Consider the following 57355-nt stretch of genomic DNA (forward strand, 5'->3'; position numbering starts at 1 on the left):
GCCGCCACCGCCACCGAAACCGACCCCGCCGACCCCGGTGGCCGCAGCGCCGCCCCGGCCGATGCCGCCCACGCGGCGGCAGCCGGGCTCACCGCGCGCCGCGAACGCGGCCTGGACCATGCCGAGCGGCTGGCCGAGGCCGCAGCCCGCACCGAGTCGGCCCGCACCGCGGCCGAGACCCGGCTCGCCGACGCCGACGAGGAGCTGGCAGCGCGCGAGCAGCACCGCACCGCCGCCGCGGCCGGTACCGCCTCCGCGGCAACCGAACTGGTCGGCGCGGTGCGCGCGCACCTGGCCGGCTGCACCGAACTGCGCCCCGCCGGGCCCGAGGGCCTGCTCGACCGCCTCCAAGTGTGGGCGGCCGACCTGCAGGGCCCCAACCCGGCCCGCAGCGAATGCGACGACGCAGCGCGGCGCACCCGCGAAACACTCGCCGACGCGGCGGCCCGGGTGAGCCTGGAGCGCCGCGGCCGCACCGACCGCCGCGACGAGCTGACTCGGGAACTCGACCTGCTGCACCAAGGCGGGCAACCGGCACCGCCGGCCCCCTACACGCGCTCCGCCGGCGCCCGCGACGACCGGCCCGGCTCGCCGCTGTGGCGGCTCGTCGATTTCCGCGAATCCGTCCCGGAGGCCGACCGGGCCGGGCTCGAAGCCGCGCTTGAAGCGGCGGGGCTGCTCGATGCCTGGGTCGCACCGGACGGGACCGTCGTTGACCCCGCTACCCACGACACCGTGTTGCGCGCCGCCGGTCCGGTGCCGGGGCCGTCGTTGGCCGACGCCCTGTTCCCCTCCGCCGACCCCGGCGACGCCCAGGCCGCCGCCGTCGCCCCCGCCGTCGTCGCCGGCCTGTTGGCATCCATCGGCCTGGACACGTCCGGCACGGCGGGCATCGGGTCCGGCACGGGCACCGCCTCCGGCGCCGCCGCGCAGCCGACCGCCGCAGGCGTCGACCCCCAGGGCCGGTTCCACCTCGGCGTCCTGCAGGGCAGGTGGAGCAAGGAGCGCGCCGAGTACCTGGGTGAAGGCGCCCGCGAGGCCGCCCGCCGGGCCCGCATCGACGCGATCGGCGCCGAGCTCGCCGACGTCGGCGCCGCGGTCGCCGAACTGGATGCCCGCGCCGCCGAACTCGACCGGCGCCGCGGCGCCCTCGATGCCGAGCTCGCGGGCCTGCCGGGCGACGACGCGCTGGTGGCCGCGCATGCCGCCCGCGCCGAGGCCGACCGCGCCGTGGGCCGCGCCCGCGAGGTCCGCGGCGAACTGGAAGCGGCGGCGGCCACCGCCGCCCGGGCCGCCACTGCAGCGGCCGCGGAGCTGCACGAAGCGGCGGCCGACCTGGCGCTGCCCACCGACCCCGGCGAACTGCGCGCGCTGCGCGCTGCCCTGGGCGAGTACCGTGTCGCGCTGGCCGATGTGTGGCCGGCCGTACGCGAACGCAGCAGCGCCGCCGCCGCCGAAAACGACCAGCGCGAGGAGACCGCCCGCTTGGCCGCCTACGCAGCGGAAATGGCCGAGCGCAGTGCCCACGCCGAGAACGCGTGGGCAGCCGCCCGCGAACGCCACACCACACTGAAGGACACGGTCGGGGCGGCGGTCGAGGAGCTGCAGCGCCGCCTCGCCGAGAACGGTGCCGCCCAACGCGACTGCGCCGAGCAGGGCAAGCGCGCCCAGCAGGAGCTGATCGACGCCAACAAAGAGCTGGCCAGTGAGCAGACCCGCATCACCGACCTGAACACCCGCATCGAAGCCGCGGTCACCGCCCGCGCCGAGGCGGTCGCCGCGCTGCGCCGGTTCGCCGCCACCGGCCTGCTCGGCGTGGCCCTGCCCGGCACCGAGGTGCCGCCCACGGGCGAAGAGTGGGCCGTGCGGCCCGCCATTGACCTGGCGCGGACGATCGGCGCGCAGCTGGCCGGCACCGACGAGTCCGATCCGGCGTGGGAGCGGGTGCAGAAGCGGCTGTCCGCTGAGCTGTCCCCGCTCGGCGAGACCCTGTCGGCGCGCGGCCACCAGGCCAGCACCCAGTCCCTGGAAGACGGGGTCGTGGTCCGGGTGGTGTTCAACGGCCGCGAACGCGAGGTCCCCGAACTTGTCACCGCCCTGGCCGCCGAGGTCGAAGAGCGCGACCGGCTGCTGACCGCCCGCCAGCGCGAGCTACTGGAGAACCACCTCATCACCGAGGTTGCCGGATCGCTGCAGGAGCTGATCGTGGCGGCCGAGCGGCGGGTGGCCGAGATGAACGAGGAGTTGAAGGAGCGCCCCACCAGTACCGGGATGCGGCTGCGGCTGGTGTGGCGCCCGTCGCGCCGCGATGCGCCCCCCGGCCTGGAGGACGCGCGGCGCCGGCTGCGCCAGGACAGCGATGCCTGGTCGCCCCAGGACCGCACTGTGCTGGGCGACTTCCTCCAGGGCCAGATCAACCGGGTGCGTGCCGCCGACCAGAGCGGCGGGACCTGGTACGAGCACCTGAAACAGGCGCTGGACTACCGCACCTGGCACGAGTTCGGTGTCGAGCGCCACCAGAACGGCAAGTGGCAGCCGGCCAGCGGCCCGGCCTCCGGCGGTGAGCGGGTGCTGTCCATGTCGATCCCGTTGTTCGCCGCGGCATCGGGGCACTACGCCAGTGCCGCCGACCCCGCCGCTCCGCGGCTGATCACCCTCGACGAGGCGTTCGCCGGGGTCGACGACGACTCCCGCGCCAAGTGCTTGGGCCTGCTAGCCTCCTTCGACCTCGATGTCGTCATGACCAGCGAACGCGAATGGGGTTGCTACCCGCAGGTGCCCGGCCTGGAGATCTGCCAGCTCTCCCGGTTGGAAGGGGTGCCGGCGGTGCTGGTGACCCGCTGGGAGTGGGACGGGCACCGCAGGCGGCGCGCCGCCGAATCGCCGGCTGCAGCGCCGACCGAGGAGCCGGCCGGAGCGGCGGCGGGCGGTTCCCCTGCCGGGGCCGGCGTTGCCCAGGACGCGCTCTGGCCGTGACCCCGCCCAAACACCGCCCCCCATGCCCCTGACCCCCGCGACCCGGCCCCGTGCCCCCGCCGGGCCGGCCCCGCCGGACGGCCGCCGCGCAGCGGCCCGCTGCGACCGGAACGCATTCGGCACCCGACCGCGAAGGAGCGCCATGAGCCGCGAACACGGTCCCGACTCGGCCGCGCCCGGCGCGGAAGGCGGCGGCGCCGACGGCGTCGACCGGGCCCGCTTGGACCGGCTGATCGGGGGCGACGACCTGTGCTGGCTCGTAGAGCGCCTCCGCAGCCGCATCGCGCGCGGGCAGGAACTCACCGGAACCGTCACGCTCGCCAACGCAACGCCGCAGCAGCGCACCGCCGTCCAGCGGCTGCTGGGCCGGCGCCCCGCGCCCGGCCGGTCGCTGACCGTGCCGCTGGGAGCCGTCGACGCCGTGCTGCGCCGGTCGGGGATCAGCCCGTGCGGCCTGCGCGCGGCCGTGGAAGCCCTGACCGGCCCGGTCCAGGTGCGCGCCCGCGCCGCGGCGGCCGAGGCCCGCGAGTGGGACCGGGCCTTTGCCGCGCTGGAGGCGGTGTGCTCGGCCGACACCGAGCTGACGGCTTGGTGCGAACGCCTGCGGGCCTCCGGTCTGGCGCGCCGCCTGCTCGGCGGCCCCGCCGACGCCGCCCCGGTGCTGGCCGTCCTCGCCGAGGTGGTGGCGCAGCTGCCCGCAGCCGGCGAAGGGCTGGCCGTGTTCGCTGCGCGCACGTGCGGCGATGCCCACGCACTCGACCAGGGGCGGCCGCTGGGCACACTGGCCCTCGGGGCGGTCCGGGCGCTGTCGGGACTGGGAACGGGCGGCACCGGCTCCGGTTCCGGCTCCGGTACAGCAGCCTGTGCCGGTACGGGCAGCGGCGCCGACACCGACACCGCGGGAGGTGCCGAGGCCCGGCGGGAGCTGTGGGCGGCGGTAGGCCTGCTCCAGGACGAGTTGTCGGCGACGGTGCTGGCGGCCGGGCTGCCCGGTGACGGCGCCACCTCCACCGGCCGCGTCCTGGCGGAGCTGCGGGCGGCCGGCCAGCCCGCTGTGCTGACCCTGCGCCAGCTCGTGCGGGATCCGCCGCGCGCGCCGGGCGGTGCGGTGCAGGTGTACGTCTGCGAGAACCCCGCTGTGGTCGCGGCGGCGGCCGACCGGCTGGGGCCGGCCTGCCCGCCGCTGGTGTGTACGCGCGGCCAGCCCGGCGCGGCGGTGCTGACCCTGCTGCGGTCGGTCGCCGCGGGCGGTGCGGTGCTGCGCTACCACGGCGACTTCGACTGGGGCGGTATCCGTATCGCCAACGTCCTGCTGCGCCGCCTGGACTGGCGCCCGTGGCGCTTTACCGCGGCCGACTACCGCCGCGCTGCGGGCGCGGACGGCCCCGGCGGTACCGGTACCGCCCGCGGCACGGGCGCGCTGACCGGTTCGCCGGTGGCCGCGGACTGGGACCCCGAGCTGGAGCCGGCGATGGCCGGGCTCGGTCGGCGGGTTGAGGAGGAGGCGGTGCTGGGCGGCCTGCTCGCCGACCTGGAACAGGCCGCCGCGGCGGCGGCCCGCCCGCAGGCCGACTGAGCCGCGCCGCCCGGCTGCGGTACCACCGGTCGGCCGGGCTGGCCCGGCCCCGGGTGTCGGCATGAGGCGGCATGCTGGGAACAGAGCGGTCTGGAGGGAGTCGTGATGGCCAAGCGGTCCAACGGGCAGGGGTCCGGTGAGCGCGGATTCCAGCCGGCGGTCCTCGAAGGGGTGCTGGAGCGCATCACCTACGCCAACGAGGAGACCGGCTACACCGTCGCCAAGATCGACAACGGCCGCGGTGGCGGCGGCGACCTCACCACGGTGGTGGGTGCGCTGCTGGGCGCCCAGCCCGGCGAGTCGCTGCGGATGGAGGGCCGCTGGGGATCCCACCCGCAGTACGGCCGCCAGTTCACGGTCGAGAACTACACCACGGTGCTGCCCGCGACCGTGCAAGGGGTGCGCCGCTACCTGGGTTCGGGGCTGGTGAAGGGAATCGGCCCCCGGTTGGCCGAGCGGATCGTGGAGCACTTCGGCGTTGCGGCGCTGGACGTCATCGAGCAGACACCCGAACGCCTCATCGAGGTGCCCAAGCTCGGCCCCAAACGCACCAAGCTGATCGCCGACGCCTGGGAGGAGCAGAAGGCCATCAAGGAAGTGATGGTCTTCCTGCAGGGCATCGGGGTGTCGACGTCGCTGGCGGTACGGATCTACAAGAAGTACGGCGACTCCTCCATTTCGGTGGTGCGCAACGAGCCCTACCGGCTGGCGACCGATGTGTGGGGCATCGGGTTCAAGACCGCCGACACCATCGCCCAGGCCGTGGGGATCCCGCACGACAGCCCGGAACGGGTGATGGCCGGCATCCAGTTCACGCTGTCGGAGTCCACCTCCGACGGCCACTGCTACCTGCCCGAGGAACGGCTGATCGCCGAGGCCGTGAAGATCCTGCAGGTCGACTCCGGCCTGGTGATCGAGTGCCTGGCCCGGCTGGTCGCCGAGGAGGGTGTCGCCGCCGAGAAGGTCACCGGCCCCGACGGCGACGAGGTCACCGCCGTCTACCTCGTCCCGTTCCAACGGGCCGAGGCGGCGCTGGCCGCGCAGCTGCGGGGGCTGCTCAACGCCTCCGACGACCGCCTGTCCGCCTTTGCCGAGGTCGACTGGAGCGCGGCGCTGGGCTGGCTGGGCTCGCGCACCGGCTCCGAGTTGGCCGCCGGGCAGGAGGAGGCGGTCAAGCTCGCGCTGAGCCGCAGGGTCGCGGTCCTCACCGGCGGCCCCGGCTGCGGCAAGTCCTACACCGTGGCCTCGATCATCACCCTGGCCGCGGCCAAGAAGGCCAAGATCATCCTGGCCGCGCCCACGGGCCGGGCGGCCAAGCGCATGACGGAGCTGACCGGCCACGAGGCCTCCACCGTGCACCGGCTGCTGGAGCTGAAGCCGGGCGGCGACGCCTCCTACGACCGCGACCATCCGCTGGACTGCGACCTGCTCGTGGTGGACGAAGCGTCCATGCTCGACCTGCTGCTGGCCAACAAGCTGGCCAAGGCGGTGCCGCCGGGCGCCCATCTGCTGCTGGTCGGCGACGTCGACCAGCTCCCGTCGGTCGGGGCCGGCCAGGTGCTGCGCGACCTGTTGGACGACCGGTCCCCGCTGCCGCAGGTCCGGCTGACCCACGTGTTCCGGCAGGCGCAGGAGTCGGGCGTGGTTACCAACGCGCACCGCGTGAACACCGGAACCCCGCCCGAATTCGCTGGGATGACGGACTTTTTCCTGTTCCCGAGCGACGAGACCGAGGCAACGGCCGACCTCACCGTTGACGTGGTCGCCAACCGCATCCCCCGCAGGTTCGGGCTCGATCCGCGCCGCGATGTGCAGGTGCTTGCTCCCATGCACCGGGGTCCGGCCGGGGCCGGCAACCTGAACACGCTGCTGCAGCAGGCGCTGACCCCTCAGCGCGAGGGCGTTGCCGAACGCCGTTTCGGCGGCCGGATCTTCCGGGTGGGCGACAAGGTCACCCAGATCCGCAACAACTACGACAAAGGCGCGAACGGTGTCTTCAACGGCACGCTCGGGGTCATCACCGGGATCGACACCGTCGAGCAGGCGGTGGGGGTGCGCACCGACGAAGACGAGGAGATCTCCTACGACTTCGCCGAGCTCGACGAGCTGGTGCACGCCTACGCTGTTACGGTGCACCGGTCGCAGGGCAGCGAGTACCCCGCGGTGGTGATTCCCATCACAACGAGCGCGTGGATGATGCTGCAGCGCAACCTGCTCTACACGGCCATCACCCGCGCCAAGCGGCTCGTGGTCCTGGTGGGTTCGCGCCGCGCTCTGGCCCAGGCGGTCCGCAACGCAACGGCCGGGCGGCGGTATACGGCGCTGGCGCAGCGTCTGGCTGATTTCTGACTCCGGTCCCGAATTACCGATCCGGAGCACCTTGTCCGAGACCGCGGCAGCCGGGCGCCGCGCCACTGGAAAGCCATTCCACTTCTCTTTTGTGGCATAAGCGACGATTCGGACTGATCGTTCCATTCCGTTCCATCAGTTCCGGCCGATGCGACCGTTCCGGCTGCCGTGCAGCGCCCGCGGAACCGACAAAAGCCGCGGACGATTTCGTATTAGTAGACAACTGAAATGTAGGAGTTTATGGAGTACCGTGGCTGAGGCCGGGCGCGGCACCGCCCCCTCTCCCAGTGCCGCAGCCCGCCGGCCGCGGTCGCGCCCGATCCCTCCCGGGCGCCGACCCGGTCGCTCCGGGGCCGCCGACGGCACGGCGGCGGTGTGGCGCGCACACCGCCCGGGTGCCGCCAATAAGGAACGGTCGGCGGTTCCGGGGCCTTTCCCTCCTGCTCATCAGCAGTTTTTGAAATTTCCGCCCCAACGGCGCTCCAGGTTGAATAGGCTCACCTTATGAAGCGGAAACCGGAAGGGAATCCGCCCTCCGGCGGACCGGAACACCCACGCAGCCTCCCTGGGCGCTGACGCTCTTTCCACTCCCCCCGGAGAGCGTCGGCCACCTCGGGCGCCGACCGCCGGTCGGCGCCCGAGGCTGCGCTGCTCCACCGGCGGCTCCCACCGCCGCGCACCCCGGCTCACCCGCCGCCCCGCCCCGCGGACCGCTTCGCCGGCCCGGCTACCGTTTCCCCGTGACCGAGCACTCCCAGCAGCCCTCTTTGCCGAACGGCTCTTCGCCGCAGCCCCCTGCGCCGCAACCGCAGATCGTCGTCGGCGCCGCGATCATCCGCAGCGGTGCGCTGCTCGCCGCCCAGCGGTCCCATCCGCCGCTGATGCGCGGACGCTGGGAGCTGCCCGGCGGCAAGGTCGACCCCGGCGAGTCCGACACCGCCGCTCTCGTGCGCGAATGCGAGGAGGAGCTGGGCGTGCGCATCGCCCCGCTGCACCGCATCGGCGGCGACGTGTCCTTTCCCGCCCGCGAGCAGGGCCCCGCGGCCGTGCTGCGCGTGTGGATCGCCGAGTTGCCCGCCGACCAGCCCGAGCCCCGCGCGCTGGAGCACCTCTCGCTGCGCTGGCTGCACGCGGACACCCTCGCCGGAGTCGACTGGCTGCCGGCCGATGTCCCCTTCCTCACCGAGATCCGGCCGCACCTGAGCGGCGCCTGAACCGCCGCTGAACACCCGCCCCGCGCTGCGCCCTCATCCGGCGTGTCCGCGGTCCGTTCCGGCCGCCGCATCCCTGCTCAACGCACCCCGGGCGTTCGTCGGTGACCAGGCCGTTTTCCCCCGGACCCAAAAGGCCCGCATAAACTGGCAGAGTGCCGCGGGAGTCGCGGCTATTCCCACCAGATGAGATCGAGACACTCGCATGTCCAGCGCCACGCCCGCCGAGGGCTCCGCACGTAGGACTGACATCCGCAACGTCGCCATCGTCGCTCACGTCGACCACGGTAAAACCACCCTGGTCGACGCCATGCTCTGGCAGTCGGGGGTCTTCCGAGCCAACCAGGACGTGGACGAGCGCGTCATGGACTCCAACGACCTGGAACGCGAGAAGGGCATCACCATTCTCGCCAAGAACACGGCCATCCACTACACCAAACCCGAGGGCGACGACGTCGTCATCAACATCATCGACACCCCCGGCCACGCCGACTTCGGCGGCGAGGTCGAGCGCGGCCTGTCGATGGTCGACGGTGTGGTGCTGCTGGTCGACGCCAGCGAGGGCCCGCTGCCGCAGACCCGGTTCGTGCTGCGCAAGGCACTGGCGGCCAAGCTGCCGGTGATCCTGGTCATCAACAAGGTCGACCGGCCCGACAGCCGCATCGCCGAGGTCGTCGACGACGTCTACGAGCTCTTCCTCGACCTCGACGCCGACGAATCCCAGATCGACTTCCCGATCGTCTACGCCTGCGCCCGCGACGGCCGGGCCTCGCTGGAGCGCCCCGCGAACGGCGAAGCGCCCGCCAACCCCGACCTGGTCCCGCTGTTCCACACGCTCCTCGACTCGGTGCCGACCCCGGAGTACACCCCCGGCGCCCCGCTGCAGGCCCACGTCACCAACCTGGACGCCTCGCCGTTCCTGGGCCGCCTGGCGCTGTGCCGGGTGCGCCAGGGCGAGATCCGCAAGGGCCAGCAGGTCGCCTGGATCCGCGGCGACGGCAAGGTGCAGTCGGTGCGCATCACCGAACTGCTGATGACCGAGGCGCTGGAGCGCAAGTCCGCCGAGAAGGCCGGGCCCGGCGACATCATCGCCATCGCGGGCATCCCCGACATCATGATCGGCGAGACCCTGGCCGACCCCGACGACCCGCGCCCGCTGCCGCTGATCACCGTCGACGAGCCGGCGATCTCCATGACCATCGGCACCAACACCTCGCCGCTGGTAGGCAAGACCAAGGGCGCCAAGGTCACGGCCCGGCTGGTCAAGGACCGGCTCGACCGCGAACTGGTCGGCAACGTCAGCCTGCGCGTGCTCGAAACCGAGCGCCCCGACGCCTGGGAGGTCCAGGGCCGCGGCGAGCTCGCCCTGGCGATCCTGGTCGAGCAGATGCGCCGCGAGGGCTACGAGCTCACCATCGGCAAACCGCAGGTGGTCACCCGCGAGATCGACGGCAAGCTGCACGAGCCGGTCGAGCGCCTCACCGTCGACGCCCCCGAGGACTTCCTCGGCGCCATCACCCAGCTGCTCAGCGTGCGCAAGGGCCGCATGGAGCACATGACCAACCACGGCACCGGCTGGGTGCGGATGGACTGGCTGGTGCCCTCGCGCGGCCTCATCGGGTTCCGCACCGAGTTCCTCACCGAGACCCGCGGCACCGGCATCGCCCACCACGTCTTCGAGGGCTTCGAACCGTGGTTCGGCGACCTGCGCACCCGGCCGACCGGGTCGCTGGTGGCCGACCGCACCGGCAAGGCCGTGACGTTCGCGATGTTCAACCTCCAAGAGCGCGGCGTGCTGTTCGTCGAACCGGGCACCGACGTCTACGAGGGCATGATCGTCGGCGAGAACTCCCGCACCGACGACATGGACGTCAACATCACCAAGGAGAAGAAGCTCACCAACATGCGCTCCTCCACGGGCGATGAGCTGGAGCGCCTGGTGCCGCCGCGCCGGCTCTCGCTGGAGCAGGCGCTGGAGTTCTGCCGCGAGGACGAGTGCGTCGAGGTGACACCCGACGCGGTGCGCATCCGCAAGGTCGTCCTCGACTCCAAGGAGCGCGGCCGCACGGCAGCCCAGAAGAAGCGCGGCTGATCCCGCTCCCGCCGGACCCGGCCGCCCGGTTGCGGCCCGGCTCCGGCGGGTGCGGCGGTCGCGGTGCGGCGGGAGCGTGTGCACGGCCTGCCGCTCCGCCGCGTGTACAACGGCAAAAATCACGGGGAATCCTGCGGATTCCTCGGATTCATAGCGTTACCTGCCGGTCGGCCCTAGCCTTGGGGAAGCAGGCTGTTGCGGATCGCCGCGGCCTCGCAACCGCTCGTTGAGACCCCCCCGGAGGACGAGCCCATGGCACAGCCGCACGCCGTCGTCATCGGAGGCGCCATCGGCGGGTTGGCCGCGGCACTCGCCCTGCACCGGATGGGCTGGCGGGTCACTGTCTGTGAGCGCGCGCCCGGTTTGGAACCCGCCGAGGTCGCCCTGGCGCTGGCCCCCAACGCACTGCGGGCTCTGGACAACCTCGACCTCGGCGAGGACGTCCGCAAGCGCTCCGCCCAGCAGGGCATCGCCGCCATCCGCCGCCGCGACGGCCGGTGGATGCTGCGCGGCTCGGCCGAGCGCACCCGCCGCCGGTTCGGCGACGCCGTGTACGTGCTGCGCCGCGGCGAACTGAGCACGATGCTGCTGGACCGGCTGCCCGCCGCCTCGGTGCACACGGCCACGACCGCCACCGCGATCGAACCCGGCGATACCCGCCGCCCCGCCCGCGTGGCCACCGACTCCGGCGACCACACCGCCGACCTGGTCGTCCTGGCCGACGGCGCCCGCTCAGGCCTGCGCAACGAGCTTTTCCTGGAGCACCCCGGCGCCGTCTACGCCGGGTTCGCCTACTGGAGCGCGATCGTGCCGCGCCCGGTCCGCGCCATGGAGTTCGGCGAGAGCTGGGGCTGCGGCGGAGTGGCCGGCGTGCTGCCGCTCAGCGGCGACGAGGTGTTCTGCTATGCCACCGGCAACACCCCGGCGGGCGGGCGGCTGCCGGACGAGCACGGCGAACTGGTGCGGCGGGTCGAGGGGTGGCACGACCCGCTGCCGCGGTTGGCCGCCGCGGCCCGGCCGGAGTCGGTGCTGCGCAGTGACGTTTGGCACATCGACACCCCGCTGCCCGCCTACCACAAGGGCCGCATCGCACTGGTGGGCGATACCGCGCACGCCATGACCCCCAACCTGGCCCAAGGCGCCGGCCAGGCAATCGGCGACGCGGTCGCGCTGGCGCAGCACATCAGCGGTTCCACGGCCTACGTCCCCACCGCGCTGCAGTCCTACTCCGATGCGCGGCTGGTTCGCACCAGCGCCCTGGTGCAGCGCTCGGCCCAGCTCGCCGAGGCGGTGCAGAGCGAGTCGCCGCTGGCGGCGCGCGTGCGCGACACCGCCGCGGCCCTGGTGGGCGCCGCCGCCCCCGCGCTACTGGCCCGCTACACCCGCCCGGTCGACGACTGAGGCCCGCTTTCCCACTGGCTGAGACGGCTGATCGGCGGGACGGATGGTCGGCGGGACAGCGGGAGGCGATACCGCGCGACCCGACCGGTGGCCTGCCGTTATCGATTCGTGTTCCTGCTTAGGGAACGTGGGGCCGGTCGCCTGCGCCCGATTCGTGCGGTCGGCTACCAGCGGTCCGGCCGGTCCCTCAACTGGAGATTCCTGAGCAGATGTCGAACTTGTCGGTGCCGCTCCTGATCATCAGCGCGGCCGTGCTCGTGGTTGTAATCGCGGCGGCCATCATGGTCGCCGGTTTGGTGCGCCGCCAACTCCGCGGATCGCGGCGCACCGCTGCTCCCTCGCGCCCCGCCGCCCCCGCCGACCCCTTCGCCGACATCGGCGAGACCCAGGGCGACCCGCTGCGCCTCAAAGCCGGGGACATGCTCGACTTCGGTGCCGAACGCACCTGGATCCGCGGCACGCTGCGGCTGTCCGAGGGCGGCGCCGTGTGGGCCGAGCACTTCCTGGAGGTCGAGAACGGGCGGCGGTGGCTGTCCGTCGAACAGGACCCCGACCTGCAGATGGCGCTGTGGACCGGCCGGCCCGACCTCGAACTCACCCCGCACGGCCGCGAGGTCGAGCTCGAAGGCGTGCGCTACCGGCTCACCGAGCGCGGCAGCGCCTCCTACCGCTCCGAAGGCACCACCGGGCTGCGTGCCGAGGGCGGCATGGACTACGCCGACTACGAGGCCGCCGACGGCAGCGGCCGCCTGCTGTCGTTCGAACGGTTCGACCATGGCCGGTGGGAGCCCAGCACCGGAACGCCCCTGAACCGCGCCGCGTTCACCGTCTTCTCCGCGGGGAGCTGACCGGTGCCCACCGCCCTGTCCGCACCGTTCGCCGACACCAGCGCCGCCGACCTGGCCTGGACCCTGGACGCGCCCGAGCTGCCCGCGCTGCTGACCCGCACCCGCGGGCTGGCCGGCTACCGGGTGGAGCTGCGGGTGCTCGGCGCCTCCCACCAGGTGGTGCTGTCCGCGCCGTCCGGGGGCGCACCGCTGCTGACCGAAACCGTCGCCTGCCTGCCGGGTGCCGGCGGCGGGCTTCCGGGCCAAGCCGGCCCTCCGGTTGCCGGGCTGGCCTCCTACGACTTCACCAGCTCCGTGGCCACACCGGCCCGCGCCGCGTTCGCGGAGCAGGTGGAGCGCGTCCGTGCCGCGGTTGAAGGCGACCCCCGCGGTGTGGTCGCTGCCTTTCCCGGCGATCCGCAGGCCATCACCGCACTGCTGCCCGAGGCCCTGCCCGCGGCGGGCGTGCGGTGGCGGACCTGGCACGCCTACCCCCAAACGAGAGAGCTGGTGACCACTGTGACCACCTGTACAGGCCCCGACGGGCCCCACCAACCCGGAAAGGATGCGTGAGTGCCGTGTCCGGAGCTGCGATCAAGCTCTTGCTGATATTCGGGCTCGGAATCATTGTTCTGGTAGGGGTCATGGTCCTCCCTGCGGTGAGCTCCGGTTCCAGCTGCGGCGATTGGGACCGTGCCGACGCCGAGGACCTGCTGGAGGGTTCGCGCATCGAGCGGGGCAACGACGGTGTCTCCTACGAGCATGATCCCGGCGACGGCGACTACCGCAAGACCGGGCCCGGCGAGTTCGAATACGTCGGCTGCGACGGCGGATCCCGCTCCCACGGCTCCACGGGCCATTCCAGCTCCCACGGCTCGGGCCATTCCCGCAACTCCGGCTCCACGGGCCATTCCCGCAACTCCGGCTCCACGGGCCATTCCCGCAACTCCGGCTCCTCCGGCTATTCCGATTCGGGCTCATCCGGTGGCTCCTCCTGGCGCGGCGGCGGTCCCGGCTTCGGCAAGTGACGCCGTAGCAACCGCAGTCGGTGAGCGCTCGAGTCCGTCCTTCTCCGCCGCCGTCCCCGACCGCCATCCCCGACCCCTGACAGTCCTGGTAGATACGACCCCCTGACAGCGACAGCAGACAAGGATCCGCAATGCCCGTCCTCCTCTACGAAGCAGGCGCCAGCCTTGCCTACGGTGCTCTCGGTATCGTGCTCATGGTGATCGGCTACCTGATCGTCGATGTCCTCACCCCCGGCAAGCTGCACGAGCTGGTCTGGGTCCAGCGCAACCGCAACGCCTCGCTGCTGCTGGCCAGCAACCTGCTGGGCGTGGCCATCGTGGTGGCGACCGCCATCTACGTCAGCACCGGCGGCCTGATCGTCGGCCTGTCCGGTGCCGCGATCTACGGCCTCATCGGGCTGCTGCTGATGGGCCTGTCGTTCCTGCTGATCGACGTGCTCACACCGGGCAAGCTCGGCGAAATGCTCACGGGCGACGAGACCCACCCCGCGGCGTGGGTCAACGCTGCGGCCCACGTGGCCATCGCGCTCATGGTCGCCGCGGCAATCTCCTGATGGGGACCGCGGAGGATTCCGCGCCCCGCAGCAGTGGCCCATCGCGGCCGCCGGGGCTGCCGGTGCGGCCCCGGCTGGCCCGGCTGCTGGTGCTGTTCGCCGTGTTCGTGTGCGCCGCGTGCGGGCTCGTCTACGAGCTCGCCCTGGTCGCACTGGGCAGCTACCTGCTGGGCGACACCGTCGTGCAGGCGTCGGTCGTGCTGTCGGTCATGGTCTTCGCGATGGGTGTCGGGTCGGTGCTGTCCAAGCGGCTCACCGACCGCCCCGCCTTCTGGTTCGCCGTCATCGAAGGGGCGCTGTCGGTCGTCGGCGGGCTTTCGGTGCTGGTGCTGTATGCCGCCTTCGCCTGGTTCTCGCTCTACCAGCCGGCGATGGTGCTGCTGGCGATGGTGATCGGGGCGCTCATCGGCGCGGAGATCCCGCTGCTGATGACCCTGATCCAGCGCATCCGCCGCCAGAATGCCGCCGACGCGGCGGCGGACATGTTCGCCGCCGACTACGTGGGCGGACTGCTGGGCGGCCTGGCGTTCCCCTTCGCGCTGCTTCCGGTGTTCGGCCTGCTCAAGGGCACACTGGTGGTCGGCGCGGTGAACGCCGTAGTCGGCGTGTGGGTGGTGCTGTGGCTGTTCCGCGAGTCGCTGACACCGCGCACCCGGATGCTGCCCGCAGTGGGCCTGGTGCTGGTCCTGGCGGTGCTGGCAGGGTCGTTCGCGCTGTCGGGCCGGTTCGAGGTGAGTGCCCGCCAGGCGCTCTACCGCGACCCGATCGTCTTTGCGCAGCGATCGGACTACCAGGAGATCGTGGTCACCCAGAAGGTGTCGGGTTCGGACACCCGGCTGTTCCTCAACGGGGACCTGCAGTTCAGTTCGCTGGACGAGTACCGCTACCACGAGTCCCTGGTCCACCCGGCGATGAACGGCGAGCACGGCGACGTGCTGGTGCTGGGCGGCGGCGACGGGCTGGCGGTGCGCGAACTCGTCGGTTACGACGACGTCGAGTCGGTCACCCTGGTCGACCTGGACCCCATGGTCACCAAGCTGGCCCGCACCATGCCCGAGATCCGCGGGCTGAACGGAAACGCCCTCGCCGACGACCGCGTCAGCGTGGTCAACGCCGACGCCTTCACCTGGCTGCAGGAGAACCGCCGCCGCTTCGACGTGATCCTGGTCGACATGCCCGACCCTGACGACACCGCCACCGCCAAGCTGTACTCCACCGAGTTCTACACGCTGGTGCGGCGCGCACTGACCGAACAGGGCCGCATGACGGTCCAGGCCGGATCGCCCTACTTCGCGCCCGAGGCCTACTGGGGCGTGCGCGCCGGCCTGCGTTCAGCGGGCTGGCAGACCGCCGGCTACCACGTCGACGTGCCCAGCTTCGGCAACTGGGGCTTCTTCCTGGCCGCGCCGGAGGGGCGGCCGAAACCCGCGGTGGAGCTGCCCGCGGAGCATCCGCGGCTGCGGTTCCTGGACGCGGCCACGCTGCGCGCCGCGCAGACCTTCCCCAAGGACCGCCGGCCCACCGGCTCCGAACCCTCCACGCTGATGATGCCGCGCATGCTGGAATACGAACGCGGCGCGTGGGAGGGGTACTAGCGCAGTGCCGCCGTGCCGGTGCAGCGGTGGCGCCGCGGCGAGGCCCGCGGTGGGGACCGCCCCGCGGGCGGCCCCCGGGGCCGGGCCGGTTACTGCTCCGGTGCGGCCGACGGCTTGCGGGTGTTGGGCGGTACCGGGGTGTCGGCACCCTTGCGCAGGCCGATCTTGGAGCCCAGCCACACCAGCGGGTCGTACTGGCGGTCGGCGACCCGCTCCTTCAGCGGGATCAGTGCGTTGTCGGTGATGCGGATGTTCTCCGGGCAGACCTCGGTGCAGCACTTGGTGATGTTGCAGTAGCCCAGCCCGAACTCCTCCTGGGAGATCTTGCGGCGGTCGGCGGTGTCGTGGGGGTGCAGTTCCAGCTCGGCGGCGCGCATCAGGAACCGCGGCCCCGAGAACGCCTCCTTGTTCTCCTCGTGGTCGCGGATGACATGGCAGACGTCCTGGCACAGGAAGCACTCGATGCACTTGCGGAACTCCTGGGAGCGCTGCACATCGGCCTGCTGCATCCGGAGGTCGCCGGGCTCGGAATCGGCGGGCGGGGTGAACGAAGGGATCTCCCGCGCCTTCTGGTAGTTGAAGGAGACATCGCACACCAGGTCGCGGATGACCGGGAAGGTGCGCATCGGGGTCACGGTGATGGCCTCGCCGGGCTCGAAGGTGCTCATCCGGGCCATGCACGACAGGCGGGGCCGCCCGTTGATCTCGACCGAGCAGGACCCGCACTTGCCGGCCTTGCAGTTCCAGCGCACGGCCAGGTCGGGCGCCTGGGTCGCCTGCAGGCGGTGCAGCACGTCGAGCACGACCTCGCCCTCGTTGACCTCGACCTCGTACTCGGCCAGGTCGCCTTCGCCGCCGCCGCGCCACACATGGAACGTCCGCTTGGTCATCAGTTGTCCTCCTTCGCGGTCTCGGCGCCGCCCGACCGCAGGGCAGCGGGCAGTTCCTCCTCGGTGAGGTACTTGCTCAGCTCCTCGCGGTCGAACAGTTCCATCAGGTCCGGGCGCAGCGAACCGAGCGGCTCCTGGCGAAGCTCCAGGCGGCCGCCGCGCAGCGACGAGACCAGGTTGACCCGCCGCCACTGCGCCGACATGGCCGGGTGGTCGTCGCGGGTGTGGCCTCCGCGCGACTCCCGGCGCTCCAGTGCGGCGCGGGCGACGGCCTCCGACACCAGCAGCATGTTCTGCAGGTCCAGCGCCAGGTGCCAACCCGGGTTGTAGACGGTCCCGCCCTCGGCGCGGACCTCGGCGGCGCGCTCGCGCAGCTTGGCCAGGGATTCCAGCGCCTGCTCGATCTCGCTGCCGCGCCGGATGATGCCGACCAGGTCGTTCATGGTCTGCTGGATCTCCTGGTGGAGCTGGTAGGGGTTCTCGCCCGCCTTGCGCCCGAAGGGGGCGGCGGCCTCCTCGGTAAGGCGGGCGATGTCGGCGGCTGCGGGCGCCGGGCGGTTGTCGCCGAGCCCGCTGACGTATTCGGCGGCCCCCAACCCGCAGCGGCGCCCGAACACCAGCAGGTCCGACAGCGAGTTGCCGCCCAGCCGGTTGGAGCCGTGCATGCCGCCGGCGACCTCGCCGGCCGCGAACAGCCCCGGCACCAGCGCGGCGCCGGTGTCGGCGTCGACCCCGACCCCGCCCATGACGTAGTGGCAGGTGGGGCCGACCTCCATGGGGCCGGCCGTGATGTCGACGTCGGCCAGCTCCTTGAACTGGTGGTGCATCGACGGCAGCCGCCGCATGATCTCCTCGGCCGGCAGCCGGGTGGACACGTCCAGGAACACGCCGCCGTGCGGCGAGCCGCGGCCCTGCTTGACCTCGTTGTTGATGGCCCGGGCGACCTCGTCGCGCGGCAGGAGTTCGGGCGGGCGCCGGTGGTTGGCCGGATCGGCGTACCAACCGTCGGCCTCCTCCTCGGACTCGGCGTAGTGCTCGCGGAACACATCGGGCACGTAGCCGAACATGAACCGCGCACCCTCGGCGTTGCGCAGCACGCCGCCGTCGCCGCGCACCGACTCGGTCACCAGGATGCCCTTCACCGAGGGAGGCCAGACCATGCCGGTGGGGTGGAACTGCACGAACTCCATGTTGAGCAGCGTTGCGCCCGCGCGCAGCGCCAGGGCGTGGCCGTCGCCGGTGTACTCCCAGGAGTTGGAGGTGACCTTGAACGACCGGCCGATGCCGCCGGTGGCCAGGATGACCGCCGGTGCCTCGAACACGAGGTGGTCGCCGGTCTCGCGGATGTAGGCGAAGGCGCCGGCGACGCGGCTGCCCTCGTCGCCGGCCGCGCCTTCCAGGAGGAGTTCGGTGACGGTGGTCTCGGCGAACACCTTGATCATCGCCTCGGCGTCGCCGAACTCGGCAGCGTCGGCCTGCTGCAGCTGGACGACGCGCTGCTGCAGGGTGCGGATCATCTCCAGGCCGGTGCGGTCGCCGACGTGGGCCAGGCGCGGGTATTCGTGCCCGCCGAAGTTGCGCTGGCTGATGCGGCCCTCGGCGGTGCGGTCGAACAGGGCGCCCCAGTGCTCCAGTTCCAGGATGCGCTCCGGGGCCTCCTTGGCGTGGAGTTCGGCCATGCGGGGGTCGTTCATGAACTTCCCGCCGCGGATGGTGTCGCGGAAATGCACCTTCCAGTGGTCGGAGTCGTTGACGTTGCCGAGGGCGGCGGCGGCCCCGCCCTCGGCCATGACGGTGTGGGCCTTGCCGAAGAGGGACTTGGAGATGACTGCGGTCCTCTTGCCCTGCTGGCGGGCTTCGATCGCCGCACGCAGGCCGGCGCCGCCGGCGCCGATCACGACGACGTCGTAGCTGTGCCGTGTTGTCTCGGACATCTTCCTGACTTTCGGTTGCGCCGGTACCTGCAGCGCCCGCGCGGTGGTGCACCGGGTACCCGCGGTCGGGGTGGGTGGGGTTCGCTGCGTTAGTTGAAGATGCGCAGGTCGGTGATGGTCCCGCTCGCGACCAGCGCGACGTACAGGTCGGTGAGGACCAGGGTGCCCAGAGTCACCCATGCCCACAGCATGTGCCTGCCGTTGAGCTGGGAGATCCGGCTCCACAGCCAGTAGCGCACCGGGCGCCCGCCGAAGCTGTTCAGCCGGCCGCCGAAGACGTGCCGGCAGGAGTGGCAGCTCAGCGTGTAGGCCCACAGCAGCACGACATTGGCGATGAGGATGAGGTTGCCGATCCCGATTCCGAATCCGCCTTCGCGGCCGTGGAACAGCGCCAGCGCGGCGTCGTAGGTATTGATGAGCGAGATGGCCACGGCCGCGTAGAAGAAGTAGCGGTGCAGGTTCTGGCCGATCATCGGGAAACGGGACTCGCCGGTGTAGCGGCCGTGCGGTTCGCGCACGGCGCACGCGGTGGGTGCCTGCCAGAAGGCCCGGTAATAGGCCTTGCGGTAGTAGTAGCAGGTGAACCGGAACAGCAGCAGGAACGGCAGGGTGAACAGCGCGTAGGGCAGGAACCAGGGGAACTCCCAGGGGAGCGTGCCGAAATGCGCTGACTCGGGAACGCAGGAGGCCGACAGGCACGGCGAGTAGAACGGTGTCAGGTAGCCGAACTCGCCGACCCAGTAATGGTCCTGCTGGAGTACGCGGGCCAGGCCGTAGACCAGGAACGCGGTCAGCCCCAGCACCGTCCATACCGGCCCGGACCACCAGCGGTCGGTGCGCAGGGTCCGGGCGGATATACGGGGGCGCTTGAGCCCGGCCCGCTCCGGCGGGGGAAGCGTCGATGTCATTTCGCTGCATCTCCATCTTGGCGCGAGCGGCCCCGGTAATGGCGGAGCGCGGGGCGCGCAGGCCGCTCCCGCAGCCGTCTGATCAGGCAGTGCGGATGTGCTAGGGGTGCCACGTTAAGCCGGACCGATCACAAATTCAGCTCGAAATTCCCGCGAAATGAATGTGAAAAATACCACTGAGCCTATTTCGGGTCTGTGGGTTTATGGAAGAGTGCGGGAGAATGTGGGCTTTTGCGAATTAAATGGCCTTTTGTGGCGCCTGTGGCGTCATGCCCGCTATGCGAAGATAAGCCCAGCCTTCATGAAAAAAATTTATCGCATTTCCCGCCGATGCGGCGCAGCCGAGCACCGCCCGGCCGCGCGGCGCCCCGCAGCGCGCGGTCAGGCCGGGCCGTGCGGCCCGGCGGGCCCGGAGAAAACCCGGCCAGGGCCGGTCAAGGATGCAGCGCGGCGATGACCTCAAGATCCTCGCCCAGGTCGTCGCGCGTCATGTGGGTGAGGTAGGTCATGAGGTGGCGCCGGAAGGCCCGCGCGGTGTGGGAGGGATCGACGTCCTTGCGGTGGGCCAGCGCGATGGTGCGCAGCAGCCGCGGCTGCGCCAGCGGGGTGCCGCGCAGCCCCGGCCGGTTCTTCAGCACCATGCTGGGCACCACCGCGATCCCCAGCCCGGCCTCGACGAAGCGCAGCACCGCGTCCATCTCGCCGCCCTCGACCGCCAGCCGCGGCTCGAAACCGGCGGCGCGGCAGGCGTGCAGGGTCGCATCGCGCACGTCGTAGCCGTGCCGGAACATCACCAGCGGCCGGTCGCGCAGGTCGCTGATGCGCATGCTCGCGCGCTGGGTGGGCGGCGGGGATTCGGCCGCATGCACCACCACCAGGTTCTCCCGCAGGATCGGGGTCGTCACGAACGCCGGGTCGTTGCTCTGCAGCGGCAGGATGATCAGCGCCAGATCCAGCTCCCCGTGGCCCAGGGCGCGGATCAGATCGCGCGAGCCGCTCTCGTCCACCTGCAGTTCGATCCCTGGGAAGCGGTCGTGGAACCCCGACAGCACCTCGGAGAGCAGGCCGGCGCAGAGCGATGGCGTGGCACCCAGGCGCAGCCGCCCGCGGCGCATGCCGGCCAGCTGCTGCACCTCGTGGCGCGCGGTCTCCATGTCGGCGACGATGCGCTGGGCCAGCGGAAGCAGTGCTTCACCGGCCGGTGTGAGTGTGATATTTCCCCGTGCCCGGCTGAACAGGGAGGCGCCCAGCTCCTCTTCGAGGTTGCGGATCTGCCGGCTCAGGCTGGGCTGGGCGATGCGCGAAACCTCGGCTGCACGGGTGAAATGGCGTGCCTCGGCGACCGCGAGGAAGTACTCAAGCTGCTGGAACTGCATGACCATAGCCTAGAGCTATCGACACCAGCACTCTGATGACTTAGACGTTCTTCTTTATCAAGTCTTAAAGTGACGACTTGTGGCGAACAGTACCCTGACCAAGCAGCGATCGGAGGCACTCGGTTCCACGGTGGCCCTCAAGTCCGCGATGGCGGTCACCGGCGTAATCCTTGTGCTGTTCCTGATCCTCCATATGTACGGCAACCTCAACGTGTTCGCGGGCCAAGAGGCCTTCGACAACTACTCCCACCACCTGCGCGAGCTGGGCGAGCCCATGCTTCCGCACGGCGGCGCGCTCTGGATCATCCGCGTGGTGCTGCTGGCGAGTGTCCTCATCCACATCTACGCGGCGGTTGTGCTGTGGCGGCGGGCGGGCCGCGCACGCCCGGTGCGCTACCAGGTGAACAAGCGGGTGCAACGCAGCTACTCGTCCTACACGATGCGCTACGGCGGCGTGCTGATCGCGCTGTTCACGATCTTCCACATCCTGCATCTGACGACCAACGACATCCACCCCGGGGGCGCTTCCGACAGCCCCTACGAGCGGTTGGTCGCCGGCTTCCAGCCGGAGTTCTGGTACGTCACGCTGTTCTACGTACTCGCCGTGGTCGCTGCGGGCTTCCATATGCGCCACGGCATTTTCAGCGCGCTGACTACGCTGGGCGCCAACCGGCAGAGCCGGCAGCGCGCGCTGAACATCATCGCGACCGTGATCGCGGTAGCCCTGACGATCGGCTTCCTGCTCACGCCGCTCTCTGTGACTCTGGGGCTGGTGGAATAACATGACCGACCTGTACACCGAAGGCGCCGAAATCAGCGACACCAAGGCCCCCTCCGGGCCCGTCGCCGAGCGCTGGGACAAGCGCCGCTTCTCCGCCAAGCTGGTCAACCCCGCCAACCGCCGCAAGCTGTCGGTGATCATCGTCGGCACCGGCCTGGCCGGGGCCTCGGCGGCCGCGACCCTGGGCGAGGCCGGCTACCACGTCAAGTCCTTCTGCTACCAGGACAGCCCGCGGCGCGCGCACAGCATCGCAGCGCAGGGCGGCATCAACGCGGCCAAGAACTACCGCAACGACGGCGACAGCATCTACCGGCTGTTCTACGACACGGTCAAGGGCGGCGACTTCCGCTCGCGCGAATCCAACGTCTACCGGCTCTCCCAGGTCAGCGTCGAGATCATCGACCAGTGCGTGGCCCAGGGCGTGCCCTTCGCGCGCGAGTACGGCGGCCTGCTGGACAACCGCTCCTTCGGCGGCGTCCAGGTGTCGCGGACCTTCTACGCCCGCGGCCAGACCGGCCAGCAGCTGCTCATCGGCGCCTACCAGGCCTTGGAGCGCCAGGTCACGGCCGGCACCGTCGAGATGAACACCCGCCACGAGATGCTGGAGCTGATCGTCGTCGACGGCCGGGCGCGCGGCATCGTCGCCCGCGACATGGTCACCGGCGAGATCGAGACCCACTTCGCCGACGCCGTCGTGCTCTCCACCGGCGGTTACGGCAACGTGTTCTACCTGTCGACCAACGCCATGGGCTGCAACGTCACCGCGTCCTGGCGGGCGCACCGCAAGGGCGCGCACTTCGCGAACCCCTGCTACACCCAGATCCACCCGACCTGCATCCCCGTCAGCGGCGACTACCAGTCCAAGCTGACCCTGATGAGCGAGTCGCTGCGCAACGACGGCCGCATCTGGGTGCCCAAGGAGGGCGGCGACACCCGCGACCCCCGCGAGATCCCGGAGGAGGAGCGCGACTACTACCTGGAGCGCACCTACCCCGCCTTCGGCAACCTGGTGCCGCGCGACATCGCCTCGCGCGCGGCCAAGAGCGTCTGCGACGAAGGCCGCGGTGTCGGCCCCGGCGGGCTGGGTGTCTACCTGGACTTCGCCGACGCCATCAAGCGCATGGGCCGCCCCGCCGTCGAGGCCAAGTACGGCAACCTCTTCGACATGTACCAGCGCATCACCGGCGAGAACCCCTACGAAGTGCCGATGCGCATCTACCCCGCCGTGCACTACACCATGGGCGGGCTATGGGTCGACTACGACCTGCAGAGCTCCATCCCGGGCCTGTTCGTGACCGGCGAGGCCAACTTCTCCGACCACGGCGCCAACCGCCTGGGCGCGAGCGCGCTGATGCAGGGGCTGGCCGACGGCTACTTCGTGCTGCCCAACACCATCAACGACTACCTCGCCGCCGGGCCCTTCGACAAGGTCGACGAGAACAACCCCGAGGCCAAGGAGGCCGCCGAGGCGGTGCGCGCCCGCATCGACAAGCTGCTGTCGGTCAACGGCGACCGCACCGTCGACTCCTTCCACAAGGAGCTCGGCCACATCATGTGGGACTACTGCGGCATGGAGCGCAACGAGGAGGGCCTGCGCAAGGCCATCGAGCGCATCCGCGAGCTGCGCCAGGAGTTCTGGCAGAACGTCCGGGTCCTGGGCACCAACGAGGAGCTGAACCAGGCGCTGGAGAAGGCGGGCCGGGTCGCCGACTTCTTCGAGCTGGCCGAGCTGATGTGCATCGACGCACTGCACCGCAACGAGTCGTGCGGCGGGCACTTCCGCTCCGAGAGCCAGACCGAGGACGGCGAGGCACTGCGCCACGACGACCAGTACGCCTACGTCGCCGCCTGGGAGTTCGGCGGGACGGGCGAGCCGCCCACCCTGCACAAGGAACCCCTGGAATACGAGTACGTCGAGATGAAGCAGCGGAGCTACAAGTGAACATCACCCTGCGCGTTTGGCGCCAGAAGGGCCCCGACGACAAGGGTCGGATGGCCGCTTACAAGGTGGAGGACGTATCGCCCGACATGTCCTTCCTGGAGATGCTCGACGTCCTCAACGAGCAGCTCACCATGGACGGCGAAGAGCCGGTGGCCTTCGACCACGACTGCCGCGAAGGCATCTGCGGCGCCTGCGGCGTGGTCATCGACGGCGAGGCGCACGGACCCGAGACCACCACGACCTGCCAGCTGCACATGCGCAGCTTCTCGGACGGCGACACCATCACCGTCGAGCCGTGGCGGGCCAAGGCGTTCCCGGTGATCAAGGACCTGGTCGTTGACCGCAGCTCCTTCGACCGGATCATCCAGGCCGGCGGCTACATCAGCGCGCCGACCGGCACCGCGCCCGACGCCCACGCCGTCCCGGTGCCCAAGGCCGACGCCGACCGCGCCTTCGACTCGGCCACCTGCATCGGCTGCGGCGCGTGCGTGGCCGCCTGCCCGAACGCCTCGGGCATGCTGTTCACAGCGGCCAAGGTCACGCACCTGGGCATGCTGCCGCAGGGCCAGCCCGAGCGCGAGGCCCGCGTCATCCAGATGGTGAACCAGCACGACGAGGAGGACTTCGGCGGCTGCACCAACATCGGCGAATGCGCCGCGGTGTGCCCCAAGGGCATCCCGCTGGACACGATCTCGCAGCTCAACCGCGACCTGCTCGGGTCGCTGAGCAGCAGCAAGCCGGAGTAGCGGCGGCGGCCCCGATACCGCGGGCCGCACCCGCAACGATCCGCGCAGCGGGCCGTCCTGTACTGCAGGGCGGCCCGCTGCGTGTTGCACGGCCCAAAGCCCAGGCTCAGGGGCGCTGGCCGAAGACGTGCGCGCGGACCCAGGCGTGCATGGCGATGGCGGCGGCGGCCCCGGCATTGATCGAGCGGGTGGAACCGTACTGGCCGATGGACAGCACGGACTCGCACACCGCCCGGACCTCGGCGGACAGGCCGGGGCCTTCTTGGCCGAACACCAGCACGCAGGCGCGCGGCAGCGGATAGGTCTCCAGCGGCACGGCCCCCGGCAGGTTGTCGATCCCGATGACGGGAAGCTCGTGCTGCTGCGCCCACGCCACCAGGTCAGCGGTGCCGGTGTGGTGGTGGACGTGCTGGTACCGCTCGGTCACCATGGCCCCGCGGCGGTTCCACCGGCGCCGGCCAACGATGTGCACCGCCGCCGCCTGGAAGGCGTTCGCGGTGCGCACCACCGAGCCGATGTTGAAATCGTGTTCCCAGTTCTCCACGGCGATGTGGAAGGGGTGCCGCTGGGTGTCGAGGTCGGCGACGATCGCCTCGCGGCGCCAGTAGCGGTAGCGGTCGACCACGTTGCGCCGGTCGCCCTCGGCCAGCAGCTCGGGGTCGTAGCGGTCGTCCTCGGGCCACGGGCCCTGCCACGGGCCCACACCGACCTCGGTGCGTGCGGGGGCCTCCGCAGGGGCCGCGGCCGCCGGGGAGTCCGGCGGCCCGCCGGAGGTGCCGGCGGCCGGATCGGCGGCGGAGGTTTCGGGGAGGGCCTGGTCGGTCACGGCCCCCAGCTTAGGTGGGATACAACGACCGCCCGCCGCCCGCCCGTTCAGCGGTCCAGGTTGATGCCGCCGTGGATGTCGCGGGCCTGCACCACGTTGCCGCTGATGTCGCCGTGCACGATGTTGGCGACCCCGCCGTCGCCGGTGCTGAACTGCTGCCGCAGCTCATCGGTGAGTTCGCGGATCGCGGGATCGGCGGCGGCTGCGGAGTCGAGGTGCCCGGCCAGGACCTCGACGGCCTCGACGTCCTCGTAGTCGGCCTGGGCCGCGGCAAGGGCATCACCGGCCTCGGGCTCGGCCCGGAAACGCTGGATCACCGCTTTGCGCAGATTGCGCAGCGTGGAGGTGGCGTTCTCGGCCAGCGGTTCGACGGCCTTGCCGGCGACAGCGGCGGCGATGGCGATGAGAACCTGGTCGACCACAGGACCCTCCCGGGCGTCAGTGAGTGAGTGGGGCGCGCGACCATCCTCCCGGATGGCCGGTGGCTACGCCAGCGCCGGCCGGGAAACGGGCGGCCCTGCGTGCGCGGGGATTCCGCCCGCCCCGGCGGCTCGGCGCGGCCCCGTGTTCGCCCGGGCACCGGTGGCGGCCAGGGATCAGGTGCGGGACTTGTACCGGCCGACGATGCGCTTGACCTTGCGGCGTGCGCGCTGCGCGGTGCTGCGGGGCGACACGACCCTGCGGTACTCGGCCATGCGCTGGCCGCGGGGGTGCCCCCACTCGCCGAGGTTGCGGAACCGCCAGCCGGCCACCCCTGCCGCCCAGGCCAGGTCCTCGGGCCGGTACTGGAAGGGGTCCTGCTCGGGATAGCGCTTCTTGAACGGCTTGTCGAAGGGCTCATCGGCGGGAGCCTCGAAGAAGGTGGCGTAGAACCGCCCGCCGGGCGGCATCACCTTGGCCACCCGGTACAGGCACAGCCGGATGTGGTTCAGCGGAAGGTGGGTGAACACCGACTGGGCGAGCGCGAACGGGAACTTCACCCCGAAGTTGCAGGCGAACCGGTCGGTGACGCGCAGGTTGGCCGCAGGCAGGCGGTCGGTGAGCCCGGCGGCGGGCAGCTCGTGCTCCAGCCCGGCCTTGACCAGCGCGGAGTCGACGTCGATGCCGTAGTAGTTGCCCGGTTCCAGGTACCGGATGAAATGCAGTCCGCCGCGCAGGGAGCCGCAGCCCACGTCGAGCAGGTGCGACTGGGGAGTCAGCCCCTGCTGCACCAGGAAGTCGAACTGCAGCTGGCCGATCTCGTCCCAGTAGGCGCCCACTTTCTTGCGGTGCACCCCGGCGGCGATCTCCTCGGCGGTCAGTTCGGCGGTTTGGCCGTAGTTGTTGATGGCGCCTTTCGGCGGCTTGGGCATGCTCACCTTCTTACGTTCATCGACCGGCCGGCACTCGCGGCTGTGCGGTGGCCCTGGTGGTGAACAGGACCGGCCGGAACCTGGGCAGGCCGGAAACCTGGGAAATTCCTGTGAATCCTGAGTGTAGTCTGAACGTGCGCCGGGCCGGGTGAGTTCCCGCTACTCCGCGGCGATTGGCGCATGCCGGATCCAGATGCCGCGGCCGCTTGGCGTTATGCCACCCAAAGAACTGAAACGATTGCGGAGAGTAATGGTCTTTGGGCTGCCAAACACCCCGGCACGCTGCGGGCCGGGGCGTCGCGGATCGGCCGCGCGGCCGGGGTGCGTTGCCGGGGCCGTGCTGCCTTGGCGGTTACTGCCGGGAGGCTTTCCGGCTATTGGCGGGGGCGGCCGGAGGCGCCGCCGGAAAAGGCGGGCGGCGCCTTACTCTGCTGCGCCCTGCTCCGCTGCGGCGTGCTCGTTTGTGCGGCGGCGACGCAGTAGCAGGGCCGCAATGCCGCGCCACCCAAGCATTGCCGCGCCGAGGAAGGCCATCGTCACCAGTCCGAACGACCACTCGGCCTCGTTGCCCGTCGCCGAGCGCAGTTGCAACGCTCCGCCGCCGGCCACCAGCCAGACGAGCCACCCGCAGGACACCACCACCTTCGGGCCGCGCCACGGCCGCCACGGCAGGGTGACCACCCATCCGCCGGCCAGTGACACAAGGAACGGCCAAGAGGTGAGCGCCACTCCGGAAGGTGCCAGCCCTTCCCCGTGGTTCATGCGGCCGATCACGACAAAGGCGAGTACGCAGACCAGATCGAGCAGGACGGCGACCGGAATGAAACGCATGGTGGGAGTTTAGTGGCATTCCGCAACCGCGCCCGCACGCTCCCGGCTCCGCTCCTCCCCGGGGGGAGCCGGCCGGCGTACTGGGGTATGGATGCGGACGGTATACGCCGACCGGCCTCGCGCACCCGGGCGTTGCAATGCGCGAGACTCCGGCACCCTGTTCGGTGCCGGAGCGCTGGTGAAGCCGCTGCGTTGGGGGTGCCGCGGCGGGAGCGCCGCTCTCGGCTTTCGGTGTGTCCGCGCCCGGCACCTGCGACAAATCGGGCCCCAGTGGACTGTTCATCGCATTCCGCCGCGCTTTACGAGAAGCTTAACTTGTGAGTAGGTTCACTCCGAACTCGTCCAGAATCGGATTTACCGGCTGGAAGTAGGTCGTACCGCCCTGGGTGCAGTCTCCGGTGCCTCCGGAGGTCACGCCCTGCGCCTGCTCGCCGCTGACCCAGGAACCGCCGGAGTCGCCCGGCTCGGCGCACACGTCGGTGCGGGTCAGCCCTTCGACGGTGCCCTGCTCGTAGGCGACCGTCTGGTTCTTGGCGCCGATAGTGCCGCAGTGCCACCCCGTTGTGGAACCGGACCGGCAAACCGAGGCGCCCTCGATCGCCTCCTCGGAGCCCGCGACGCTGACCGTGCCGCCGTCGTGCTTGCTGACCGCGGGCATGGGCGTCCACGAGCCGTCCGTCTCGACGGCGGCCATGTCCGAGCCCGGGAAGACCGAATCGGTGACCGTGCCCGAACCGCTGCCGTCCTCGCTGGAGACGGCGCTTCCGGCAGGGCCGCAGTGCCCGGCGGTGATGAACCCGATCGCGGTGGCGAAGCCGACCGAGCACCGGCTGCTCCCGTCGACGTAGTAGGCGCTGCCGCCGACGACGTCGGCATAGGTACGGGGCTCCCGCTCGGTCTCTTCGACGCGCACGAGGCCGGGATCGACCCCGGCCTCCGCGACGAAGTCCGCGGCCGCGGACCGTGCGCCCGCCTTGTCCGCCAGCACGGTGAGCACGACCTCGTCGCCGCCGGTGCTGGGGTACCAGCCGGTGACGCCCGCGGGGGCGTCGGTGCCCGCGCCGTCGAGGTCGTCGACCGCCTTGTTGAGCACCTGTTCTCCGTGGCGCACGAACCGCGGGGTGGCGCCGGCGTCGCGGACGCGGTCGAGTGAGCCGCGGTCGGTCACCGCGATGGTCAGTTCGCCGCTTTCGATGTCGAAGCGGCTGCCGGCGAAGTCGCCGCCGAGTTCGTTGCGCAGGTCGTCGGCTGTCGCGCGTGCGTCCTGCTCGTCTTGCATAAGGGCGGTCGCCTCGCCCTTTGTCAGGCCGAGGTCGCGCTTGAGGGCGTCGAGTTGGGTATCGGCGTGGGAGGCGTCTTCTGAGGAGGTGAGGGAGACGGACTCGGGGGCGGGGCGCTCCTCGTCGGCGACCGTGGTGGCTCCGGCGACGACCAGCCCGAGAGCGGCGGCCGTGCTGGCGAACGCCCAGATCAGGGGGAACTTGCGCACTGCTGCTCTTTCATACAGGGAAGCGGGGGAGTTGGGGGGATGGGACCCCCGCCAACGAGCGGGGACTCAACGGGGGTCCCGGTCTCCGGCGGCCGCGCGCAACGGGAGAGGGACACAGGGCCGCCGGTAGTGCACACCGAACTTTCGGTGAGCATTCGGAAACCATAGGTCATCAGCGACGCTCGGCGACAGGTGACATGAAACATCTGCACATCACTCGATGTCGCGATTCCCGCGGTTCACTCGGCACAACAGTAGCCACACAGTGCCCGCCCGGCGTCCGAATGCCCCAGTGACCGCGCATCGCCGCGGCATCGGGCCGGTCCGGTGCATGGTCACCAAGGGTTGCCGCAACCCCTAATCATGGCCGGATCCGGCCAGGTTCACATGTCAACCAGTTGGGAAATAGGCCGAACCAATCGCCGTCCAGGGGTGGCACGGCGTTTCCGGCGGCCTGCTCGCCGCGGGTCCGGTGCCCTACCGCCCGTTACTCGCCCGCCCCGCTGTCCGGAGCCTCCGCCCCCGGGCTGTGGACGCCCAGCGACGTGCGCAGGAACTCGACCTGGAGCAGCAGCAGGTTCTCGGCCGTGGTCTCCTCCGAAGCCATGTGGGTGATGCCCGACAGCGGCAGGACCGTGTGCGGGCGGCCCGCGGCCAGCAGGGCACTGGACAGCCGCTGGGTGTGTGCGAAGACGACGTTGTCGTCGGCCAGGCCGTGGATGAGCATCAGCGGGCGGTTGGGCGCGGCCCAGTCGGCAAGGGCCGAGGAGCGGGTGTAAGCATCGGGGTGGTCCTGCGGCGTGCCCAGGTAGCGCTCGGTGTAGTGGGTGTCGTACAGGCGCCAGTCGGTGACCGGGGCACCGGCGACCGCGGCGTGGAAGACCTCGGGGCGGCGCAGCACGGCCAATGCCGCCAGGTAGCCGCCGAACGACCAGCCGCGGACCGCGACCCGCGTGAGATCCAGGCAGCCGAAACGTTCGGCGGCATCGTGCAGCGCCGCCACCTGGTCGTCGAGGACCGGCTCGGCGAGATCGCCGTGGACGGCCTGCTCCCATTCGACGCTGATACCGGGCGTGCCGCGGCCGTCGGCGATCACCACGGCAAACCCCTGGTCGGCGAACCACTGCGAGGTGAGGTAGGCCGACCGGCTGCGCACCACCCGCTGGGCGTGCGGACCGCCGTAGGGGTCCATCAGCACCGGCAGCCGCACACCGGAGCCGGGGTCGTACCAGGACGGCAGCACGAGCGCCGCCGGGATCCGCCGCTCGCCCGCAGCCCAGAAGCGGACATCGGGACGCGGCAGATCGGGGGTGTGCGCCAGGCTCGCGATCTCGCCGGCGGCGCGGTCGAACGCGACGCCGTTGCCCGTGCCGTTGTGGTTACCGCTGCCGCCGCCCGCCGCGCCCTGCGGGCCCGCGGGCACGCGGAGCAGGAAGGTCCGCACGCCGTCGGTGTCCATGCCGCGCCGCTGGACGACAAGGGTGCCGCCGCGCAGCCGGCCGGAGAGCACGCCGCCCGCGCCGGCGCCCGGGGCGCCGCCGGCCGCTCCCGCGGCTCCGGGGACATCAACGGGCACGGTGGTGCCGGCCCTTGCATCGAGCAGCCACAGCCCGACCTCGCCGGGCCGGCCGGCCGGCGAGGCGGAGTACAGCACCCGGTCGCCGTCGACGTCGGCGACCGACCGCAGGTACCCGCCGTCGGGCGGGCCGGATTCGCGCCCGCCGACCAGCAGCACCCGGCGGGAGCCGCCCTGCCCTGGTGCAGCGCCCCCCTGCCCATCACCGCCGATCCACACCAGATCGCCGCCCGCGGTGAAGGCCGGCACACCCGGCATGATCTCGACCCAGGCGGGATCGGTCTCGGATTGCAGAACGCGGGCCTCGCCGGTGCGCGGATCGGCGCGGAACAGTGTCAGCGTGCGCTGGTCCCGGCTCTGCGCGGTGAAGACGACCTGCTGTTCCTGCTGCTCTTGCTGGTCTTGATCTTGGTCCTGTTCCTGCCGCTGCCCGCGGGCAGCGGCCCCCTGCCACCCGGCGCGGGCAAGGTAGGGCAGTGCCGCGCGGTCCCACTCGATCCAGCGCGGTTCGGCCGTGCCGGTGCCCTCAAGGCCCAACACCGCCAGCCGGACCTCGGCGTTGGGGGTGCCCGCCGCCGGATAGCCCATGGTCTGCGCCGCGGAACCGGGGTTGGCGGGGTCGCTGATGGTCCAGCGGGCAACGGGGGAGTCGTCGACCTGCGCGGCCAGCACCGCCGAACCGTCCGGCGCCCACCACAGCCCCCGGTACCGGCTCATTTCCTCGGCGGCGATGAACTCGGCCAGCCCCCAGGCGGTGCCGTCGCCGGGTTCGGCGAGTACCCGGTCGGGGCCGCCATCGGTGCCGACAACGTGCAGTGCACCGCCGCTGACGTAGGCCACGGCACCGCCCTGCGGCGAGATCGCGGGGTCGACCACCGGTGCGACCGCCGCCTCGACCTCGCGGGCACCTCCGCCGCCGTCCAACTCGACGGTGTAGAGGCGCCCCGACAGGCTGAACGCGGCGCGGGTGAAGCCGCTGTCGATCGTGTAGGAGACGATGCCGGCGCCGGTTTCGCGCAGGCGTTCGCGCCGGGCGCGTTCCTCGGGGGGCAGGTCCTCGCTGCCGGTGCCGGCCGTGCGCGGGTCGGCGACCACCTGTTCGGCTCCGCTGCCGAGGTCGCGCACCCACAGGCAGGCGGCGGGGTCGTCGCCGTGCCTGCCGCGCAGGAACGCCACGCGGCCGCCGTCCGGGGAGATCTGGAATGAGCGCGGCACGCCGATGGTGAAGCGCCGTGTGCGGGCCTGTTGCCGAGGAAAACTCATGGGTCGATTGTGGCTCATCGCCCCGGCCGGACGCGGCCGCCGTCCCCAGGCGCTGCGGCGGGCGACATCGCCGCCCATGGCGCGCGCAGCCGCGTCCGGGCCGGTGACCGGGGTATCGTCCAGAACATGAACGATCGGCGACTGCTGCTGGTGCATGCCCACCCCGACGACGAGAGCATCGTCACCGGCGCCACCATGGCCAAGTACGCGGCCGAGGGCGCCGAGGTCACCCTGGTCACGTGTACGCGCGGCGAGGAGGGCGAGATCATCCCGGCCGGCCTCGCCCACCTGGCCCCGGACCGCGACGACACCCTTGGCGAGCACCGCATCGGCGAGTTGGACAAGGCCTGTGTCGCGCTGGGGGTGCGCGACCACCGCTTCCTCGGCGGCGCCGGGCGCTACCGCGACTCCGGGATGATGGGCGCCGCCACCAACGACCGCGCCGGCTGCTTCTGGCAGGCCGACCTGGACGAGGCTGCGCACCGGCTCGCGATGATCATCCGCGAGGTCCGCCCCCACGTCGTGGTCACCTACGACGACAACGGCGGGTACGGCCACCCCGACCACATCCAGGCGCACCGGGTCACCGTGCGCGCGTTCGACAAGGCCGCCGAGCGCGCCCTGCCCGGGGCACCGTGGCAGACCCGCAAGCTCTACGCCATTGCCCAGCCGCAGTCGCTCCTGGACGAGTCGGTCGAGCGGCTGCAGCGCAGCCCGGGACCGTTCCGCGCGCCCCGATCGGCCGACGACATCTCGCCGGGCACGCCCGACGACCACATCACGGCACGCATCGACGCCGCACCGCACTGGGCGGCCAAGACCCTGGCCATGCGCGCGCACGCCACCCAGATCAGCGTTGAGGGCGAACTGTTCGCGCTGTCCAACGGGATCGCCCAGGAGATCCGGGCGGTGGAGTACTTCACGCTGATCGGCGGATCCGCGGCCCGCCGGGGCCGCGGCGGGTTCGAAACCGACCTGTTCGCCTGAGCGCCGCCCCGCCCTTCATCCCGCCCGATCACCCGGCCGCCGCAGCAGTCCGGCGGCCGTCCACCGCTCCACCACCCCAGGAGAACCCCGCCGTGCCCGCACCGCAGCCGACACCCGCCCTGCAGCCCTCGCCCGGCGCCCGCGCGCAGGCGGCCGCCCGCGCCGCCGGCCCGGTCGTGACCGGCCTGGCCTATGCGGTGCTGCTCGTGACGGGAACGGCCGTGGGCTTGGGCGGGTCGGTGATGGCGGGGTGGCTGTCCTACCTGTGGCGGGCGGGCATGGCAGGGCAGGCCGCCGCTTCGGTGGCGCTGCTGGCCGTTGTCGCCGTCCTCTTCGCCGGCTGCCGCGCAGCGGGCTGGGGGATGGGCACCCGGCTGGGCGCCGGACTGCCGGCGCTGGGCTGGGCCGGCGCGGTGTTCTCGCTGATCGCGGTGACCTCCGGCGGCGACATCGTGCTGTCCTCGACCGTGATCGACTACTGCTACCTCTTCGGCGGTCTCACCGCCGTCGGCTTGGCGGTCGTGCTGAGCGAGCCCGCCGCCTGAGCGCCCGCCCGCGCGGCGGGCTCCGCGGCCCGCCGCCGGAGCGGTGGAAAGGTTCAGGCGGCCCAGAACCGCAGCAGGATCTCGCCGAACCCGACGTCCATCTGGGTCAGCCCGACCGCGGCAAAGGCCTCGGTCACCAGGCCGGGCACCGCCACGTTCACGGCCGGCACCCACAGCACCGCGAACACGGCGATGACACCGAACACCCCCCACGGGCGCACCTTTTCGGCCCAGGAACCCGGCAGGTAGGGCGCGATGACGCCGAAACCGTCCAGGCCCGGGATGGGCAGCACGTTGACGAGTGCGGCCGTGAGGTTGAGGTAGCACAGGTACATCAGCCCACCGATCATCCAGTTGTCGGTGAACATGCCCGCGGGCACCAGCAGGGCGACGGCGGCGATCCCCGCTGCGGCCAGTACCAGGCTGATTCCGATGCCCCCGGCGGCGGCGAGGCTGCGCCGGGCGCGGCTGGGCACGGCCGCGGGGTCCAGGTACGTGGCGGGTCCGGTCAGGCCGATACCGCCGAGCAGCAGGAAGGCCAGCGGCATGATCAGGCTGGAGAACAGCTCGCTGAAGCGGAAGGGGTTGAGCCGCAGGTAGCCGCCGCCGCGCAGCGACCGGTCGCCGAAGCGGTACGCGAGCACGGCGTGGCCGAACTCGTGCAGGCAGACCGAGACGATCCACCCGGCCGCGATGAAGACGAAGGGCAGGTAGACGGTTGCGTCGTCACCGGTCCAGTCGATCTCGGCGCGGGTCCAGGAGAACCACCCGGCCAGGCCGGTGATGCCCAGCAGCAGCACGAACACCGGGCTGGGCAGCAGGTCGGCGGCCGAACGGGCGCGGTCGCCCCCGCCGGCCCCGGCTGCGGACCCGTCGGCGCCCCCGCCGTTCCCGGGTTCACCGGCCGCCTCGGTCGTCAGGGTGCCGGTGTCCTCGGCGGCGTCTTGACGCGGCGCAGCGGCCTCGTCGCGGTCGGTGGGCTCAGGCGCGGACATGGTGCTCCAGCTGAAAACGGCTCGCGCGGACAGGGTGCACGGGGGATCGGCGGCGGTGCGCCGTAACCAGGCTAGGCGCCCTCCGGCGCAACCGCGCACCGGGCCGCTCCGGCGCTGCCCTGGTGCGGCGGGCGTTTTTATCCGGCCGGAGCCTGACCGCATCCGCCGGGCGGCACCGCGCGGCACCGGATGCGCACGGGCGCCCGGCTACAGCGACGTGGGCGGGGCGGTCGCCGACAGGTGCATGGCGGTGAGCGCGAACGCGTGTCCGGCCTTGGTGAGCTGGTGGTGCCCGCCTTCGCCCAGTAGGTCGCCGCCCACGACGAAGCCGAGAGTCTCCAGCAGCCAGGTGACCGTGATCAGCACCGAGCCCACCTGCTGGGTATCGGGCAGCCGCCCGGAGGAGTCGCTGCCCCAGCCGGCGTCGGCCAGCACCAGGCGGGCTTCCTCGGCGATGTCGGTGCAGGTGGTGCGGGCGTGGCTGCCGGTGGAGCGGGACGACCGCGACAGCAGCAGCCCCAGCAGGGTCTCGATGGCGGCCTGGGCGAAACCGTCGGTGTCGAGCACGCTCTCGGCAACGGCGCGCCACAGCGCCTCGGTGTCGTTGTGCAGCAGCCGCCCGCGCCGGGTCAGCACCAGGCGCCGCCCGGACCGGCGCACCGCGCGCATCGTGCGCAGCAGTTGGTGCAGCGCGATGAGCTGGGTGGCGTCGGTCTCGCTGCGCGGCGGGGAGGGCGAGGTGGACCAGTCGAACTCGGCGCAGAGTTCGCGGACGACGGTGGGGGAGATGTAGCCGATCTGGGTGAGGCCGATGCCGTCGTCGGCGTAGTCGAGCAGCCGCACCACCGGCGCCAGCGCGGACGCGGCGTTGGGCGGGGTTTCGGCGCCGGTGATGAGCTGGCCCAGCAGTGGCCACAACCGCTGCCGGTGCGGATGCGAGGGCGACGCCAGCCACGCGCGCAGGCGTTCCTCGCGCACCCGGTCGAGCCGGCTGCGGCCCTGCGGGTCGGGCTGGGTCAGAAAGGCCCGGGTCTGCCGCTGCTGGGAGTCGCGCCAAGCAGGGGTGCCCGGTTGCAGGTCGTCCAGTGCCAGCGCGAGTTCCAGCGACGCCGACGTGGCCTGGTAGGCCGAGATCTCGGCGGAGCCCAGGGTGCTGCCCCAGGTGAGTTCGGGCAGGTCGGGCGGCTCGACACCGGAGGCGCGCATCGCCCGGCGGTAGGCCTGGGCGCCGGAGTCGTGGCTGATCCGGTAGTTTTCCAGGATCTCGCGGGTGCGGCGGCTGGTGCAGATGGCGGCATAGCGGTCGAGCCCCAGCAGGGTGAACAGCCGCCCCAGCGAACGGGCCGCGAACAGGCGCTCGGCGGAGTCGGTTGAGAACCGCACCGGCAGCACGCGCCAGCAGAACTCCTGCACGGCGTGCTGGGTGAGGGCCTCAAGGTTGCGGCCGTCGGTGAGTGTGGAAAGCGCGGTCTCGGCGACCTGGGCGGCGCGGGAGTCGGCGCGGGCGAGCTGGGCGAGGGCGGAAGCGACGGTCTCCTGCATGGCGTGAACTCGCCACCTCCCCCTTCAACTTCAGCGGCGGGCCGATCCCGCAGGGCAGCCCGGGTGCGGCATACCGCAGGCCCTAGCCGTCGGCCGCCGGTGTGCCAGTGCCCCGCCTGCGCGTTGGCGGTTGCTGCGGCACAATACGGCTTGCGACGACATCTGCGGCGGTGACCTTTGTCACACTTCCGTCGCGCTTGCGTATGCGTATCAGGCCGTCCTGCCAGGATTCCAGGACTCCGACGATATCCCGGAAGCCCCCGCCAGGCAGCCGCAGGCGCACACTGGCGCGCCGACCGACGTGGTCGGGTGTGGCCTCAGCGGCCATTCGCGCGGCGAACCCCATGGGACCGACCCCCAATTACGCGGAAAAGCCCGGTGGGCGCAATACTGGAAAGTGCGAATCGTGTGTCAGACGCCCGGCGGATCCGCAGCCGGACTCCCGGCATCGCCCAGGCTATGTCACAGCGGAGACACTTACGCGCGGTCAACGTGGCGAAGACCGAGGAGGAGTACGACGTGACCTACGTCATCGCGCAACCCTGCGTCGATGTGCTCGACAAGGCATGCATCGAAGAGTGCCCGGTCGACTGCATCTACGAGGGCAAGCGCATGCTCTACATTCACCCGGACGAGTGCGTCGACTGCGGCGCCTGCGAGCCGGTGTGCCCTGTGGAGGCCATCTACTACGAGGACGACCTTCCGGAGCAGTGGTCGGAGTACTACAAGGCCAACGTGGAGTTCTTCGATGAACTCGGCTCCCCCGGAGGCGCCTCGAAGGTAGGCCAGCTCGACACCGACCACTCTGTGGTGGCCAAACTGCCTCCGCAGGCCGAGGGGTAGGAACCCGGCCGTGCGCGCGCTCGGAGCGGCCGCGCGCACGGCGGCCCGCTTTGCTGCGGCGCGCACCCCGCGCCGCAGCTCCGCCCGCCGGTACCGGCAGGCGTTCGCCGGGCCGCGGCCGGTGCGTGTCGCTCGACCGGCGCGCCGCGGGGCGGCGATGATGGAGGGATGGACGCGATGGCCGACCGCAGGCACGTGGCAGACAGGCTGCCGACCTTTCCATGGGACCGGCTGGCCCCCCACAAGGCCACCGCCGCCGCCCACCCCGACGGCGCCGCCGATCTTTCCGTGGGCACACCGGTCGACTCCGTGCCCCCGCCCGTGCGCCAGGCACTGGCCGCAGCAGCCGATAGCCCCGGCTATCCCGCCACCTACGGCACTCCCGAGCTGCGTGCGGCGGCCGCCAACTGGCTGGCCCGCCGCCACGGGGTCAGCGTCGAACCCGCGGCGGTGCTGCCCACGGTCGGCTCCAAGGAGTTCGTAGCCTGGCTGCCCACCCTGCTGGGGCTGGGCGCGGGCGACACCGTCGTCTACCCCGAACTCGCCTACCCCACCTACGACATCGGCATCCGCATGGCCGGAGCCGAACCGGTGGCCGCCGACGGCCTGACCGCGCTGGGCCCCGCACCGGTGCGGCTGGTGTGGATCAACTCCCCGGCCAACCCCACCGGCCGGGTGCTGGGCGTGGAGCATCTGCGCAAGATCGTCTCCTGGGCCCGCGAGCGCGGCGCCGTGGTCGCCTCCGACGAGTGCTACATCGACCTCGGCTGGGAGGGCCCGGAGCCCGTCTCGGTCCTGCACCCCGATGTCTGCGGCGGCTCCCACGAAGGGCTGCTGGCGCTGCATTCGCTGTCCAAGCGCTCCAACCTCGCCGGGTACCGCGCGGCCTTCGCAACCGGCGACCAGGCGCTCGTCGACGAACTGCTGGCGGTGCGCAAGCACCTCGGCATGATGATGCCCGGCCCCGTGCAGACCGCAATGCGCGCCGCGCTGGACGACGACGACCACGCCCGCGCGCAGAAAGCGCGCTACGCCGCGCGCCGCACGGCGCTGCGCACCGCGCTTGAGACCGCCGGCTGGCAAATCACGCACTCGCAGGCCGGGCTGTACCTCTGGGCGGCCCACCCCGAGCACGACGCCTGGGATTCGGTGGCGCTGCTCGCCGAACACGGCATCCTGGTTGCCCCCGGCGACTTTTACGGTCCCGCAGGGGCGGGCCACATCCGCGTGGGCTTCACCGCCACCGACGAACGCGTGGCCGCCGCCGTGAAACGGCTGGGCGAGCTGGCCTGAGCCGGGCCGAGGCCGTAACGGGAACCAGCGCCGGCCCGCAGTGCCCGCCGGCAGCGCCTGCGCGGCACAGGCTTGGCGAAACGCACGTCTGCGCCGGTCCGCCCGCCGGTTGAACCGCCCGGCAGCCGCGGCACCGCCCGCAGCCGCCTCCCGGCGCCCGCCCGCTTGCCTGCGGGGCGGCGCCGGGAGGCGTACGGCGGTTACTCCAGTACCACCTCGCCGCGCGGTGCGGCGTCGGGGACCGTCTGCCAGCCCTGCTTGCCGGCCTTGGCCTGCCAGCGCTGGTCCTCGTAGGTCACCGAGCTGATCCCGTACTCCTTGGCGTTGGCCACCGCCCACTGCGCCATGGCCCAGCCCAGGTCGCCGGTCTGCAGGCTGCCGCTGGGCGGCACCTCGCCGGGGTCGGCACCGAAGACCCGCTGCATCTCCTCGCGGGCGCCGTCGAGGTCGGCCTTGCCGACACCGTTGGGCAGCACACACGACAGAGCGGGCCCCGAAGCGCCCGTGAACGCGTCGGCCATGGTCTCGGACCGCTTCACGTGCTGGTCGTAGGCGAAGCCGTCAGCACTGCGCTGCACCGCCTGGGCGGCTTCATAGACCGGGATTTCGTTGTAGGCGTTGAGGTCGACGAGCTTGTCGTAGAAGGCATCGGCGGCGTAGACGGGGTCCATCAGCTCGTCGGGCTCGCCCCACCGCTGCGACGGCCGCTGCTGGAACAGCCCGACCGAGTCGCGGTCGCCGTAGTCGATGTTGTAGAACTTCGACTCCTGCCAGACCGTGGCGTAGGCGACCACCACCGCGTGCCGGGCCAGGTCGCGGCTGAACGCCACACCGCTGATGGTGGCGGCGTTGGCCGCCTGGTCGGGGTCGAGTCTGTCCTTGCCGCCGGAGCCGGTGCTGATGGTGCACGCCTCGACGGGTTCGGGTTCCTCGACTTCCAGCGGCTCGATGGAGGACAGGACGTAGTACCCGCCGCCGACCAGCGCACCGCAGACCACCGTCAACGCGAGAAGGATCTTGAAGAAGGCGGAGACTTTTCGCTGCTTTCGAGGCACAGGCAGACCGTAGGGGTTGGGGGCGCCGCGCGCCCGGTGCTGGCAGGACGGGACCCCGGCGGATGCCCGCCGGGGGCGGATGGCCGCGCGCGGGCCCGGTGTTCCTCACGCATGGTAGTCCGTACGGGTGAATGGGCGGCATGTGTCGCTCTGGGTGAACGGGCGTGCGCATTCGGGGCAGCGGCGGGCCGATGGCCGAGCGCGGGGCCGGTGCCGAGGGTAGCGAGCGGCCGGTGCCCGCGGGCGGGTGCGTGGCAGGTTGGGACGGGCGTCGGCCACCGGTAGGCTCCGTGGCCATGACCACCGCGTTCACCAGCCCGCTTCCCGAAGTCCTCGACACCCTCTGGGAGCGCCGCTCCGAGCTCACCCCCGAGCACACCGAAGCCCGCGATGCGATCGTGGGCGCGGTCGACCAGCTCGACACCGGCAAGGCCCGGGTCGCCTTCGTCGACGAGTCCACCGACCAGGTCGTCGTCGACGAGCGCGCCAAGCGCGCCATCCTGCTGAGCTTCCGCGTCCTGGCGATGGAGGAGTCGGCCGTCGGCGGCTTCCACCACCACGACCGCATCCCGCTGAAAACCCGCCTTGAGGGCGTGCGCGTCGTGCCCGGCGCCATCGCCCGCTGGGGGTCCTACCTGGCCCCCGGCGTGGTGCTGATGCCCTCGTTCACCAACTTCGGCGCCTGGGTCGGCTCCGGCACCATGGTCGACACCTGGGCCACCGTGGGCTCCTGCGCCCAGGTCGGCGAGAACGTCCACCTCTCCGGCGGCGCCGGCGTCGGCGGGGTGCTCGAACCCCCGCAGGCCTCGCCGGTCATCATCGAGGACGACGCCTTCCTCGGCTCGCGCAGCATGGTCGTCGAGGGAGCCCGGGTGCGCCGCGGTGCCAAGTTGGGCGCCGGCACGATCCTGACCTCCTCCACCCGCGTCTTCGACGCCGAGTCCGGCGACGAGCTGGCCCGCGGCGAGGCCCCGGCCTGGTCGGTCTGCGTCACCGCCAACCGGGTCAAGAGCTTCCCCGGCGGCGACTTCGGCATGCCCTGCCTGCTGGTGCTCAAGCGCCTCGAAGCCGGGCAGGAGCACGACAAGCTCGCGTTGAACGAGCTGCTGCGGGAGCATGGCGTCAACGCCTGAGCCCGCGGCCCGGCCCGTTCGCCCGTGCCGCGCCGCGCGCGGCACGGGCGCGGCGCGGCACCACGCGCCGCCGCGCCGGCGCGCCGATTCCGCCACGACTCCCGAAAGCAGTTGACATGCTCGATCTGACCGCCGACGTCCGCACGCTCACGGCCGCGCTCGTCGACATCGAGTCCGTCAGCGGCGGCGAACGCCCCCTCGCCGACGCCGTCGAGCAGGCGCTGACCGCGCTGCCGCACCTGTCGGTCGAGCGAGACGGCGACGCGGTCGTCGCCCGCACCGACCTGGGCCGCGCGCGCCGCGTGGTGCTCGCCGGGCACCTCGACACCGTGCCCATCGCCGGCAACGTCCCCTCCTACACCGAGGACGGGCGGCTCTACGGCTGCGGCACCTCCGACATGAAGAGCGGGGTCGCGGTGCAGCTCAAGCTCGCCGCGTCGGTGCCCGAACCCGTGCACGACGTCACCTACGTCTTCTACGACTGCGAAGAGGTCGACGCCGAGCGCAACGGGCTGCGCCGGCTGGCCCGCACCGGCCCCGACCGGCTGTGGGGCGACTTCGCCGTGCTGCTGGAGCCCACCGGCGGAGTCATCGAGGGCGGCTGCCAAGGGACCATGCGGGTCGAGGTCATCGCCCGCGGCGAGCGCGCGCACAGCGCCCGCTCGTGGATGGGCGACAACGCCATCCACGGCGCCGGCGGGATCCTGGACGTGCTGCGCGGGTACACGCCGCGCAACCCGGTGGTCGACGGCCTGCAGTTCCATGAGGGCCTCAACGCCGTCTTCATCTCCGGCGGGACCGCGGGCAACGTCATCCCCGACGAGTGCACGGTCACCGTGAACTACCGCTTCGCCCCCGACATCACCGCCCTGGACGCCGAGCAGCACCTGCGCGAGGTGTTCGACGGCTTCGACGTCCGGGTGACCGACTCCGCGCCCCCGGCCCGTCCGGGGCTGGACGACCCCGCGGCGGCGGAGTTCGTCTCGACCGTCGGCGCCGGCGCGGCCCGCGCCAAGCTGGGCTGGACCGACGTCGCGCGCATGTCGGAGCTCGGGGTGCCCGCCGTCAACTACGGCCCCGGCGAACCCACCCTGGCCCACACCCGCGAGGAGTCGGTCGACCTCGCGGCCATCGCCGAAGCCGAGGCGCGCATGGCCGCCTGGCTCACCGGCGGGGCCTGACCTCGCGGCCGGCGCCCGGACCGCCGGCCGGCCGGACCGGCGGACCGGATACCGGGCCCGGCCGGCTGATCGTCCGCTGCTGGGTGGTTCGTCCGTTTGTGGCCGCCGGCATGTGACCTGCGATTCAATTTCTGCGCCGCAGATCCGGATACCGTTGCTGCATGACGGAATCTCCGAAGAAGCGCAGCGCGGGCCCGCTCACCTACCGCGGCCGCGCGATACCTGAAACAACGACCGACCAGCGCCTGCTCGACCGCCGCGGCCCGGCCGACTGGGTGCACACAGACCCGTGGCGGGTGCTGCGCATCCAGTCGGAATTCGTCGAAGGCTTCGGGCTGCTGTCGGAGGTCGGACACGCGGTCAGCGTCTTCGGCTCGGCCCGCACCAAGCCCGGCACCCCCCATTACACGATGGGCGAGGAAATCGGCGCGCGCCTGGCCGGCTCCGGCTACACGGTCATCACCGGGGGAGGCCCCGGCGTCATGGAAGCGGCCAACAAGGGCGCCCAGTCGGCCGGCGGAACCTCCATCGGGCTCGGCATCGAGCTGCCGTTCGAGCAGAGCCTGAACGACTACATCGACATGGGCGTCACGTTCCGGTACTTCTTCGTGCGCAAGACCATGTTCGTGAAGTACTCCCAGGCGTTCGTGGTGCTGCCCGGCGGGTTCGGCACGCTGGACGAACTGTTCGAGTCCATCACGCTGGTGCAGACCGGCAAGGTGACCCGGTTCCCCGTTGTGCTGGTCGGTTCGGAGTTCTGGGGCGGCCTGATCGACTGGATCCGCGGCACGCTGCTGTCCGAGGGCGTCATCTCTCCCGAGGACCCCGACCTGATGTACCTCACCGACGACGCCGACGAGGTCTCCGACATCATCCACAAGGCCCACATCGACCTCGCCCGGCGCGAGTTCGAGGCGGCGCGCGTGGCCGACGAGGCCTCCGGCATGCAGGCCGCCGAACGGGCCGGCGACTTCTGAAACAGGTGGCCGCCGGCACCGGCCGCGGGCGGCGGCGCCTGCAACGGGGCGGCGACGGGAGCCGGTGCCGGTGCGCCCGGCCGCGCACCGGGTGCCGCCCCGCCCGGACCGGCGGGCGGAACGGGCACGCCACGGGCCATGCGCCGAGCGCAGGCCGCACGAAAGCGCCGCTGCGGCGGCCGCGTTCAGGCCAGGCCGCGCCGCGCCACCGCAGGCGGGCGCCTGCCCTGCACCGATGCGACCATGTCGACGGCCTGGCGCACCGCGGCGGGGTGGTCGGTCGCGGACACCCGCGCACCCAGCCACGCATACACCGACGCCAGTGCCACGGCCTCGGCCGCGCCGGCGGTGTCCGCGCCGGCCGCGCCCTGCTCGCGCACCCGGTCCGACCCGGCGGGCGGTGTGCAGCGCACCAGTACCGTGCGGCCCTGCGCCGCCAGTTCGCGCACGCGCTCGGGCGCGGGCCGGTAGCCGAGGTCGTCCGACCCCTCGGCGGCGGCGTCCGCCGCCACCACGCGGCAGCGTCCGGCCGGGCCGGTGCCCTCCTCCGGCATGTGTGCCCCCTCGCGTTCTCGCCGCCGCTTCCGCGCCCATTGCCGGGCCCGGGTCCGGTCCCCGCCCGCCGGGGCGGCAGGCCCCGTACCCGCACAGACGCGGTGGGCAGCGGTGGCCTGCAGCGGCGCTGAGCCCCCTCGCCTGTGGCACCATTGAGCCTAATGTCTCCTACCATCATTGTCCTGATCGCCCTCGCTGCGGTGGCCGTGCTCGCCGGTGTGGCGTTCGTGGTCATGGGCAAGGGCGGGGAGCTGGCGCGCTTCGAGGCCGACCATCCGCCATTGGACCTGCCCGCCGATCGCCCGCTGTCCGGTTCCGACGTCGGCCGGGTGCTGCTGCCGCTCGCGCTGTGGGGCTACCACGTGCGCGCGGTCGACGACGTCCTGCGCCGTGTCGTGGGCGCGCTCTCCGAACGCGATGCGCGCATCGCCGACCTGGAGCGCCGCCTCGCCGAGGCCGGCCGTCCGGCGATCGAGGTCGCGGACTCCGGCTCGGCGCCGACCGCGGTCCTGGGCGGCCCGCCGGCCGCTGCCCTGGGCGCGGCTCCGGGCGATTCCGGCGACGGCGACTCTCCCGCCTGGGCTCCCGAGCCGCTCGGCGCGGCTCCCGCCCGCACCGGAGCCCACGCCCGCACGGGCGCCCAGCCGAGCAGGCACGGCGCGGCCCCGCGCGCAGCCGGCGCCGAACCGGCCGCCTCCGGTACCGGCGATGGCGATGGCGCCGGCAACGAAACCGGCTCGGGTACCGCCATCAGCGCTGCCGCCACCACCGACAACGGCACCGCGCCCGCGAGCCCGGGCGACCACGGCGCGGGCAGCGCGAGCGGCGCGGCCGGTACCGGCGGCCCCGCCGACGCGGCAGGTGCTGGGGATCCTGCGGATCCCACCGGCACCGCGCCCTCGGCCGCCGCCGCGGATGCCCCGGATACCCCGGATGCCCCGGAGGCCGCTGCGGCCGACACCGCGGAGCCCGCCGCCGAGACCGATGCTCCCGGCCCCGGCCGCGAGCCCTCCGCTTCCGGCGGCAACGTCCCGCCCCCGCCGGGCACGCTGTGAACGGCGACGAGGCGACCGCGCGCCCGGGCCCCGACGGCCGGCGCCGCTGCCACTGGGCCCTGGGCGGCGCCGACCTGATGCACTACCACGACACCGAGTGGGGAGTGGCGATCACCGGCGACGACGCCATGTTCGAGCGGGTGTGCCTGGAGGGCTTCCAGGCCGGGCTGTCCTGGCTGACCGTGCTGCGCAAGCGTCCGGCGCTGCGCGAGGTCTTCGCCGGATTCGCGCCCGCGGTCGTCGCGGGCTACACCGGCGGCGACGTCGAGCGGCTGCTGGGCGACGCGCGCCTGATCCGCAGCCGCGCCAAGATCGAGGCCGTGATCCGCAACGCCCGCGCCGCGCTGGATGTGCCCGGCGGGCTGGCCGCGCTCGTGTGGGAGCACGCGCCCGAACGCCACCGCGTGCCCGAGCGCGTCACCGACGTCCCGCCCTCGACACCGGAGAGCACCGCGCTGGCCAAGGCGCTCAAGCGGCACGGGTTCACCTTCGTCGGCCCCACGACCGCCTACGCGACGATGCAGGCCGCCGGGGTCGTCGACGACCACCTCAGCGCCTGCTTCCGCCGGGCCCCGGACACTGCGGAACCGGCCGCAGCGGCCGGGCCGTCCTGAGCGGTCGGAAGGGGCGGCCCGGGTCCGCTGCGCGGCCTTGTCCGCAGCCGGGCGGCGGGTGGCCTGCACTGAAAAGCGGCACCGAAGGCGGCGGTCGGCCGGGCGGGCGCGCGTGTGTCCGTTAAGTCGGATTGCAGGGTGGCCGTGCGCCCGATATGTCGGGTTTCCATTGATGGTCATGCAGACATGCCGGTCTCAGCTTTGAAATCTGGGCATTTCCCGCAGGGTCGGTGCGGTCGGTGCGTCGCCCGCCCTCGCCGCCGATGTGGGAGCGGTGACCACCCGCCCCGGCCGCCCGCGGTCGCCGAACACCGGCCCGGCGGCTGTAGGCTCCAGCTGACGGCGGGAGACGGACCACCGCCGGACCCTCGCTTCCCGCGCGCGGCCCCGGCCGGGCGCGTATGTTTCCGCCCACGCCGCGGCGGCGGCCGCGGAACCCCGAGCGCCCTCACGTCCCAAAGATCCCGGTTTTCGGATCTGGGGTCTTTGAGGGCAAATCAAGCTCCGTGTGTGACTCATCACCCTTTGTCGGCGACGGTGGCCGGATGCGTGGCTTATTCTCTGTCGCTGAAGCCGCGAGCGGACACCGTGCCTGTTCGCCTTGGAGGTCGAAGCCATGATCACAGCCAACGCCCCCATCCGGGCCCTGACCAGGAGCCCGCGGTGAGCGACGTTCCCGGCGCCTCCGCGTCGGAGGGCTCCCCGGACTCCCAGGGCTCCCCCTCCCGGGCCACTCCGGACGCCTCGCCCGTGCGCCAGATGTCGCTGTGGCCGCCGCCGCGGTCCACCCGGCACAGCGCCAAGCGCCGCAAGAGCCTCATCGCCGGGATCGCCGCGGTCGCCGTGCTCGGGGTCGGCGCCGGAACGGCGGCCGTATGGGTACTGCAGCGCGACGGCGCCGCCACGGCCGGCGGTACGGCCGTGCCCGAGTCCTACGCCGGTACCTGGCGCGGCGAGATGAGCCAGGTCGACGAGAACGGCCGGCACATCGTCGACTGGGGCGCCGAGGTCAAGCTGGAGCAGGGCGAGGAACGCGGCGTCTCCGAGTGGTACACGCTGGACTGCCGCGGCAGCCTCACCCTGACCAAACGCGACGGGCAGCGCCTCACCTTCGACTACGTCGAGACCTACGACCCCGACGAGACCTGTGTGGACGAGTCCGAGCTGGTCCTGGACGCCGGTACCACCGCCGGGACTCTGGAAGCCCAATGGAGCGCGGTCTCCCACGACGGTGTGCCGATGACCTCTAACGGGACTCTCCGTTAGGGTGGGCGCCGCTGAGATCCGCGCGCCGGGGGCGCGCGGAACAGGGCCCCTGGAGGGAACATGACCGGTACCGAACCCCTGACCGACGACGATCCCGGACGCATCGGCGGATACACGCTGAGCGGGCGCCTGGGGCAGGGAGGCCAGGGTGTGGTCTATCTCGGCCGCGACGACACCGACGGCGCGCCCGTGGCGGTCAAGACCCTGCACGCCGACGGCCTCGACGCCGCGGGACTGCGCCGCCAGCTCGGCGAGGAGATCGAGACCGCGCGGCGGGTTGCGCGGTTCTGTACCGCCCAGGTGCTGGCCGCCGACATCGACGCCGACCCGCCCTATGTCGTCAGCGAGTACATCGAAGGCCCCACGCTGCAGCAGGTGGTCCGCCAGAGCGGACCGATGCGGGGCGCCGGGCTGGAGCGGCTCGCCGTGGGCACGCTGACCGCGCTCGCGGCCATCCACCAGGCCGGCATCGTGCACCGCGACTTCAAGCCGGGCAACGTGCTCATCGGTCCCGACGGCCCCCGGGTGATCGACTTCGGCATCGCCCGCGCGCTGGAGGGCACCGCCATCCTTACCAGCCAGATCGCCGGCACCCCCGCCTACATGGCCCCCGAGCAGATCGGGGGCGAGGCGCTGGGGCCCGCGGTCGACCTGTTCTCGTGGGGCGCCACCATGGTCTTCGCCGCCAACGGGTGGGCGCCCTTCGGCCAGGACTCGCTGAGCCAGGTGCTGCACAACGTCTGCAACGAGCCGGCCGACCTGGGTGCGCTGGACGGCCGGCTGCGCGAGATCGCCGCGCGCTGCCTGGCCAAGAACCCCGCTGACCGGCCTACCGCGGCCGAGACCCTCATGGGTGTCCTCGGCGTGGCCATGGCCGAGCCGGCCTCCGCAGGCGCCGCGGAAGAACCCGCGGCGGCTCCCGACGGGGACTCGCTGCCGGTCCACACGCTGGCGGCCGGAGCGGTCGCCGCGGCGGCGCCCGAGGCGCGCGAGCGCACCGCCGAGGAACTGCGCGACAGCCTGCCGCAGGGCGGCGGCGCGATCGGCGACGACGGTATCTTCCGCTCCTTCCCGCCCGGTAGCGGGCCGGCGCACGCCGCGGGTGCGGGTGCGCCTCCTGCAGCACCGAGCGGGCCGCAGACCCCGCCGCCCGGCCCCGGCGGCTGGTCTCCGCCGCCCGGTTCCCCGGCGCCGCACTCCGGTCCGCAAACGCCCTACCCGGCCCACGGCGATCCCGCCGCGATGCCGCCGACCGGCGGGCAGGTGCCGTATGGTCCGGGCTCTTCGGCGCCGCCGACGGGCGGGCAGCCGCCGTATGCACCGGGTCCGGCACGGCCCCCGGGCGCCGGGCCGCACTCCGGTCCGCAGCAGCCCTACGCCTCCAGTGGGGCGGCGCATTCCCCGCTTCCGCCGTCGGGCCCGCAGCAGCCGCCCTACGGTCCGGGCGCCCCTGCGGCACCCACCGGGGGGCAGCCGCCGTACGGTCCGGGGTCTTCGGCGCCGCCGACGGGCGGGCAGCCGCCGTATGCACCGGGTCCGGCACGGCCCCCGGGCGCCGGGCCGCACTCCGGCCCGCAACCGCCCCACGGCTCCGGCCCGGGCGGTCCGGGCATGCCGCACTCGGGCCCCCAGCCGCCCTACGGGCAGGGGCAGGGGCAGGGCGCTTCCGGGCCGCCCCAGCAGCCGCCCGCGCCCTACGGTCCGGGCGGTGGCGGTCCGCCGTCGGGTCCCCAGCAGCAGGCGCCCTATGGGCCGCAGCCGGGCGCGCCCGCCAAGCAGTCCGGCGGCTCGGGCAAGGGCGGTGCCGGAGGCATCATCGCGGGCGTGGTCGGCGCTTCGATCCTGGTCGTGATCGGGGTAGTGGCCGTCATCGCGGTCATCGTCGGCGGATGACCCCGCACCGGAGAATCCGCGCGCCGGGCACCCGCCCGCCCGGCCGCCGCGGTGCGGCCGCGGCAGCGGGGCCACCCACCGCGCAGCCGGCCGCAGCCCCGTTCCGGCGGCCTGCGCGCCGATTGTCGGCGGGCGGGCATAAGGTGCCTGCCGGTGTCCACGCAAGGCGCGGACCGGGCACTACTGCCCCTCGAAGTCGGGCTTCTCCTTCTCCAGAAAGGCAAGGGTGGCGTTGAGATGGTCGCGGGTCTCGACGCACTGGTCCTGCAGGCTGGCTTCCATCTCCAACGCGTTGACCAGGTCGAGCCCCGAACCGAACGTGAGCTCGGCCTTGAGGGCGGCGTAGGCGACCGTGGGTCCGTTGGCCAGGCGCACCGCCAGTTCCCGAGCCGAGGACTCCAGTTCGCCGTCCGGCACCACCTTGCTGACCAGCCCGATTTCCAGGGCCCGCGCGGCGGTGACCGGTTCGGCCAGCATCAGCATCTCCATTGCGCGGGCGTGGCCGATCAGGCGCGGCAATGTCCACGAGGCGCCCGAATCCGAGCCGAGCCCGACCTTGGTGAACGCCATCTGGAAGGACGCGCGCTCGGCGGCGATACGCAGGTCGCAGGCGAACGCCAGCGATGCCCCGGCCCCCGCCGCCGCGCCGTTGACCGCGGCCACCACAGGCTTGGGCATCCGCGCCAGGCCCAGGATGATCGGGTTGTAGTGGTCGCGGACGGTACTGTTGAGACCGCGGCCCTCGTTGAGGTTCTCCGCGTGCTCCCGCAGGTCCTGGCCGGCGCAGAACGCCTTTCCGCTTCCGGTCAGCAGCACCGCCCGGGCGTGGGTATCGCCTTTGGCGCGTTCGATCGCGGCGAGCAGGGCCTTTTTGGTCTGCACGGTCAGCGAGTTCATCGCTTCGGGGCGGTTCAGCCGGATCGTCGCGACGCCGTCGGCGAGGTCGTAGCCGACTGCGGCCGCCGCGCCGTCGCCCCGGCCGCCTGCGTTGTCGGGGGTGTCCGGACTGTCGGTGGTGCCTGCGGTGTCTGACTCGGACAAGCGGAACTCCCGGTCTGATCGGCTGCTGGCGCGGTCCCCGCGACCGCGAAAGTGCGCTGCGGCTATAACCTTACTGTTCGGATTCCTCGGGGCCGACGGCCCCGGCGCTGTCCGATCGTTCCCAATCGACTCCCGAAACCGAGATAATGGCAGAACAGTGATTCATTCCCTGAGTCACGCGGATGAGGCGCGATCCTCGGACCTGCCGCCCCGACAAAGGGGCGGACCTCCGCCGGAACGGCCCATTCACCCGCGAGAGGTTCCTATGAAAGGGGATACGGCATGGCGGCGATGAAGCCGAGGACCGGTGATGGTCCGATGGAGGTCACCAAGGAGGGCCGCGGCATCATCATGCGGGTCCCGCTGGAGGGCGGTGGACGGCTCGTCGTCGAACTCACGCCGGACGAGGCCGCGCAGCTAAAGGAGGCCCTGGACGGCGTCGTCGGCTGATCGGACCGGACCGGACCGGACTCCGGCAGCCCGCGCCGGCAGCCGCAGCCCGCCCGATCCATTCCGCGAAGGCGCGCTGAGCGAATCAGGGCTGCCGCCCGCGGTTCCACCGAGACCCCATCCCACGATTGCGAGCATCCGTGCCAATCGCTACGGAGATCCGCCCGGTTCCGGGCGCCCTTACCGACTCCGCCGCCGACCTGGTGGCGATCCCCGTCATCCGCGGCGACGAAGCGCCCATCCCGGCCACCGCGGGCGCCGGCCTCGATCCCGCTGATCTCGACGCGCGGCTCCCCGCCTCCATCGCCGCACTGATCGGGCACTACGAACTGACCGGCGACCCCGGTGAAATCGCGCAGTTCCCCGCTGATCTGGGCGCGGGCCTGGTGCGCGTTGTGCTGCTCGGGGTCGGCCGGGGCACGCCCGCCGACCTCCGCAGGGCGGGCGCGGCCCTGTCCCGTACCGCCAAGGGCCGTGCCCGGGCGGCGACCACCGTCGCGCTGCTGGAGGCCGTGGCCGACGGCGGCGCCGCAGGGCTCAGAGCGTTCGCCGAAGGGGCGCTGCTCGCCTCCTACCGGTTCACCCTGGCCTCGGCCGCCAAGGGCGCCGCCGGGCCGGAGACCCTCGAACTGGTCGGCGCGGACTCCGATGCGGCCACCGCGGCGATCGGCCGCGGCGAGGCACTGGCGCGGGCCACGGCGCTCGCCCGCGACCTGATCAACACACCCTCACAAGAGAAGGACCCCGCGTGGCTGGCCGCGCGGGCCGAAGAGGTCGCCTCGGCCGCCGGCCTGCAGTCCGAAGTCTGGGACGAGCAGGCGCTCAAGAGCGGCGGCTTCGGGGCGATCCTGGCCGTGGGCGCGGGTTCGCACCGGCCGCCGCGGCTGGTGCGGCTGAGCTACCGGCCCGAGCGGCCCGCGGCCCACATCGTCCTCGTCGGCAAGGGCATCACCTTCGACACCGGCGGGTTGTCGCTGAAACCCAACGACAACATGAAGCTGATGAAGACCGACATGAGCGGTTCGGCCGTTGTGCTGGGCGTGATGTCGGCACTGGCCGGTATCGGGGCCGGAGTCGCCGTCACCGCACTGCTCCCGATCGCCGAGAACGCGTTCTCCGGCTCGGCGCAGCGGCCCGGCGACGTCATCACCGCCTACGACGGCCAGACCGTCGAGGTACTGAACACAGATGCCGAGGGCCGGCTGGTCATGGCCGATGCGTTCGGTTACGCCGCGGCCGAACTCGCCCCGGACGCCTTGGTCGACGTCGCCACCCTCACCGGCGCGGCCAAGGTTGCGCTGGGCACCGGAACGGGTGCCCTGTTCAGCAGCGACCCCGCCTTGGCCGCGGCGCTGGCCGATGCCGCCGAACACTCCGGTGAGCCGGTGTGGCAGCTGCCGCTGACCGAGGACTACCGCGATGCATTGGACTCCCGGGTGGCCGACCTCGCCAATGTCGGCAACGGCGATTACGGGCGTCCAGGGGCTGCCGAGGCTGCGCTGTTCCTGCGCGAATTCACCGCCGGCCTGCCGTGGGCGCACCTCGACATCGCCGGTCCGGGGCGCTCGAGCAGCGACGAGGGCCTGCTGAGCAAGGGCGGCACCGGGTTCTCGACCCGGCTGCTGCTGCACTGGCTCGCCGGCGCCGACCCGACCGCGGGGGTGGGGGCGGACCGCTAGCCGCCGCCGCGCTGATCCGGCTCCTCCGGTTTATACGGCTCAACCGCCGGCTCGGCCGCCCGTTCCGCGGCCGGATCTGCGGCTGGAACGGCTGAATGCGGCTGGATAAGCCTGGCTCCACAGCCGGTGCTATTGCGGGGCCTGTTCGCGGATCGCCGCGAGCAGGCCCTCGCCTATCGGCAGCAGCAGCGGGATGAGCGTTTCGTCGTCGCGCACCAGCCGCGCGGTCTCGCGCACCGCCGCGGTGGCCGGGTCGGGCACGCTCAGCGGCCCGTCGGAGCTGGTGGCGGCCTCCAGCGCGTTGTTGAACACCACGATCCCGCCCATACGCAGCAGCCGGCGGGCCTCGGTGAGGTAGGCGGGGTAGGCGGCGGCCTCGGCGTCAACGAAGACCATGTCGTAGGCGGCGTCGGTCAGCCGCGGCAGCACGTGCAGGCCGCGCCCGTGGATCAGCCGTACCCGGTTGGCCGCAAAGCCCGCATTGCGGTAGGCGGTACGCGCCAGCTCCTGGTACTCGGGTTCGATGTCGACGCTGGTCAGGACGGATTCGGCGCGCATGCCGCGCAGCAGCCAGATGCCCGAGCTGCCGCAGCCCGTGCCGACCTCGACCACCGCGCGGGCGCCGATCGAGGCGGCCAGGAAACGCAGTGCCGCCCCGCCGGCGGCGCTGATGGGCGAGGATTCGGCCCGCTGCCCGGTCTCGCGCGCCGAGGTGAGCGTGTCGTCCTCGACCGCGTACTGCTCGATATGGGCCAGTGTGTGGGCCAGTGTGTCGTCTCGGCTGGCGATGACGGCCTCCCCGCGTGTGAGTGACATGGCTGCCTCCGCCGGGCGGGCCCCGCAGGGGAGCCTGGTCCGGCCGGAAGGCGGGACGCTGCGTGCGCCGGAGCGCGGGTGGCGCGAACATACCCGGCATACCTGTGATGACCCTGCGTGCCCGGGCGCTTACCCGTGGACCGGGTTCCAGGGCACAGACTAGCCTGCTGAGGGCGTCGGGGGCGTGTTCGCGGCTCCGGGAACTTAATCGCCCCTTCGCGGCGTTGCAAACTGGGTAGGGACTTTTCGGCCGACCTTCGCACCTGGCCCCCTGCCAGGTGTCCGACGGCGGTTGGCAGAGCTGCGCGGGGCCTCCCGCGGGCGTGCACACGATCCGAAGGGAGTGGCGGTGGCAGACTCCGACGCTGCCGTGGACTTCGAGCAGTGGGAGCCGCCGAGCTGGGACGAGGTCGTGCGCAACCACTCGGCCCGCGTGTACCGGCTGGCCTACCGCTTGACCGGCAACAAGCACGACGCCGAAGACCTTACCCAGGAGGTCTTCATCCGGGTGTTCCGGTCACTGTCCAGCTACACTCCGGGCACATTCGAGGGCTGGCTGCACCGAATCACCACGAACCTCTTCCTCGACACCGCGCGGCGCAAGGCGCGCATCAGGTTCGAGGGGTTCTCCGACAACGCCGACGACCGCCTCCAGGGCCGCGAACCCTCGCCGGCGCAGTCGTTCGACGACCGCCACTTCGACGCCGACGTCCAGGCCGCACTCGACGACCTGCCGGCGGAGTTCCGTGCCCCGGTCGTGCTGTGCGACATCGAAGGCCTGTCCTACGAGGAGATCGCGGCAACGCTGGGCGTCAAGCTCGGCACCGTGCGCAGCCGCATCCACCGGGGACGCGCCCAGTTGCGCAAGGCACTCGAACACCGGCGGCGCCTGGCCGCCCAGCAGGGCGCCGACCTCGCCGCCGGGGGCGGCGCCAACACGGGCATCGGGGAGGTGGAGTGAGCATGGACCACTTGGGTGAGCGCCTGTCGGCCCTGGTAGACGGCGAACTGGGCCCCGCCGAACGCGACCGCGCACTGCGGCACCTGGCCGCATGCGAAAACTGCCGCTTCGAGGCCGAGATGATGCGGGGCCTCAAACGGCGCCTGCACGGCCTGGACGCTCCCGAACCCTCGACCGACTTCCTGGGCCGCCTTTCGTCACTGAGCGGCCCGCCCGCCGAACCTCCCTCGCAGGGGCCGCCCGATGGCGGCTCCGCCCGCAGCGGCGGGTTCGGCTCCATGCCGCCGCTGGGTTCCAGCCGGCCCATCGGCGGCGGTCTTCCCCGCGTATTCGGCGGCGGCCCGTTCACCGACCCCGGCGCCGGTACCGACACCGCCCTCGCGGTCGCCGACCCCGAGCCTGCTCCCGCCCCCGCGCGCCCCCGCCGGGCCCGTGGCGGCCGGATGGGGCTGGGGGCCCGCACCCGCGCGGCGCGGCCGCTGTCGGTGCTGCGTCCGCGCTGGGAACGCACGCGCTTCGCGGTGGCGGGCGCCTCGGTCGTGGCGGTCGCGTTGGGGACCGCGTTCGTGGCCGGCGGCGATTCCGACGAGCCCCCGGTGGTCATCCCGCCGGTCGACGATTACGCCGTCGAACACGCCGTCACCTCTCGCCAGGTCACCGTGCCCGAACCCGACGGCCGGTTCACGGAGGTCAGCACCGTCACGGAGGCTTCCGCGCCGGCGTCCGCGCCGCGGTGAGCCCCGCGGGTTCCGGCCCCTCCCTCTTACCGCCTGCGGCCGATCCGCGCCGCGTAACCGGAAGCGGCGGGGCGCTGGTACTGCTGACCATGTCGCTGGTCGTTGTGCTGCTGCTGCCGTCCTCGGTGCCGGCCACCGCCGACGAGGTTCCGGCTCCGGGCCCCGACGACGGCATGGAGCTGCTGCGCCGCGCATCGGCGGCCGTCCACCAGGTGTCCTTCGCGGGCGTGCAGCGGCTGACCACCAGCGGTGCCGACGACGGCACGCGACTGGTCGACGTGGTGCACCGGGCCGGCGAGGCCACCGGCTACCGCTATGCCGATGGCGGCAATCGGGCCGAAGGCATGGCGGTCGGCCAGACACCGCTGCTGATGAAGGTCGACGAGCTGATGGTCGAGGAGCTTGCGGCCAACTACCGCGTGACCCGCATCGGCGCCGACCGGGTCTGCGGGCGCACGACCGCCGTGCTGGAGGTCCTGCGCGCCGACGGCACCACCGCCGGCCGGTTCTGGGTCGACAAGCGCACCGGCCTGCCGCTGCGCAAGGAGATCCGCGACTCCGCGGGCCGGATCGTGCACGCCTCCGGTTTCGTGGAGGTGCAGGTGGGCCGCGACCCCGGTCCGCTGCCCGAGCACCGGGCCCGCCCCTGGGCCGATGAGCTTTCCCCCGCGGAGCTGGAATCGCTGCGCGCCGACGGCTGGCACATCCCCCACCATGCGGCCTGGAACCTGGAGCTCATCCGCGCCTGGTCCAAGGACGGACCGGGGGGCCGCGTCGTCCACCTGGCCTACTCCGACGGCCTCAACATCGTCTCGGTGTTCGCGCAACGCGGCCGGCTCGCCGGAGCGGGAACCGGCGAGGGGGCCGCGAAGGTCGTAAGGGGGAACGGCAGCGGCAGCGGTATTTCCGGCACCGGGCAGCGGCGGGTGTGGGACTCCGCGGGATTCGTCTACACGGCCATGGGACAGGCGCCTCCCCGCCTGCTCGATGCGGCCGCCCGCGGGTTTCCCGCCACCGAGTTCCCCGAGTTCTGGGCTCGGGTGTTTCGGGGCTTCGGCAATCTCCATCCGTGGTGACCGAAACCTCCAAGCACACTAGGGTCGGGACAGGTCCGCATATGGGTGGACTCACGCTGTTAAACGCCCGTCGGGGGACATAGGGTCTGCCGATGACGCTGCCTGACAGGTGGCCTAAGGCCGGTATATGCGGACTGCTCCTTACCGGGGCGGCGGCGACAGACGGAGAATTGGATGACCGACGACACCGGACCCCGTATCCCCGAAAGCGGGCCCGACCAGACGTGGTCGCCCCCGCACTTCCAGGCGGAGGGGCAGCCGGGGTCTGCGCAGAATCCCGCCGACCCGTCCCGCCCCGCTGAGCAGGCGCCCTCCGCCGAACGCCGCGACGGCTACGCGCCCGAGGGCGCGCCCCAGCCGCCACCCAACCCTTACCCGGACATGGGGCGGTCCGCCCAAACCGGGTCCTGGGCCGCTCCGCCGCCGCAGGCTCCGGTGGCCGGAACCGGCCAGTGGCACTACGGGGCGGGCGGCCCCGCCCCCAACACCACCGGTGTGCACGGCCGCCAACCGCCCCAGCCCCCGCCGCACGGCGGCGGCGCAGGAGCGGGCATGCACTCCGCAGGCGGCCCGCAGGCCCCCGCCGGCCCGCCGTCCTACGGCGCACCCGGGTTCCCACCGGGACCGCCCGGAGCGCCGCCCGGGCCATCCGCACCCGGCCCGCCCGAACCGGCCGAGCGGCGCCGCGGCATGCCTCTGTGGGCGGTGCTCGCCATCGTCTGTGTCGTGGCGCTGGGCTCGGCCGGTATCGGCGGTGCCGTCGGCGGTACGCTTACCCAGCAGACCGCCGCACCCGAGGCGACACCCTCGCCGAAGCTCAACACCGAACTGCCCTCCGGCGCCCCCAGCCGCGCTCCCGGCACCGTCGCCGGCGTGGCCCAGCGGGTCAGCCCCAGCGTGGTCTCCATCCAGCACTCCGACCCCCAACTGGGCGGGAACGGCTCGGGCTTCGTGATCGAGAACGACCACGTGGTCACCAACAACCACGTCGCCACCGCGCTGGAGGACGGCGATATCGAGGTCGCCTACAGCAACGGCGCGACCAGCGGCGCGAGCATAGTCGGCGGCGAGTCCGCCTCCGACGTGGCCGTGCTGAAGCTGGAAGACCCCATCCAGGTGCAACCGCTGGAGTTCGGCGACTCCGACAAGGTCACCGTCGGAGACCAGGTCATCGCCATCGGCGCGCCACTGGGCCTGGCCGGAACCGTCACCACCGGCATCGTCAGCGCCGTCGACCGGTCGGTGCACGTGGGCGACTCCGCCGAAAGCGAGGAACTGCTCGACGCGCTGCAGACCGACGCCGCCATCAACCCGGGCAACTCCGGCGGTCCGCTGGTCGACGCGCAGGGCCGCGTGATCGGCGTGAACACCGCGATCGCCACCATGGGCGGGGGAGCCGAGTCCGGCGGCCAGAGCGGCAGCATCGGATTGGGCTTTGCCATCCCTTCCTCTGAGGTCGAAGAGGTCGTCGACGAGATCATCGGCGACAACGGCAACGGCGGCTCGGGCGGCGGCGGGGCGGCCATCGGCGCCGACCTCGACCCCCAATACGACCAGGGCGCCCGCATCGGCGCCGCCGACGGAGCAGCCGTCGATCCGGGCGGGCCCGCTGACCAGGCCGGTCTGCGGCCGGGCGACGTGATCATCGGACTCGACGGCGAGGATGTCGCCGGTGCCCAGGACCTGGAGGACAAGCTCGGCGAGCTCGCGCCCGGCGACCGGGTCGAGATCGTCTTCGAACGCGACAACGAGCGCCGCACGTCCCAGATCACCTTGGGCGAGCCCTAGGTGTCCTAGGGCGTGTTTGGTGGGTCGCCGGCCGGGCCCGGCGCCACCGCGGGCGCGGTCCGGCGCGCCGGTTGCTTCGAGCGCGCTGACCTAGTCGGCGGTGTCTTCGCCGATGTCCTCGTTCCACACATCGGGGCGGGCCGCGATGAATTCGGCCATCATCGCCGCGCAGCCCGGATCGTCGAGCACGACGACCTCCACGCCGTGCTCGGCCAGCCAGCCGTGTCCGCCGGTGAACGTGCGGGATTCGCCGATGACCAGCCGCGGAATCCGGAACTGGCGTACCAGGCCACTGCAGTACCAGCAGGGCGACAGGGTGGTCACCATCGTCGTGCCGGCGTAGCCCCGCTGGCGGCCCGCGGCCCTGAACGCCGCGGTCTCGGCGTGCACCGACGGGTCGTCGTCCTGCACCCGGCGGTTGCGGCCCCGCCCCAGCACCTCGCCGCTGCGGCCGATCAGCGCGGCGCCGATGGGCACCCCGCCTTCGCCGAGCCCCGCCCGCGCTTCGGCGGCGGCGATCTCCAGCCACTGCCGGAAACGCGCGGTGTCGGGGGCCTCGTGGTCTTGGGTCCCGTGGAACCCCGGGGACTCCTGCGGCGCGGACATGGCGGTCCTCCCGGTATGCGGCCGGCGGTGCGGATGCGGATGCGGACGCTGCAACGCGCGGAACGACGCTGCAGGACCGCGGCAAGACCGCTGCAAAGGGCCCCGCCGGTGACGGGGCCCTTGGGACTTGCGGTCGGGGCGGGGCTGCGGAGCCGGCCCCCGGGGGGTCAGCGCCCGGCCGGGGAGATGCCGAGCTGCATGCCCGACAGGCCCCGCGGCTTGCCGACGAGATCGCCGGCGATACCGGTCAGGATCTCCGAGACCTCGGCGGTGGGTTCGCTGAGCACCAGCGGCTGGCCTTCGTCGCCGCCCTCGCGCAGGCGCATGTCGAGCGGCACCTGGCCCAGCAGCGGCACCTGGGTGCCCAGCGCCTGGGTCAGGCCGTCGGCGACGACCTGGCCGCCGCCCTCGCCGAAGAGGTGCGTGCGCTCCTCGGAGCCCGGGGCGACGAAGTAGGACATGTTCTCGATGACACCGGCCACGCGCTGGTGGGTCTGGGCGGAGATCGCCCCGGCCCGCTCGGCGACCTCGGCCGCGGCCTGCTGCGGTGTGGTGACCACCAGTATCTCGGCGCCCGGCAGCAACTGGGCGACCGAGATGGCGATGTCGCCGGTGCCGGGCGGAAGGTCCATCAGCAGGATGTCGAGGTCGCCCCAGTAGACGTCGGAGAGGAACTGCTGCAGCGCGCGGTGCAGCATGGGCCCGCGCCACACCACGGGCTGGTTGCCCTGGGTGAACATACCG

The 57355-nt window shown here is 72.3% G+C and carries 50 protein-coding genes (1 of these 50 cut by a window edge); 31 read left to right on the forward strand and 19 right to left on the reverse strand.

Translation table 11 applies throughout. From position 1 onward, the window contains the following. The 11 genes from ACYVD5_RS11375 to ACYVD5_RS11425 all read left to right on the forward strand — a co-directional run. On the forward strand, nt 1-2976 hold a 2976-nt coding region (locus ACYVD5_RS11375), incomplete at its 5' end, for a TIGR02680 family protein (protein WP_461000949.1). Between the two features lie 142 nt (nt 2977-3118). Then, nucleotides 3119-4552: a TIGR02679 family protein gene (locus tag ACYVD5_RS11380; protein ID WP_461000950.1), complete on the forward strand. Its 1434-nt coding sequence runs from the start codon at nt 3119-3121 to the stop codon at nt 4550-4552. 105 nt (nt 4553-4657) lie between these two features. Beyond that, on the forward strand, nt 4658-6901 hold the full coding sequence (gene recD2 / locus ACYVD5_RS11385; RefSeq protein ID WP_461000951.1) for an SF1B family DNA helicase RecD2: 2244 nt from the start codon (nt 4658-4660) through the stop codon (nt 6899-6901). Between the two features lie 767 nt (nt 6902-7668). Next, nucleotides 7669-8115 carry a (deoxy)nucleoside triphosphate pyrophosphohydrolase gene (locus ACYVD5_RS11390; protein ID WP_461000996.1) on the forward strand — a complete coding sequence of 149 codons (447 nt, stop codon included), beginning with the start codon at nt 7669-7671 and terminating at the stop codon, nt 8113-8115. A 202-nt stretch (nt 8116-8317) separates the two neighbouring features. Further along, nucleotides 8318-10204 (forward strand): translational GTPase TypA, encoded by a 1887-nt coding sequence (typA, locus tag ACYVD5_RS11395; protein WP_461000952.1) that lies wholly within the window; start codon nt 8318-8320, stop codon nt 10202-10204. A gap of 252 nt (nt 10205-10456) precedes the next feature. Next, the gene (locus ACYVD5_RS11400; RefSeq protein WP_461000953.1) at nt 10457-11605 is read left to right on the forward strand and encodes an FAD-dependent monooxygenase; all 1149 of its coding nucleotides are present in this window, start codon (nt 10457-10459) and stop codon (nt 11603-11605) included. A 209-nt stretch (nt 11606-11814) separates the two neighbouring features. Beyond that, nucleotides 11815-12453, forward strand: a complete 639-nt coding sequence (locus ACYVD5_RS11405) for a DUF4178 domain-containing protein (protein WP_461000954.1) — start codon at nt 11815-11817, stop codon at nt 12451-12453. 3 nt (nt 12454-12456) lie between these two features. Beyond that, nucleotides 12457-13005 (forward strand): DUF2617 family protein, encoded by a 549-nt coding sequence (locus ACYVD5_RS11410; protein ID WP_461000955.1) that lies wholly within the window; start codon nt 12457-12459, stop codon nt 13003-13005. Between the two features lie 5 nt (nt 13006-13010). Then, nucleotides 13011-13460 (forward strand): hypothetical protein, encoded by a 450-nt coding sequence (locus ACYVD5_RS11415; protein ID WP_461000956.1) that lies wholly within the window; start codon nt 13011-13013, stop codon nt 13458-13460. 131 nt (nt 13461-13591) lie between these two features. After that, nucleotides 13592-14014, forward strand: coding sequence for a DUF350 domain-containing protein (locus ACYVD5_RS11420; protein WP_461000957.1), 423 nt, complete (start codon nt 13592-13594; stop codon nt 14012-14014). Further along, a complete protein-coding gene (locus ACYVD5_RS11425; protein ID WP_461000958.1) occupies nt 14014-15609 on the forward strand; it encodes a polyamine aminopropyltransferase in 1596 nt (531 codons plus the stop codon). The genes ACYVD5_RS11420 and ACYVD5_RS11425 overlap by 1 nt, the downstream gene beginning before the upstream one ends. Before the next feature lie 89 nt (nt 15610-15698). Here the strand turns inward: ACYVD5_RS11425 and ACYVD5_RS11430 are convergent, their stop codons facing one another. The 4 genes from ACYVD5_RS11430 to ACYVD5_RS11445 all read right to left on the reverse strand — a co-directional run bounded on the left by ACYVD5_RS11430 (nt 15699) and on the right by ACYVD5_RS11445 (nt 20717). Continuing rightward, nucleotides 15699-16499 (reverse strand): succinate dehydrogenase/fumarate reductase iron-sulfur subunit, encoded by an 801-nt coding sequence (locus ACYVD5_RS11430; RefSeq protein WP_461000959.1) that lies wholly within the window; start codon nt 16497-16499, stop codon nt 15699-15701. Then, the gene (locus ACYVD5_RS11435; RefSeq protein ID WP_461000960.1) at nt 16499-18433 is read right to left on the reverse strand and encodes a fumarate reductase/succinate dehydrogenase flavoprotein subunit; all 1935 of its coding nucleotides are present in this window, start codon (nt 18431-18433) and stop codon (nt 16499-16501) included. Before ACYVD5_RS11435 ends, ACYVD5_RS11430 begins: the two co-directional genes overlap by 1 nt. Nucleotides 18434-18522: 89 nt before the next feature. Then, nucleotides 18523-19341: a hypothetical protein gene (locus ACYVD5_RS11440; RefSeq protein WP_461000961.1), complete on the reverse strand. Its 819-nt coding sequence runs from the start codon at nt 19339-19341 to the stop codon at nt 18523-18525. Between the two features lie 434 nt (nt 19342-19775). Beyond that, nucleotides 19776-20717, reverse strand: coding sequence for a LysR family transcriptional regulator (locus ACYVD5_RS11445; RefSeq protein ID WP_461000962.1), 942 nt, complete (start codon nt 20715-20717; stop codon nt 19776-19778). Between the two features lie 79 nt (nt 20718-20796). Between ACYVD5_RS11445 and ACYVD5_RS11450 the strand changes: the two genes are divergently transcribed. From ACYVD5_RS11450 to ACYVD5_RS11460, 3 genes are read left to right on the forward strand one after another with little or no spacing between them, the layout of a single operon-like run. Then, complete coding sequence (locus ACYVD5_RS11450) at nt 20797-21498, forward strand: succinate dehydrogenase cytochrome b subunit (protein ID WP_461000963.1); 702 nt, start codon at nt 20797-20799, stop codon at nt 21496-21498. Between the two features lies 1 nt (nt 21499). Further along, entirely contained in the window at nt 21500-23440 is a 1941-nt protein-coding gene (locus ACYVD5_RS11455; protein ID WP_461000964.1) for a fumarate reductase/succinate dehydrogenase flavoprotein subunit, read from the forward strand. Next, a complete protein-coding gene (locus ACYVD5_RS11460) occupies nt 23437-24186 on the forward strand; it encodes a succinate dehydrogenase/fumarate reductase iron-sulfur subunit (RefSeq protein ID WP_461000965.1) in 750 nt (249 codons plus the stop codon). The genes ACYVD5_RS11455 and ACYVD5_RS11460 overlap by 4 nt, the downstream gene beginning before the upstream one ends. Before the next feature lie 106 nt (nt 24187-24292). Here the strand turns inward: ACYVD5_RS11460 and ACYVD5_RS11465 are convergent, their stop codons facing one another. The 6 genes from ACYVD5_RS11465 to ACYVD5_RS11490 all read right to left on the reverse strand — a co-directional run bounded on the left by ACYVD5_RS11465 (nt 24293) and on the right by ACYVD5_RS11490 (nt 31523). After that, nucleotides 24293-24889, reverse strand: a complete 597-nt coding sequence (locus tag ACYVD5_RS11465; protein ID WP_461000997.1) for a TrmH family RNA methyltransferase — start codon at nt 24887-24889, stop codon at nt 24293-24295. A gap of 170 nt (nt 24890-25059) precedes the next feature. Next, entirely contained in the window at nt 25060-25434 is a 375-nt protein-coding gene (locus tag ACYVD5_RS11470; RefSeq protein WP_461000966.1) for a hypothetical protein, read from the reverse strand. A 174-nt stretch (nt 25435-25608) separates the two neighbouring features. Further along, on the reverse strand, nt 25609-26364 hold the full coding sequence (locus ACYVD5_RS11475; RefSeq protein ID WP_461000967.1) for a class I SAM-dependent methyltransferase: 756 nt from the start codon (nt 26362-26364) through the stop codon (nt 25609-25611). Between the two features lie 423 nt (nt 26365-26787). Beyond that, nucleotides 26788-27195 carry a DUF3054 domain-containing protein gene (locus ACYVD5_RS11480; protein WP_461000968.1) on the reverse strand — a complete coding sequence of 136 codons (408 nt, stop codon included), beginning with the start codon at nt 27193-27195 and terminating at the stop codon, nt 26788-26790. 310 nt (nt 27196-27505) lie between these two features. Beyond that, nucleotides 27506-28684, reverse strand: coding sequence for a S1 family peptidase (locus ACYVD5_RS11485; RefSeq protein WP_461000969.1), 1179 nt, complete (start codon nt 28682-28684; stop codon nt 27506-27508). Between the two features lie 487 nt (nt 28685-29171). Next, entirely contained in the window at nt 29172-31523 is a 2352-nt protein-coding gene (locus ACYVD5_RS11490) for a prolyl oligopeptidase family serine peptidase (protein WP_461000970.1), read from the reverse strand. Between the two features lie 126 nt (nt 31524-31649). On the opposite strand from ACYVD5_RS11490, the gene mshB reads away from it, so the two are divergent. Both mshB and ACYVD5_RS11500 read left to right on the forward strand, forming a co-directional pair. Then, complete coding sequence (mshB, locus tag ACYVD5_RS11495; RefSeq protein ID WP_461000971.1) at nt 31650-32510, forward strand: N-acetyl-1-D-myo-inositol-2-amino-2-deoxy-alpha-D-glucopyranoside deacetylase; 861 nt, start codon at nt 31650-31652, stop codon at nt 32508-32510. 92 nt (nt 32511-32602) lie between these two features. Then, nucleotides 32603-33055, forward strand: a complete 453-nt coding sequence (locus tag ACYVD5_RS11500) for a hypothetical protein (RefSeq protein ID WP_461000972.1) — start codon at nt 32603-32605, stop codon at nt 33053-33055. A gap of 53 nt (nt 33056-33108) precedes the next feature. Here ACYVD5_RS11500 and ACYVD5_RS11505 read toward each other — a convergent pair whose 3' ends face one another. The 3 genes from ACYVD5_RS11505 to ACYVD5_RS11515 form a co-directional block, all read right to left on the reverse strand. Beyond that, nucleotides 33109-34050: a site-2 protease family protein gene (locus tag ACYVD5_RS11505; RefSeq protein WP_461000973.1), complete on the reverse strand. Its 942-nt coding sequence runs from the start codon at nt 34048-34050 to the stop codon at nt 33109-33111. A gap of 207 nt (nt 34051-34257) precedes the next feature. Then, nucleotides 34258-35592, reverse strand: a complete 1335-nt coding sequence (locus ACYVD5_RS11510) for a hypothetical protein (protein ID WP_461000974.1) — start codon at nt 35590-35592, stop codon at nt 34258-34260. An 82-nt stretch (nt 35593-35674) separates the two neighbouring features. After that, a complete protein-coding gene (locus ACYVD5_RS11515) occupies nt 35675-35938 on the reverse strand; it encodes a putative acetyltransferase (protein WP_461000975.1) in 264 nt (87 codons plus the stop codon). Between the two features lie 173 nt (nt 35939-36111). On the opposite strand from ACYVD5_RS11515, the gene fdxA reads away from it, so the two are divergent. Next, complete coding sequence (gene fdxA / locus ACYVD5_RS11520) at nt 36112-36435, forward strand: ferredoxin (RefSeq protein ID WP_461000998.1); 324 nt, start codon at nt 36112-36114, stop codon at nt 36433-36435. 177 nt (nt 36436-36612) lie between these two features. After that, on the forward strand, nt 36613-37728 hold the full coding sequence (gene dapC / locus ACYVD5_RS11525; protein WP_461000999.1) for a succinyldiaminopimelate transaminase: 1116 nt from the start codon (nt 36613-36615) through the stop codon (nt 37726-37728). Nucleotides 37729-37928: 200 nt separating this feature from the next. On the opposite strand, the gene ACYVD5_RS11530 is transcribed toward dapC, so the two are convergent. Next, nucleotides 37929-38783, reverse strand: a complete 855-nt coding sequence (locus tag ACYVD5_RS11530) for a hypothetical protein (protein ID WP_461000976.1) — start codon at nt 38781-38783, stop codon at nt 37929-37931. A gap of 296 nt (nt 38784-39079) precedes the next feature. On the opposite strand from ACYVD5_RS11530, the gene ACYVD5_RS11535 reads away from it, so the two are divergent. From ACYVD5_RS11535 to ACYVD5_RS11545, 3 genes are all read left to right on the forward strand, one after another. Further along, nucleotides 39080-39916: a 2,3,4,5-tetrahydropyridine-2,6-dicarboxylate N-succinyltransferase gene (locus ACYVD5_RS11535; RefSeq protein WP_461000977.1), complete on the forward strand. Its 837-nt coding sequence runs from the start codon at nt 39080-39082 to the stop codon at nt 39914-39916. A 116-nt stretch (nt 39917-40032) separates the two neighbouring features. Further along, on the forward strand, nt 40033-41097 hold the full coding sequence (gene dapE / locus ACYVD5_RS11540; protein WP_461000978.1) for a succinyl-diaminopimelate desuccinylase: 1065 nt from the start codon (nt 40033-40035) through the stop codon (nt 41095-41097). 161 nt (nt 41098-41258) lie between these two features. Then, nucleotides 41259-42074: an LOG family protein gene (locus tag ACYVD5_RS11545; protein ID WP_461000979.1), complete on the forward strand. Its 816-nt coding sequence runs from the start codon at nt 41259-41261 to the stop codon at nt 42072-42074. Between the two features lie 185 nt (nt 42075-42259). On the opposite strand, the gene ACYVD5_RS11550 is transcribed toward ACYVD5_RS11545, so the two are convergent. Continuing rightward, nucleotides 42260-42628, reverse strand: coding sequence for a hypothetical protein (locus tag ACYVD5_RS11550; RefSeq protein WP_461000980.1), 369 nt, complete (start codon nt 42626-42628; stop codon nt 42260-42262). Between the two features lie 162 nt (nt 42629-42790). Between ACYVD5_RS11550 and ACYVD5_RS11555 the strand changes: the two genes are divergently transcribed. The 4 genes from ACYVD5_RS11555 (at nt 42791) to ACYVD5_RS11570 (ending at nt 47457) form a co-directional block, all read left to right on the forward strand. Next, on the forward strand, nt 42791-43684 hold the full coding sequence (locus ACYVD5_RS11555) for a hypothetical protein (protein ID WP_461000981.1): 894 nt from the start codon (nt 42791-42793) through the stop codon (nt 43682-43684). Then, nucleotides 43681-44298 (forward strand): DNA-3-methyladenine glycosylase I, encoded by a 618-nt coding sequence (locus tag ACYVD5_RS11560; protein WP_461000982.1) that lies wholly within the window; start codon nt 43681-43683, stop codon nt 44296-44298. Before ACYVD5_RS11555 ends, ACYVD5_RS11560 begins: the two co-directional genes overlap by 4 nt. 663 nt (nt 44299-44961) lie before the next feature. Then, nucleotides 44962-45564, forward strand: coding sequence for a hypothetical protein (locus tag ACYVD5_RS11565; RefSeq protein WP_461000983.1), 603 nt, complete (start codon nt 44962-44964; stop codon nt 45562-45564). A 60-nt stretch (nt 45565-45624) separates the two neighbouring features. Then, entirely contained in the window at nt 45625-47457 is a 1833-nt protein-coding gene (locus ACYVD5_RS11570; protein ID WP_461000984.1) for a serine/threonine-protein kinase, read from the forward strand. A 180-nt stretch (nt 47458-47637) separates the two neighbouring features. On the opposite strand, the gene ACYVD5_RS11575 is transcribed toward ACYVD5_RS11570, so the two are convergent. Continuing rightward, nucleotides 47638-48498 (reverse strand): enoyl-CoA hydratase-related protein, encoded by an 861-nt coding sequence (locus ACYVD5_RS11575; protein WP_461000985.1) that lies wholly within the window; start codon nt 48496-48498, stop codon nt 47638-47640. A 282-nt stretch (nt 48499-48780) separates the two neighbouring features. On the opposite strand from ACYVD5_RS11575, the gene ACYVD5_RS11580 reads away from it, so the two are divergent. Next, nucleotides 48781-48948: a DUF3117 domain-containing protein gene (locus ACYVD5_RS11580; RefSeq protein WP_461000986.1), complete on the forward strand. Its 168-nt coding sequence runs from the start codon at nt 48781-48783 to the stop codon at nt 48946-48948. A gap of 140 nt (nt 48949-49088) precedes the next feature. Then, nucleotides 49089-50627 (forward strand): leucyl aminopeptidase, encoded by a 1539-nt coding sequence (locus tag ACYVD5_RS11585; RefSeq protein WP_461000987.1) that lies wholly within the window; start codon nt 49089-49091, stop codon nt 50625-50627. 129 nt (nt 50628-50756) lie between these two features. Here the strand turns inward: ACYVD5_RS11585 and ACYVD5_RS11590 are convergent, their stop codons facing one another. Continuing rightward, nucleotides 50757-51443, reverse strand: a complete 687-nt coding sequence (locus ACYVD5_RS11590; RefSeq protein ID WP_461000988.1) for an O-methyltransferase — start codon at nt 51441-51443, stop codon at nt 50757-50759. 349 nt (nt 51444-51792) lie between these two features. On the opposite strand from ACYVD5_RS11590, the gene sigE reads away from it, so the two are divergent. The 4 genes from sigE (at nt 51793) to ACYVD5_RS11610 (ending at nt 56005) form a co-directional block, all read left to right on the forward strand. Beyond that, nucleotides 51793-52404: an RNA polymerase sigma factor SigE gene (gene sigE, locus ACYVD5_RS11595; protein ID WP_461000989.1), complete on the forward strand. Its 612-nt coding sequence runs from the start codon at nt 51793-51795 to the stop codon at nt 52402-52404. A gap of 2 nt (nt 52405-52406) precedes the next feature. After that, a complete protein-coding gene (locus ACYVD5_RS11600) occupies nt 52407-53141 on the forward strand; it encodes an anti-sigma factor family protein (RefSeq protein WP_461000990.1) in 735 nt (244 codons plus the stop codon). 89 nt (nt 53142-53230) lie between these two features. After that, nucleotides 53231-54217, forward strand: coding sequence for a sigma-E factor regulatory protein RseB domain-containing protein (locus ACYVD5_RS11605; RefSeq protein WP_461000991.1), 987 nt, complete (start codon nt 53231-53233; stop codon nt 54215-54217). A 174-nt stretch (nt 54218-54391) separates the two neighbouring features. Continuing rightward, entirely contained in the window at nt 54392-56005 is a 1614-nt protein-coding gene (locus tag ACYVD5_RS11610) for a S1C family serine protease (RefSeq protein ID WP_461000992.1), read from the forward strand. A 90-nt stretch (nt 56006-56095) separates the two neighbouring features. Here the strand turns inward: ACYVD5_RS11610 and ACYVD5_RS11615 are convergent, their stop codons facing one another. Next, complete coding sequence (locus ACYVD5_RS11615) at nt 56096-56611, reverse strand: nucleoside deaminase (protein ID WP_461000993.1); 516 nt, start codon at nt 56609-56611, stop codon at nt 56096-56098. 167 nt (nt 56612-56778) lie between these two features. After that, nucleotides 56779-57355 carry the 3' portion of an Mrp/NBP35 family ATP-binding protein gene (locus ACYVD5_RS11620; protein WP_461000994.1) on the reverse strand. The gene runs 563 nt beyond the window's last position, so 577 of the gene's 1140 nt are visible here — the last part of the coding sequence; its start codon lies off the right edge, out of view; its stop codon occupies nt 56779-56781.

It is taken from the genome of Streptomonospora sediminis (genome assembly GCF_054778995.1).

Excerpts from the sequence above, each read along its gene's own strand:
- ACYVD5_RS11545 (WP_461000979.1), top strand. The coding sequence starts at position 41,259 with ATGACGGAATCTCCGAAGAAGCGCAGCGCGGGCCCGCTCACCTACCGC.
- recD2 (WP_461000951.1), top strand. The coding sequence starts at position 4,658 with ATGGCCAAGCGGTCCAACGGGCAGGGGTCCGGTGAGCGCGGATTCCAG.
- ACYVD5_RS11475 (WP_461000967.1), bottom strand. The coding sequence starts at position 26,364 with ATGCCCAAGCCGCCGAAAGGCGCCATCAACAACTACGGCCAAACCGCC.
- ACYVD5_RS11455 (WP_461000964.1), top strand. The coding sequence starts at position 21,500 with ATGACCGACCTGTACACCGAAGGCGCCGAAATCAGCGACACCAAGGCC.
- ACYVD5_RS11570 (WP_461000984.1), top strand. The coding sequence starts at position 45,625 with ATGACCGGTACCGAACCCCTGACCGACGACGATCCCGGACGCATCGGC.
- dapC (WP_461000999.1), top strand. The coding sequence starts at position 36,613 with ATGGCCGACCGCAGGCACGTGGCAGACAGGCTGCCGACCTTTCCATGG.
- ACYVD5_RS11380 (WP_461000950.1), top strand. The coding sequence starts at position 3,119 with ATGAGCCGCGAACACGGTCCCGACTCGGCCGCGCCCGGCGCGGAAGGC.
- ACYVD5_RS11420 (WP_461000957.1), top strand. The coding sequence starts at position 13,592 with ATGCCCGTCCTCCTCTACGAAGCAGGCGCCAGCCTTGCCTACGGTGCT.
- ACYVD5_RS11535 (WP_461000977.1), top strand. The coding sequence starts at position 39,080 with ATGACCACCGCGTTCACCAGCCCGCTTCCCGAAGTCCTCGACACCCTC.
- typA (WP_461000952.1), top strand. The coding sequence starts at position 8,318 with ATGTCCAGCGCCACGCCCGCCGAGGGCTCCGCACGTAGGACTGACATC.
- mshB (WP_461000971.1), top strand. The coding sequence starts at position 31,650 with ATGAACGATCGGCGACTGCTGCTGGTGCATGCCCACCCCGACGACGAG.
- ACYVD5_RS11400 (WP_461000953.1), top strand. The coding sequence starts at position 10,457 with ATGGCACAGCCGCACGCCGTCGTCATCGGAGGCGCCATCGGCGGGTTG.
- ACYVD5_RS11490 (WP_461000970.1), bottom strand. The coding sequence starts at position 31,523 with ATGAGTTTTCCTCGGCAACAGGCCCGCACACGGCGCTTCACCATCGGC.
- ACYVD5_RS11405 (WP_461000954.1), top strand. The coding sequence starts at position 11,815 with ATGTCGAACTTGTCGGTGCCGCTCCTGATCATCAGCGCGGCCGTGCTC.
- ACYVD5_RS11445 (WP_461000962.1), bottom strand. The coding sequence starts at position 20,717 with ATGCAGTTCCAGCAGCTTGAGTACTTCCTCGCGGTCGCCGAGGCACGC.
- ACYVD5_RS11580 (WP_461000986.1), top strand. The coding sequence starts at position 48,781 with ATGGCGGCGATGAAGCCGAGGACCGGTGATGGTCCGATGGAGGTCACC.
- ACYVD5_RS11615 (WP_461000993.1), bottom strand. The coding sequence starts at position 56,611 with ATGTCCGCGCCGCAGGAGTCCCCGGGGTTCCACGGGACCCAAGACCAC.
- dapE (WP_461000978.1), top strand. The coding sequence starts at position 40,033 with ATGCTCGATCTGACCGCCGACGTCCGCACGCTCACGGCCGCGCTCGTC.
- ACYVD5_RS11555 (WP_461000981.1), top strand. The coding sequence starts at position 42,791 with ATGTCTCCTACCATCATTGTCCTGATCGCCCTCGCTGCGGTGGCCGTG.
- ACYVD5_RS11510 (WP_461000974.1), bottom strand. The coding sequence starts at position 35,592 with ATGCAGGAGACCGTCGCTTCCGCCCTCGCCCAGCTCGCCCGCGCCGAC.
- ACYVD5_RS11605 (WP_461000991.1), top strand. The coding sequence starts at position 53,231 with ATGTCGCTGGTCGTTGTGCTGCTGCTGCCGTCCTCGGTGCCGGCCACC.
- ACYVD5_RS11430 (WP_461000959.1), bottom strand. The coding sequence starts at position 16,499 with ATGACCAAGCGGACGTTCCATGTGTGGCGCGGCGGCGGCGAAGGCGAC.
- ACYVD5_RS11440 (WP_461000961.1), bottom strand. The coding sequence starts at position 19,341 with ATGACATCGACGCTTCCCCCGCCGGAGCGGGCCGGGCTCAAGCGCCCC.
- ACYVD5_RS11590 (WP_461000988.1), bottom strand. The coding sequence starts at position 51,443 with ATGTCACTCACACGCGGGGAGGCCGTCATCGCCAGCCGAGACGACACA.
- ACYVD5_RS11425 (WP_461000958.1), top strand. The coding sequence starts at position 14,014 with ATGGGGACCGCGGAGGATTCCGCGCCCCGCAGCAGTGGCCCATCGCGG.
- ACYVD5_RS11480 (WP_461000968.1), bottom strand. The coding sequence starts at position 27,195 with ATGCGTTTCATTCCGGTCGCCGTCCTGCTCGATCTGGTCTGCGTACTC.
- ACYVD5_RS11505 (WP_461000973.1), bottom strand. The coding sequence starts at position 34,050 with ATGTCCGCGCCTGAGCCCACCGACCGCGACGAGGCCGCTGCGCCGCGT.
- ACYVD5_RS11435 (WP_461000960.1), bottom strand. The coding sequence starts at position 18,433 with ATGTCCGAGACAACACGGCACAGCTACGACGTCGTCGTGATCGGCGCC.
- ACYVD5_RS11550 (WP_461000980.1), bottom strand. The coding sequence starts at position 42,628 with ATGCCGGAGGAGGGCACCGGCCCGGCCGGACGCTGCCGCGTGGTGGCG.
- ACYVD5_RS11610 (WP_461000992.1), top strand. The coding sequence starts at position 54,392 with ATGACCGACGACACCGGACCCCGTATCCCCGAAAGCGGGCCCGACCAG.
- ACYVD5_RS11600 (WP_461000990.1), top strand. The coding sequence starts at position 52,407 with ATGGACCACTTGGGTGAGCGCCTGTCGGCCCTGGTAGACGGCGAACTG.
- ACYVD5_RS11515 (WP_461000975.1), bottom strand. The coding sequence starts at position 35,938 with ATGGGGTTCGCCGCGCGAATGGCCGCTGAGGCCACACCCGACCACGTC.